Source organism: Gordonia sp. SGD-V-85 (genome assembly GCF_001456905.1).
Taxonomy (GTDB): Bacteria; Actinomycetota; Actinomycetes; order Mycobacteriales; family Mycobacteriaceae; genus Gordonia; species Gordonia hongkongensis.
In genome coordinates this window covers 230,685-288,355 of sequence record NZ_LNQO01000003.1, presented here as the reverse complement: position 1 = coordinate 288,355, position 57,671 = coordinate 230,685, and the positions used below count along the sequence as shown (strand labels likewise).

At 64.1% G+C, this 57,671-nt stretch carries 40 protein-coding genes and 4 pseudogenes (2 of these 44 cut by a window edge); 21 read left to right on the top strand and 23 right to left on the bottom strand.

Going from position 1 to position 57,671, the window contains the following annotated elements; translation table 11 throughout:
- The 6 genes from AS181_RS05135 to AS181_RS05110 all read right to left on the bottom strand — a co-directional run.
- On the bottom strand, nt 1–34 hold the beginning of the coding sequence (locus tag AS181_RS05135) for a VOC family protein (RefSeq protein WP_058250505.1). 371 nt of this gene lie to the left of the window's left edge; 34 of the gene's 405 nt are visible here — the first part of the coding sequence; the start codon lies at nt 32–34; its stop codon lies off the left edge, out of view.
- Nucleotides 31–345 carry an ArsR/SmtB family transcription factor gene (locus AS181_RS05130; protein WP_058250504.1) on the bottom strand — a complete coding sequence of 105 codons (315 nt, stop codon included), beginning with the start codon at nt 343–345 and terminating at the stop codon, nt 31–33. Before AS181_RS05130 ends, AS181_RS05135 begins: the two co-directional genes overlap by 4 nt.
- Before the next feature lie 349 nt (nt 346–694).
- A complete protein-coding gene (locus tag AS181_RS05125) occupies nt 695–2,014 on the bottom strand; it encodes an IS110 family transposase (RefSeq protein ID WP_217491644.1) in 1,320 nt (439 codons plus the stop codon).
- Between the two features lie 310 nt (nt 2,015–2,324).
- A complete protein-coding gene (locus tag AS181_RS05120) occupies nt 2,325–3,047 on the bottom strand; it encodes an ABC transporter ATP-binding protein (protein ID WP_058250502.1) in 723 nt (240 codons plus the stop codon).
- Entirely contained in the window at nt 3,044–5,830 is a 2,787-nt protein-coding gene (locus AS181_RS05115) for a branched-chain amino acid ABC transporter permease/ATP-binding protein (RefSeq protein WP_058250501.1), read from the bottom strand. Before AS181_RS05115 ends, AS181_RS05120 begins: the two co-directional genes overlap by 4 nt.
- 66 nt (nt 5,831–5,896) lie before the next feature.
- The gene (locus AS181_RS05110; RefSeq protein ID WP_058250500.1) at nt 5,897–7,132 is read right to left on the bottom strand and encodes an ABC transporter substrate-binding protein; all 1,236 of its coding nucleotides are present in this window, start codon (nt 7,130–7,132) and stop codon (nt 5,897–5,899) included.
- Nucleotides 7,133–7,487: 355 nt separating this feature from the next.
- Here AS181_RS05110 and AS181_RS05105 point away from each other — a divergent pair, with 355 nt between their 5' ends.
- Nucleotides 7,488–8,093, top strand: a complete 606-nt coding sequence (locus AS181_RS05105; protein WP_058250499.1) for a TetR/AcrR family transcriptional regulator — start codon at nt 7,488–7,490, stop codon at nt 8,091–8,093.
- Nucleotides 8,094–8,099: 6 nt separating this feature from the next.
- Here AS181_RS05105 and AS181_RS05100 read toward each other — a convergent pair whose 3' ends face one another.
- Nucleotides 8,100–8,384, bottom strand: coding sequence for a hypothetical protein (locus tag AS181_RS05100; protein WP_058250498.1), 285 nt, complete (start codon nt 8,382–8,384; stop codon nt 8,100–8,102).
- Nucleotides 8,385–8,550: 166 nt separating this feature from the next.
- Here AS181_RS05100 and AS181_RS05095 point away from each other — a divergent pair, with 166 nt between their 5' ends.
- Nucleotides 8,551–9,306 (top strand): M23 family metallopeptidase, encoded by a 756-nt coding sequence (locus AS181_RS05095; protein ID WP_058250497.1) that lies wholly within the window; start codon nt 8,551–8,553, stop codon nt 9,304–9,306.
- A 127-nt stretch (nt 9,307–9,433) separates the two neighbouring features.
- Here the strand turns inward: AS181_RS05095 and AS181_RS05090 are convergent, their stop codons facing one another.
- The 6 genes and pseudogenes from AS181_RS05090 to AS181_RS05075 all read right to left on the bottom strand — a co-directional run bounded on the left by AS181_RS05090 (nt 9,434) and on the right by AS181_RS05075 (nt 17,816).
- Nucleotides 9,434–9,631, bottom strand: a complete 198-nt coding sequence (locus AS181_RS05090) for a hypothetical protein (protein WP_139114191.1) — start codon at nt 9,629–9,631, stop codon at nt 9,434–9,436.
- A gap of 335 nt (nt 9,632–9,966) precedes the next feature.
- Nucleotides 9,967–10,368, bottom strand: a complete 402-nt coding sequence (locus tag AS181_RS24895) for a hypothetical protein (RefSeq protein WP_139114190.1) — start codon at nt 10,366–10,368, stop codon at nt 9,967–9,969.
- 30 nt (nt 10,369–10,398) lie between these two features.
- Nucleotides 10,399–14,430: an RHS repeat-associated core domain-containing protein gene (locus AS181_RS25345; RefSeq protein WP_231742273.1), complete on the bottom strand. Its 4,032-nt coding sequence runs from the start codon at nt 14,428–14,430 to the stop codon at nt 10,399–10,401.
- A 1,632-nt stretch (nt 14,431–16,062) separates the two neighbouring features.
- Nucleotides 16,063–16,776: pseudogene (locus tag AS181_RS25705) on the bottom strand (putative T7SS-secreted protein); the annotation flags it as partial.
- Nucleotides 16,777–17,427, bottom strand: coding sequence for a hypothetical protein (locus AS181_RS05080; RefSeq protein ID WP_058250494.1), 651 nt, complete (start codon nt 17,425–17,427; stop codon nt 16,777–16,779).
- Nucleotides 17,424–17,816, bottom strand: a complete 393-nt coding sequence (locus tag AS181_RS05075; protein WP_058250493.1) for an SseB family protein — start codon at nt 17,814–17,816, stop codon at nt 17,424–17,426. Before AS181_RS05075 ends, AS181_RS05080 begins: the two co-directional genes overlap by 4 nt.
- Before the next feature lie 740 nt (nt 17,817–18,556).
- Between AS181_RS05075 and AS181_RS24490 the strand changes: the two genes are divergently transcribed.
- Together AS181_RS24490 and AS181_RS24485 are read left to right on the top strand one after the other, a co-directional pair.
- Entirely contained in the window at nt 18,557–19,156 is a 600-nt protein-coding gene (locus AS181_RS24490) for a DUF3558 family protein (RefSeq protein WP_078113839.1), read from the top strand.
- A 308-nt stretch (nt 19,157–19,464) separates the two neighbouring features.
- Nucleotides 19,465–20,094, top strand: a complete 630-nt coding sequence (locus AS181_RS24485) for a DUF3558 family protein (protein WP_078113838.1) — start codon at nt 19,465–19,467, stop codon at nt 20,092–20,094.
- 92 nt (nt 20,095–20,186) lie between these two features.
- On the opposite strand, the gene AS181_RS05065 is transcribed toward AS181_RS24485, so the two are convergent.
- A complete protein-coding gene (locus AS181_RS05065; RefSeq protein ID WP_331456747.1) occupies nt 20,187–21,344 on the bottom strand; it encodes a TerD family protein in 1,158 nt (385 codons plus the stop codon).
- 198 nt (nt 21,345–21,542) lie between these two features.
- Nucleotides 21,543–21,971: pseudogene (locus tag AS181_RS25700) on the bottom strand (exonuclease domain-containing protein); the annotation flags it as partial.
- Nucleotides 21,972–22,283: 312 nt separating this feature from the next.
- Between AS181_RS25700 and AS181_RS05060 the strand changes: the two are divergent.
- The 4 genes from AS181_RS05060 to AS181_RS05045 all read left to right on the top strand — a co-directional run bounded on the left by AS181_RS05060 (nt 22,284) and on the right by AS181_RS05045 (nt 25,563).
- Nucleotides 22,284–23,576 carry a hypothetical protein gene (locus tag AS181_RS05060; protein WP_058250490.1) on the top strand — a complete coding sequence of 431 codons (1,293 nt, stop codon included), beginning with the start codon at nt 22,284–22,286 and terminating at the stop codon, nt 23,574–23,576.
- Nucleotides 23,577–23,585: 9 nt separating this feature from the next.
- Entirely contained in the window at nt 23,586–24,215 is a 630-nt protein-coding gene (locus AS181_RS05055) for a uracil-DNA glycosylase (protein ID WP_058250489.1), read from the top strand.
- 152 nt (nt 24,216–24,367) lie between these two features.
- Nucleotides 24,368–24,886, top strand: a complete 519-nt coding sequence (locus tag AS181_RS05050) for a hypothetical protein (RefSeq protein ID WP_139114189.1) — start codon at nt 24,368–24,370, stop codon at nt 24,884–24,886.
- A gap of 71 nt (nt 24,887–24,957) precedes the next feature.
- Complete coding sequence (locus AS181_RS05045; protein ID WP_058250487.1) at nt 24,958–25,563, top strand: class I SAM-dependent methyltransferase; 606 nt, start codon at nt 24,958–24,960, stop codon at nt 25,561–25,563.
- Between the two features lie 57 nt (nt 25,564–25,620).
- Here AS181_RS05045 and AS181_RS05040 read toward each other — a convergent pair.
- Nucleotides 25,621–25,869, bottom strand: a pseudogene (locus AS181_RS05040) (nuclear transport factor 2 family protein); the annotation flags it as partial.
- A 66-nt stretch (nt 25,870–25,935) separates the two neighbouring features.
- Between AS181_RS05040 and AS181_RS05030 the strand changes: the two are divergent.
- A protein-coding gene (locus tag AS181_RS05030) for an IS3 family transposase (RefSeq protein ID WP_091344253.1) occupies nt 25,936–27,080 on the top strand; the annotation gives its coding sequence in 2 pieces (ribosomal slippage) (nt 25,936–26,203 and nt 26,203–27,080; 1,146 coding nt in all).
- 59 nt (nt 27,081–27,139) lie between these two features.
- Here the strand turns inward: AS181_RS05030 and AS181_RS05025 are convergent.
- Nucleotides 27,140–27,391 (bottom strand): annotated as a pseudogene (locus AS181_RS05025) (nuclear transport factor 2 family protein); the annotation flags it as partial.
- 399 nt (nt 27,392–27,790) lie between these two features.
- Between AS181_RS05025 and AS181_RS05020 the strand changes: the two are divergent.
- The 3 genes from AS181_RS05020 (at nt 27,791) to AS181_RS25695 (ending at nt 30,644) form a co-directional block, all read left to right on the top strand.
- Nucleotides 27,791–29,062, top strand: a complete 1,272-nt coding sequence (locus AS181_RS05020; RefSeq protein WP_058250486.1) for a vWA domain-containing protein — start codon at nt 27,791–27,793, stop codon at nt 29,060–29,062.
- Between the two features lie 94 nt (nt 29,063–29,156).
- Nucleotides 29,157–30,053: an ADP-ribosylglycohydrolase family protein gene (locus tag AS181_RS25340; protein WP_331456745.1), complete on the top strand. Its 897-nt coding sequence runs from the start codon at nt 29,157–29,159 to the stop codon at nt 30,051–30,053.
- 15 nt (nt 30,054–30,068) lie between these two features.
- The gene (locus AS181_RS25695; RefSeq protein ID WP_331456744.1) at nt 30,069–30,644 is read left to right on the top strand and encodes a hypothetical protein; all 576 of its coding nucleotides are present in this window, start codon (nt 30,069–30,071) and stop codon (nt 30,642–30,644) included.
- A gap of 226 nt (nt 30,645–30,870) precedes the next feature.
- Here AS181_RS25695 and AS181_RS05010 read toward each other — a convergent pair whose 3' ends face one another.
- Together AS181_RS05010 and AS181_RS24480 are read right to left on the bottom strand one after the other, a co-directional pair.
- The gene (locus AS181_RS05010; protein WP_231742269.1) at nt 30,871–31,755 is read right to left on the bottom strand and encodes an HNH endonuclease; all 885 of its coding nucleotides are present in this window, start codon (nt 31,753–31,755) and stop codon (nt 30,871–30,873) included.
- Between the two features lie 238 nt (nt 31,756–31,993).
- Nucleotides 31,994–33,130: a DNA cytosine methyltransferase gene (locus AS181_RS24480; protein WP_435084464.1), complete on the bottom strand. Its 1,137-nt coding sequence runs from the start codon at nt 33,128–33,130 to the stop codon at nt 31,994–31,996.
- Between the two features lie 209 nt (nt 33,131–33,339).
- Between AS181_RS24480 and drmD the strand changes: the two genes are divergently transcribed.
- The 8 genes from drmD to AS181_RS24475 all read left to right on the top strand — a co-directional run bounded on the left by drmD (nt 33,340) and on the right by AS181_RS24475 (nt 50,261).
- Complete coding sequence (gene drmD / locus AS181_RS05005; RefSeq protein ID WP_058250485.1) at nt 33,340–36,507, top strand: DISARM system SNF2-like helicase DrmD; 3,168 nt, start codon at nt 33,340–33,342, stop codon at nt 36,505–36,507.
- Nucleotides 36,504–40,529, top strand: coding sequence for an Eco57I restriction-modification methylase domain-containing protein (locus AS181_RS05000; protein ID WP_058250484.1), 4,026 nt, complete (start codon nt 36,504–36,506; stop codon nt 40,527–40,529). Before drmD ends, AS181_RS05000 begins: the two co-directional genes overlap by 4 nt.
- The gene (gene drmA / locus AS181_RS04995; protein ID WP_058250483.1) at nt 40,526–44,209 is read left to right on the top strand and encodes a DISARM system helicase DrmA; all 3,684 of its coding nucleotides are present in this window, start codon (nt 40,526–40,528) and stop codon (nt 44,207–44,209) included. The genes AS181_RS05000 and drmA overlap by 4 nt, the downstream gene beginning before the upstream one ends.
- Entirely contained in the window at nt 44,206–46,287 is a 2,082-nt protein-coding gene (gene drmB / locus AS181_RS04990; RefSeq protein WP_058250482.1) for a DUF1998 domain-containing protein, read from the top strand. The genes drmA and drmB overlap by 4 nt, the downstream gene beginning before the upstream one ends.
- Nucleotides 46,277–46,996 (top strand): DISARM system phospholipase D-like protein DrmC, encoded by a 720-nt coding sequence (gene drmC, locus AS181_RS04985; RefSeq protein ID WP_331456743.1) that lies wholly within the window; start codon nt 46,277–46,279, stop codon nt 46,994–46,996. Before drmB ends, drmC begins: the two co-directional genes overlap by 11 nt.
- A gap of 37 nt (nt 46,997–47,033) precedes the next feature.
- Entirely contained in the window at nt 47,034–47,444 is a 411-nt protein-coding gene (locus AS181_RS04980) for a very short patch repair endonuclease (protein ID WP_197414677.1), read from the top strand.
- A gap of 349 nt (nt 47,445–47,793) precedes the next feature.
- A complete protein-coding gene (locus tag AS181_RS24890; RefSeq protein ID WP_175404275.1) occupies nt 47,794–48,465 on the top strand; it encodes an SLATT domain-containing protein in 672 nt (223 codons plus the stop codon).
- A gap of 155 nt (nt 48,466–48,620) precedes the next feature.
- On the top strand, nt 48,621–50,261 hold the full coding sequence (locus AS181_RS24475; protein ID WP_082652865.1) for a reverse transcriptase domain-containing protein: 1,641 nt from the start codon (nt 48,621–48,623) through the stop codon (nt 50,259–50,261).
- A gap of 49 nt (nt 50,262–50,310) precedes the next feature.
- On the opposite strand, the gene AS181_RS04970 is transcribed toward AS181_RS24475, so the two are convergent.
- The 3 genes from AS181_RS04970 to AS181_RS04960 are packed head-to-tail and all read right to left on the bottom strand — an operon-like array spanning nt 50,311 to nt 56,107.
- Nucleotides 50,311–53,655: an ATP-binding protein gene (locus tag AS181_RS04970; RefSeq protein WP_058250480.1), complete on the bottom strand. Its 3,345-nt coding sequence runs from the start codon at nt 53,653–53,655 to the stop codon at nt 50,311–50,313.
- Nucleotides 53,652–54,581 (bottom strand): DUF4194 domain-containing protein, encoded by a 930-nt coding sequence (locus AS181_RS04965; RefSeq protein ID WP_058250479.1) that lies wholly within the window; start codon nt 54,579–54,581, stop codon nt 53,652–53,654. Before AS181_RS04965 ends, AS181_RS04970 begins: the two co-directional genes overlap by 4 nt.
- Complete coding sequence (locus AS181_RS04960) at nt 54,578–56,107, bottom strand: DUF3375 domain-containing protein (RefSeq protein ID WP_058250478.1); 1,530 nt, start codon at nt 56,105–56,107, stop codon at nt 54,578–54,580. The genes AS181_RS04965 and AS181_RS04960 overlap by 4 nt, the downstream gene beginning before the upstream one ends.
- A gap of 124 nt (nt 56,108–56,231) precedes the next feature.
- On the opposite strand from AS181_RS04960, the gene AS181_RS04955 reads away from it, so the two are divergent.
- A complete protein-coding gene (locus tag AS181_RS04955; RefSeq protein WP_058250477.1) occupies nt 56,232–57,347 on the top strand; it encodes an alpha/beta hydrolase in 1,116 nt (371 codons plus the stop codon).
- Between the two features lie 119 nt (nt 57,348–57,466).
- Here AS181_RS04955 and AS181_RS04950 read toward each other — a convergent pair whose 3' ends face one another.
- Nucleotides 57,467–57,671, bottom strand: partial view of a ZIP family metal transporter gene (locus tag AS181_RS04950; protein WP_058250476.1) — the final stretch only. 482 nt of this gene lie beyond the right edge of the window; only the last 205 of its 687 coding nucleotides appear in the window; its start codon lies off the right edge, out of view; it ends in the stop codon at nt 57,467–57,469.

The window sequence follows — 57,671 nt, the reverse complement described above, 5'->3', positions numbered from 1 at the left end:
CGTCGACGAAGACGGACATCAGTGTCATTCTCATGGCAGGTCCTTTCGAGGGGCAGGCCACCGCTCGGTGATCTCGCCGAGCGGTGTGGGGTCGAAGTAGTGGAATTTGGAACGTCCGCGTTTCTCGGTGTGGACCAGTCCGGCCGTCTCCAGCACGCCGAGGTGCTGGGAGATCGCCTGTCGGCTCAGGTTTAGCCCACGCCGAGACGTGAGACGACCGCAGATCTCGAACAACGTCTGGCCGTCCCGTTCGACCAGGTCGTCGAGGATTGCTCGCCTCGTCGAGTCATCGAGTGCATGGAACACGTCGGCCACACCTGACGATAGGCAAGTCGCTACTTGCATGTCAATGGTACCGCCGCCCCCACCGCTTGCTTCCTAGTCCGAGTTGCGAAGGCCGCGGCCAACGCCGCTCCCTGAGCAGCCTATGAGGGTTTGTGTCAATGGGGTCCTGTGATGGGTGTGGGCGTGGGGGTGTGGCCCGGCGGCCGGTGGCCTGTCGGGATGGGTGTGTGGGTGGGTTCGAGCGGGCCGGGGTCGTGCCGGGCGCGGGCTCTACCTAGCGTTCAAACGGGTTGGTACCCAACAGCCTTCATTCGAGCTTGGTTCGCGCCGGTGGGGACTGCTCAGGCTCAGGGTCGGGCTTGTGTGCCCAAGGAGCAGCGAGCTTGTCCCGGCCGGAGGGTGTGAGGGGTCAGGCGGCGGTCCTTTCGGCGGGGCGGGTACGGCCGGCAGCGATGTCGGGGTTCCACGGCGTGGCGGTGGTGATGACGACGAACAGTTGCCGCAGCAGGGCGGCAGCGATCGCTACTCGGGCCTGGTTGGGGTTGAGCTGGTTGGCCTCTCGGCTGGTCAGGTGCCGGTAACGGGCGGCGTACACCTCGTTGTGGGTGAGCGCGGCGAACGCCGCCCGCCACGCCGCGACCCGCAACAGCGGCCGGCCACGCCCGCTGATGCGGGTGGTGCCGCGGTAGTTGCCCGAGGAGTTTCCCCGCGGGCACAGCCCGGCGTGTTTGACCACCGCGCGGGCGGAATCGAAACGGGTCAGATCACCGGTTTCGGCGAGGATCGCCGCGACCGAGACCGCCGAAACCCCCGGGATGGACTCGGCGAGGGCGCGTAGGCCCAGCCCGGTGAGGACCTCGATCATGAGGTGTTCGACCTGCTCGCAGGCGGTGCGGGCGTGCCCGAAATCGTCGAGAGCGTAGCGGGCCCGTTCCAACGCACCAGCCTCGCCGGTGATCGTGGTCTCGGTCGCGAAGGCGGCGTCGACGAGTGCGACCAGGATGCGGGTGGTGACCCGACGCCCACCCCAGCGGGGCAGCTCGGCGCGCACCTGCTCCCGTAGCCACGCCACCGCCTGGTCGCGGCTGCTCTGGGCGGTCAGGGGTGTCGGGTCAGCGCCGATGACGGCCATCGCGGCCAGCCAGGTCACCGATTTGAACGGCTGCCCGGCGCAGTCGAGCGCTTCTGGCCAGCTGCTCTCGAGCAGATCGCGGGCTTGTTGTTGGGCTGCGCTACGGCGGGTGAGTTGCTGGGATCGGCGCACACCGAGGTGGCGTAGCCTGCTCCATTGCTCGTCGGCGTGTTCGGGTAGGTAGAGGTGGAGTTGGGTGGTCAGCAGGGCGTCTTTGTCGTCGGATTTGTCGTGGGTGAAGTCTTCGGTCTCCCGCGCGCGGGCCACCGCGATCGGTTGCACGCACACCATGTCCACGCCGACCGCAGCGGTGAGGTCTCGGACTGTTTTCCAGCGATGCCCGGTCGGTTCACACGCGATCACGATGCCGGCAAACCCCGCAGCAGCAGCGGCGGTACGGCTCCACTCGATCGCGGTGGCCAACTGTGGTGGCGCGCAGTGAAACGTGCGGCGCGCCACGATGCGGGAGTCGTGATCGACCACCGCGACGACCTGTTTGTTCGATGCCAGATCGATCGCGACGACCGCGTGGTCGCGGCGCACGATCCCCCGGAACCGGGTCAACCGATCGTTGCGACGCTTGTCTCCCCGACTCAAACGACTAGCCTGAGACATTGACATCCTCCTTTTGTGGTTGGGATAACCAAGCCCCTACGACCACATCAGGAGGATGTCCCAGTTACCAGCCCTTCCAGCTATTACTAGGAGCGCCCGGAGCTTGCGGAGGTCGTGGCCAACCCCCGCTCCCTGAGGAGCGCCCGGAGCTTGCGGAGGGCGCGTCACGAAGGGTCTGCCTCTCATCTCACCAGGACCCTTCGTGACGCTCGCAAGCTCGCTCCTCAGGGAGCAGGGGTTGGGCTCGCAAGCTCCGGCCTCCGCAGGGAGTAGGGACGGCAACTCCCTGACGCTAGTGAGCAGCACTCCCGAGGTACGCCTCTTCGATCCTTCCGATGTCACCGGCAAGCGACGCCGCGGAGTCCGTCAGAGCGATGTCGCCGTGGACCAGCACCACTGCCCGATCCGCGATGCCGAGGGCCAGGCGAACATGCTGCTCGACGAGAACCACCGCGGTGCCCTCGGTGTCGGCGACATCCCGCAGGACGGGCAGGATCGATTCGACAACGATGGGTGCGAGTCCCATGCTCAGTTCGTCGATCAGCAGCACTCTCGGCTGCTGCAACAGCGCACGCCCGATCGCGAGCATCTGCTGCTCTCCCCCGGACAGCTCGCCCGCGGCGACCTTGAGTCGGTCTCTGAGCGCCGGGAAGTGGTCGAGCACCCGGTCGACGGCGTCGGTCCGAGCCGCCCCGCGTCGTCGAATGGCCAGCTGGAGGTTCTGTCGGGTCGTGAGCTGCTTGAACAGCGACCGGTCGTCCGGAACCAGGACGAGTCCGGCACGCACGGCCGCGCGCGCATCCCCCGCCCGAACCGTGTGACCGCCGACGCTGACCTCGCCATCGAGGCGCGGAAGCAGACCGGCAAGGGTGGTGAGCAGCGTCGTCTTTCCGGCTCCGTTCGGTCCGAGCAGGGCGACAATCTCTCCCGCCTCGACGGACAGGTCGAGACCGTGGACGCAGGCTTTGCCGCGTGAGTACCCGGCGTCGAGACCGCGGCATTCGAGGACCGTCACGGCGTCATCTCCTTGGTCGTCGAATGTGGCTCGGAGACTGCGCTGTCCGTTGGCGACGAATCCTCGGACCCCGCCACCGCCGACGACGGCGTACCGAGGTAGGCGTTGACGACTGCCGGTGAGCGTCGAATCTCGTCCGGGGTGCCTTCGGCGATGACGGATCCGAGGTCGAGGACGATGACCCGGTCGCACAGGCTCAGTACGAGATCCATGTCGTGGTCGACGAGGAGCATGGAAACCCCGTGTGCGCGTGCGGCGCGCAACCTGTCGCCCAGCCATCGACTCTCGGTGCTGTCGAGTCCGGCGGCCGGCTCGTCGAGCAGTGCGACCTCGGGCCGGCCGGCCAGCACGCGCGCCACCGCGACGAGTTGACGCTGCCCCTGGGAGAGATCAGCGGCCACAACGTCACCGAGTTGGCTGATCTCCAGCATCCGCAGCACGTTGCGGACATTGTCGGCCGTGTCGCCCGGCGCGCGACGCGCGGCAATCGCCAGGTTCTCGGCGACCGACAACTCGCCGTACAGCTCGATGTCCTGGAAGGTCCGACCGAGTCCAGCGCGGCTGCGGCGGTGTGGGGCCAGACCGTCGAGGGTCGTGCCACCGAGGGCCACCGTTCCGTCGGCGGTTGCGAAACCGCTGATGGCGTCGATGAGCGTCGTCTTGCCGGCGCCGTTGGGGCCGATCAGGCCGACGATCTCGCCGGATCGCAAGTCGAAGCTGACGCGGTCGACAGCAGTGACCGCCCCGTAACGCACCGTGACGTCGCGGGCCGAGAGCAGAACCTTGCCGCTGGTCGGTGGACTGGCAGGCGTCGTCGGTGCGGTCTGATCGTCGACCTGAGGCGGTGCCGGTGGACGGCGCCGACCCGGCAGCGGGATCTTGTGCAGATAGCCGATGACGCCGTCGGGGCTGGTGACGACGGTGAGCACCAACAGAATTCCGCTGATCAGCATGTAGTAATCGCCGAAGGATCCGTACTTGTCGGCGACGAAGTACATCACCCCGCCCGGCGCGATGATCCCGGCGAGGATCGCTCCCGAGATCGACGTCACGCCGGCGATGTAGAAGACGGCGAAGAGTCCGATACCGGCGAAGACGGCGTAGCTACCCGCAGTGGCGAGCGTCTGCTGGTAGGCCAGCAGCGATCCGCCGAGGCCGGCGAGGAAGGATGCGATCGCGAAGGCGATGAGTTTGGTTGCGCCGACATTGATCCCGGCGGCGGCCGCCGACCGCTCGTTGGCACGCACGGCCAGCATCGACGCGCCGAGTCCGCTGCGGCGCAGCACCGCCACCCCGTACGCCACCGCGGTCAGCACGACGAGGCACAGGATGCCGAACGCGATGCGCGGATAGCCTTCGCCGGCACCGATCCCCAGGTCGATGCCGAACAACGACGGGGATTCGACAGGCGCACCCTGTAATCCGCCGTTGAGTGACGGATTGCGGAACCAGAACGCCTCGCAGAACACGGCGAGGGCGAGCGTCGCGACCATGAGCGGCAGCCCGCGCACCCGAAGAGCGGGCAGGCCGACGATCACGCCGATGACCATCGCCACGCAGGCCGCCAACAGAGGGGCAAGCGGGAACGGGATGTTCAGGTCTTCGGTGAGCCGGCTGAGGGCATAGGCACCGACGCCGGCGAGCGTCAGTTGGGCGAGCGAGACCTGTCCGGCGTAACCCGTGACGACGACCTGGGACAGCGCGATGATGCCGTAGATCATCGTGGCGATCACGGCGAGCCGGAGACTGCCGGAGGTGGTGACGAGTGCCAGTACCGCGACGACGACACCGACGATCCCCGGGATTACCAGACTGTTCGGACGCGGTGACCGGCCGAGGTCGTTGCGGGTGACCGCGCCACGGCCCGGCAACGGACGCCCGCGGATGAGGAGGAAGCCGATGATGAGGATCAGCGGGACCGCCTCGGCCACACCGGCGTCGGGCATCCAGTCCCAGGTGGTCTGCAGTTTCGTGGCCTCGGACTGCAGCATGCCGATGACGAGTCCGGCACCGACGGTGATCGATATCGCGGTGAAGTTGCCGACCAGCGCCGCCGCGAGGGCCGGCACGATGAACATCGTGTAGGCCACGGGATTGAGTGGAACGATCGGTGCGATGAGCACGCCGCCGAGACCGGCAGTTGCCGACGACAACGCCCAGTTGGCGACCGCGATCCGGTCCGGTGAGAGGCCGGTGACGAGTGCACCCTTCTCGGATTCGGCGGCTGCCTCGGTCGCCACGCCGAAGCGCGTGTAGCGCAACACGAGTCCCGCGCAGATCGCGAGTCCCACGATGACCACCGCGAGCATCAGACGGTCCGTCGGAACGGCGCTCGAACCGATCGTGAACGTGTCGACCTTGAAGATAGGTCCGACGCTCGGTGCGTTCTCGCCGACCCGCAGCGCGATGAGCGCCTGGATCACGAGCATCAGACCGATCGCGGCGACCGCCTTCGCCAGAGCCGGCGCCGCACGCATCGGACGGAACACGAGCAGGTAGAGGATGACACCGAGGATTGCGGCGACGACCACGGAGATGAGCAGCGCTGCACCGACTCCCAGGTCGGAGCCGAGTGAGATCGTCGCCGGGAAGCCGGGTATCGGGTTGAGGAGTTCCCCCTGGCGCAGAAAGGCGTAGGTGTAGGCGGCGTACAGCGCCACGGCGCCGGTGGCGAAGTTGACGACGCCGGAACTCTTGAACGTCATCACCAGAGCCAGGCCGAGGGCGGCGAAGACGGCACCGTTGCCGAGGCCGAGAACCAGGAATGCGAGATGGTCGGTCATGGAACTCCCACATGGAGGTGCGGCGATCGGGGGCCGCGTCGATGCGGCCCCCGATCTGTGGAGGAACTAGTTGTTGGTGACGACGGTGTTCTCGAGCTTCGCGTCGGCGGTCACGTCGCTGACCAGGATCGCCTTGCTGCACAGCGACGTCAGCGGCGGGAACGCCTGGCCGTTGCAGGTGAAGGTGATGCCGGGTGCGGCCGGTAGCGGGACATCCTTCGCCTGCGACAGTGCCGTGGTGAACGTCTGCGCGTCGACGGTGCCCTCGAGTCCGTTCAGTTCGCCGAGTGCGGTCATGACCTGGTATCCGATGTAGGCGAGGCCGGCCGGGTCGGTGTCGGGCGCGTATTGCGCCATCACGCTGCGGTATTGGGTGACGCTCGGGTCGTCGGAGCTGAGGTTGACCGTGGTGAACGCCTTGGCGCCGGAGACCGCTTCGTTGCCGACGGCGTCGAGGACGGGCTTGTCGAGGCAGCTGGCGATCAGGTACTTCGAAGCGTCGGGTGCGACGGTCTGGAGGGTCTTGAGGACCGAGATGCACTGGCGGGTGTCGCCGAGGATGCTGACGGCATCCGGGTTGTCGGCGAGGCCGGCGGTGATCTGCGGGGTCAGGTCGGCGGCGCCGACCGGCACGGTGACGACGTTGAGTGTGACGCCGGCACGCTGGAACATCGGGTCGCCCAGGGCTTTCACCGACGCGGCCGCGTCACCGGAATCGCCGATGATCAGCGTGACCTTCTTGAGTCCGTCCTTGGCTGCGGTCGCGGCTTGTCCCGCGAGAACGGCGACGATTCCGCCGGAGAGCATGAACGAGCCGGGGGTAGCCATCTCGGCCTGTGACACGGGGGCCTGAGCGACGAACGGGATCTTCGCGCCGGCGATGATCGGCAGCATGACCGCGCCCTGCGCGCCCAGCGGCGAGACGACGACCGAAACCTGCTGCTCCACCATCTGATTCGCGCACTTGGTGGCCGAGGCGGGCTCTTCCTGCTGCTTGCACACCACCAGTTCGATCTGGTGGCCGCCGATGCCGCCGCCGTTGTTGTTCAGATATTCGACGGCGGCTTCGCTGCCCTCGCGCACCATCGGCGTCGTCACGGCACCGCCCTCGGGCACGATCAGCCCGACCTTGACCGGGTCGCCCGTGGCCGGATTGCTGGGGAGCTGGCTGGTCTCGCCGGCGGTGGAGCTCTCTGAGCTGTCGTCGGCGCAGGCCGTCAGTGCTCCGAGCGCGAGCACCCCGGAACAGCCGATCACCGTCGCGGTCCGAAGCACGCGCCTGAGTGCACTGGGTGATTTCATGCGATCCCCTTCGATCGTGATTCGACAAGTCGCCGCCCCGCTGCGGAGACGGACGAAATGTCGGATTTGCTGACTCGGTGGCGACTGTAACCCGCAGGTCGCGGTCGTCGGTTGGATTCGAAATATTGTGTCCTGCAATGAGTCTCGGCTCGGTTGACGACCGGTGCGCATGGCAGCACAAGTCGTCGGTCCGGCGCCGGAAGATCCCCCGCGGTCGACTCGCGTGACGTCGTCACATGGATCGACGACCTCACACTGGACTCAGAGCAAAAAGTTAGACGCCCATCCAAACTTTGGGGGCGGAATGCAAGAATTGGTCGGTCGGGGTCGCCCCGCCCACACGGAAGGCACCACTTTGACCGAAGCTCCGGCCATAGGCCGGCGGGAACGCAACAAGCAGCAGACGCGCGAACGCCTGCTGATCGCTGCGCGCGAACTGCTCGCCTCCGAGGGGAGCGCCGCGACGGTCGAGTCGATCGCCGAGCGTGCCGAGGTGTCGCGGGCGACGTTCTTCAACTACTTTCCGAGCAAGGATGACCTGCTCACCGATCTGTATGCCCAGCTGATGGGGACGTTCTCGCACGTCGTCGACGCGATGCTCGACAAGCCGCTGAGTACGTACGAGCGCGTGGTGGGTGTGTTCGTGGACTTCGCGCGGTCGTCGGTCGCCGACCCGGACTACATGCGGACGGTGACGAGCGAGATCGAACGGATTTCGTCGATGTCGGGGACGCTCGGTGAACGCAGCCACGTGTTCACGTCGGAGGTGCTGCGGCTCATCGAGCGCGGCGTCGAACAGCAGGACGTGCGCACCGATCATCCGCCGGAGTTTCTCGCCCAGATGGTCGCGGCGATCTACGTGTCGAGTATGCGGTACTGGCAGATCGATCCCGGCTTCGAGGTGAGCGAGAGCTTCGAGCGCGCCGGCCGCTACGCCGCGGAGTCGCTGCTGCCGCGGTAGGGCCGGTCAGTCGCCGGGACGTTCAACCTCGGTCTCCCACCGTTCGCGGCGTTCCTCGTCGGTCTGCTCCCACCACGGGGTTCCGCGCTCACCCAGCGCGACCTTCGCAGCCTGGACGCCCCGCCGCGACTCGGGCGCGCCCTCGGTCCGCTTCACGTCTCGACGCCACGCCATCAATATCGACTGCAGTTCGGACCTGCGTTCTTCGGGAATCAGTGGATCCGTCGCACGCCACTTACGGCCGTTGACGATGATGTGGTGGCCGTCGGGGGTGCGCTCGGGGTCTGGCATGGTTCCACGGTGCCACGCCGTTTCGCCGACCCCTGTGACCGGGATCTCGTTCGGGGTCTCACCTGGGGCTTTGTAGGAGTCCTGGGCCGACTCTCAGTGTCTGCTTATGTCAGGGAAGGTAACTTCGCCGTGTCCTTGCCGATACCAAAATGTTACCCAATCTGAGATGGACAACGCTTTGCCTCTTCACCAACTGAACGCCGACTCTTCGACGCGCCCCGCCACTCGCGCCCTGCTCGACTCGACCTCGCGCACCCGGCGGCCCGGCCGCCATCGTGCCACGTCGCACTCCACCACCCGCACGGCCCTGCGAACGGGCGCGTTCGCCGCGTTCGTCGGCGCGGTCGGCCTGAGTGCCGGCACCGCCGCGCAGGCAGCGGCGCAGCCCGCTCCCCCGCCTGCGCCGAAGATCGCGCTGCCCGAGAACGTCAAGCTGCCGGCCGGCGTGGTCCTGCCGCCTGAGCTCGACAAATTCGCTCGCGACGTTCTGCCCCCGTCGGCGTTCGGCCCGGGCAGCTTGGAGCTCCCCGGCATCAAGAAGGCAGTGAAGCCGGTCAGCGGCACCGTGACCTCAGGCTACGGCCCGCGCTGGGGCACCCATCACAACGGAGTCGACATCGCCAACAAGATCGGAACGCCCATCTACGCCGTGACCGACGGCGTCGTCCTCGAGTCCGGCCCGGCATCCGGCTTCGGCCAGTGGGTCCGCGTGAAGCAGGACGACGGCACCGTCGGCGTCTTCGGACACGTCAACGAGAGCTTCGTCCACCCCGGCCAGCATGTGCGCGCCGGCCAGAAGATCGCGACCGTCGGCAACCGCGGCCAGTCCACCGGACCCCACCTGCACTACGAGGTCTGGGATGCCAACGGCACCAAGATCAATCCCCAGGCCTGGCTCAACAAGCGTGGCGTTCACCCGTGACGATTACTCGTCTGGTCTTATTAACGATCCCACCGACTTTTTCGGTGGGATTGTTTGTCTCACAGCCAGATTCGTAGGACTTAGTCGCGCATAGCGCGAAGGGTTCCTATCCGCCTTCCGGCCGAATTCAGTCGAGAAACTTGCGAACTTCGTCGCGCACCTGCTCAATGCACGAGTATGGGGTGGTGCCGCCCATCTCGTACAGCGACAGGATGAAGATGAGGTCTTCGTAGACGTCGTTTTCGTACAGCTTGCGCTTTAGTATCTCGGCTTCGAGGTTGGCGACCGCAGCTGGGCTTTCGGGGTCCAGCATTACGTCGCTCATCGCCTGGATGAGTTGAAGGTCTGGGGGTGGTTTGTTCTCGGCTATGTGATCACGCCTTCTTATGTGACGTGGCGGCCACGTCGCAGTCGGTGACCGTCCTATAGGTGAGCACGCTAGCGTTTCCGCACGCTACCTCGTCTGGTCGCGCGCCGGGACCGCGGAGCATGTCGCGTTGCCCAAGGCGGAACCGACACGTTCCAGCGTAGCCTTTTCAGCGGGTCCGTTCGCGCCCCCACTCGATGTCTTGGTCGGCAATCAGCTCGTGCCACAGACAGATTGACACGCGACGCGGATTGATCCATGATCTGCTTCTACATCACCACCCGGCCCCCAGACTATTGGAAGTTCGAAGCCGCATCTTCCAGGGTGGACAGAGCTGCGTCTCTCGCTCCGATCGACGACGAATCGTCGGGATACACCTCAAAAGTCACAATTCCTGAATCGTATCGGAGTCGTAGATCTTCTGATTCTAAGAGAATGTTGCTGGCAACTACCTTCAAATCGAAAAATCCATGACCGAAAGCAATGCCCGTAGGGGTGAGATGCAATACCAGACCGTACCCCAAGCCGACGTTAACTTGGTTGTTATCAGTGTCTACTGATTCAAGTTTGTAGTAATTGTCAAAAGGTTTTCCGAAGTTGCCATCCGGCAACTTCATGTTGATAACCACGGATTCGTATGCCGAAAAGAAACTTTCAATCGCTCTCTTTGCGGCATCAGCCAGCGTCATTGTCATTTGCACTCTCCTGTACTTCGACCAATCACTTTACTGCAACCATGCCTCAGGCACGTGGAAGCGTGGCGCGAATACGATCTGGTTGCCTCCACCCAGTAGCACGCCGCCCCCGGAAGGAATATGGGTTCCGGTCGAACCCAACTCTTGCAACTCGACTGAACCCTCGAAGAACCTTGTGCCGACGGGAACTTCGATCGAGCTCACCGCGTTTGCTTGGTTTCCCCACTTCGGATTCAAGGCGCTGTCCATTTGCGTCTGCATTGGCCCTTGTGGCATATCTCGCGACCAGAAACCGCCGACACGGCTCTTCCCAGCGGTGTGGGCGCGGTGCAGGATCAGGGGTTCCGTTGTGATCTTCTCCGTGTACACACCTCCACGAAACGTCTGAACCGTGTCTGGTGGAAGGGGACCAACCTCGTGCGGTCCATATTTACGTACAGTCTCGGCACCATCGCAAGGCGTCAAGCCTGTTGGGTCGCAGTTTGACGCTGGGTTCGCGGGATAGGTGTGCGGATTCGGCGCAGGTGCCAATCCCAGCGGATCTGGACTTATGTATCGCCCACTTCCGGGATGGTAGTGCCGGTACCGGTTGTAGTGAAGGCCGCTCTCATCATCCGCGTACTGACCGGGGAACGCCCACGGCGTTGACAAGCCAACCCACGTGCTCTCGCCGTAGAGCGTTCGCGCCGCGTGCCCGGCGACTTCCCCGGTGCGCGGGTCGATAAGTGCTGTCGGTGTCGCGATCTGATCAGTGACGATCGCGAAGAACTCTCGATCGACTTCGGTTTGGGTCCACTCGACCGGCCTGGACGGCGCGACCGTAGGTGACCCGAGGCTCAGGCTCACGTCGGCGTCGGGTGCGCGGTTTCTTGAGTCAGCATCTTCCGTGGCGGTGATCAATTCTGTACTGCGTGTCTGCGCCATAGGTGTGTACGCGTAGCGCGCGAACGTCCAGGTAGTCGCCGTTACTCCAGCGTTTCTTCCGGCGTCCGGTGCATCCGGCACTGACTCCGTCTGTTCGACCAGCTGCTCGCCGTGCCAGTGGAACCGGGTGACCGCTCCGGTTGCCGTGTTGGTCTTGCTCAGTCGACGTCCCAAGTGGTCGTACGTGTACGTCCAGGTCGTCCCGTCGGGAGTGGTAACGCTGCGTAGCCGATCGTGAGCGTCCCAGACGTAATGCCACACATCGGGTTTGCGCGACAATCGCCTGCGACTCATCGTGGTGAGGCGGCCGGCGCGATCGTACCGGTACGACGTCCGGCCGTCGTCGACGAGCAGGGTGCCGGAGTATTGCCAGCGGGGGCCCTTCGAGGCTCGGCTAGCGCCTAGCACCTCAGGGGACGCGGGCTGAGCGGTCGCTGGACGCGAGCCCGTGATCCCGTAATCGGTGATGTTGCCGGTCGCGTCGTAGGTCAATTGCTCCGAGTTGGACACACCGACCGCCGCAGTGATCCGTCCAAGTACATCGACCTGGTAGTCGGTCCGGCCGCGATTGGCGAGCGTCGTCGTCGAAGCGGTCAGGATGCCGTCGGCGCGGTAGGTGTACTCGGCTCGTGCGACGGTGCGTTCCGGTCTCCCGCCGGCCGATCCACTCGAACCGAGGTTCAGCGTCGAAGGATTGACAGAGACCGTCGCAATCGACCGCCCGATGAGCCGTCCGACCGGATCCCACGACGAATCGATGGCCGTGCCCTCGAAGCGTCGGCGCTGCTCGCGACCGGACGCGTCGGTGGTGATGTCACACGTACGACCCGCCGTCGAAATGAAGTCGAGCACGCCGCGCGGGTCGTACCCGTAGCGTGTGTGTACCGCCGTCGGCGTCGTCACCGATGCCGAACGCCCCGCGCCCGTCCAACCAGACTCGATCACCCAGTCCGCGGATCCGTCGTTCACGCCGGTCAATAGCGGCATTCCCGCCGACGTATACGTCGAGTGCCACCGCCCGAACGCGCCGACGACACTCTCCGGTCGCCCGGCGGAATCGTAGCTGTACTCGGTGACTTCCCCGTCGAAGTCGGGGCTGACCGGGTCCGAACTGCGTTCAGCGACAACACGACCGGCTGCGTCGTACTCGAACGCTACAGTCTGCCCGGCCGCGTTCGTCCGCGTAGCGAGCCGTCCGCCCGCGTCGTAAGTGTAAGTCGTTGTCGCGTTGTTGAAGTCGATCTCGGACTGCAGCGAGCCGTCCGGGTTGTACGAGTAGCTCCACACCAGACCGTCGGGGTTGGTGACAGCGACGAGCCGTCGTGCGGTGTCATAGGTGAACGCGGTTCGCGAACCATCCGCATCGATCCGCGCGACCGGCAGGTCGTAGTGGCCGTACTCCCAACGCGTGGTCGCGCCGACGGGATCGACGTAGGCGACGCAATTGCCCTCGCCGTCGTACTCCCACCGCGACTGTCCACCATCGGGAGCGATGAGACTGGTCCGGTTGCCCATCGCGTCGTACCCGACGGTGGTTCTGGCGCCCTCGGCGTCGACGACCTCGACCGGCCGCCCGAACGCGTCGAACGCGATCCGCGTCGTGTTGCCGAGCATGTCGATGATCTCGGTGGGTAGTCCGGCCGCGTTGTTGCGGTAGCGAACCATCACGCCGTCGGGATCCGTGAGCGACGTCAGTGCGCCGTGTTCGTCGTAGGTGTACGACGTGACCGCGCCGGCATTGTCGGTCACCGTCAGCGGACTTCCACTGTCGGTGTACGCGATACGCGTGGTGACCGGGCCCGGTTCGACGATCCGATCCGGCCGTCCCGGACCCGCGTAACTCACTTCCGTCGCTGCGCCGTCGGGTCCGACGATCCGCTCGACATCACCGAAAGCGTTGTAGTGCAGTCGTGTCGAGAGTCCATCTGCACCGGAGAGCACCATAGGTTGTCGACTGTCGTTGTAGTCGATCCTGGTGATCCGACCCAGCGCGTCGATCTCCTGCCGCACCCGATTGTCGGCATCGATGCCGTACAGCGTCGTCGCGCCGACGGCGTCGGTGTAGGTCGTCATCGACCCGGGGCCCGCCGTCCGGAGCTGGTAGTCGAACCGCCCGGACCACACCCCGTTCATGCCGGACTGGATGGTCACACGACCCAGGTCGTCGTACCGGTTCCAGTACTCCATCCCGATCGAGTCGCGCCACCAGGTCATCCGCCCGGCGTCGTCATAGCCGAAACGCGTTGTCGCTCCGACGGCGTTGGTCGACGCGGCTAGATGGCCGCGGTGGTAGGTGAAGGTGCACAGTTGCTGGTCGGCCGGAACGCCGTCCACCCCGGCAACCAGGCGGTAGCCGAGGATTCGAGCGCCGTCGCACTGCACATCGATACGGTAACCGGCGGAATGCTCAACCGCCGAGGGTCTTCCGTGCTCGTCGAAGACGAAGCGGATGCGGTTGTGATGCCGGTCGGTCATCGCGGAGACGGCGATGCTCCCGGCCGCGACGTCGACGCCGTTGAGCTCCGGGATGGGGATGTAGAACCAGCTGATGAGCGTGCGGACATGGGTCAGCTGGTAGCCGTCTGTCGCCGTTGCTCGCAGTTCCCAGTCGGTGTCGTTCACGCTCCGCGACACGGAGTCATTCTGCGGCTTCGGGAAATTCGTCATCGTGCCGTCTGCGTCGACGATGGTCACCAGGTCGTCGGAGACGATGGCGCGGGCGTCGAAGGTCGACGGTGTCGTCGGTCCGAGCCATCGACCCCACCGATACCGCGACCGATGTCGATGGGTCAGTCGGAGCGGCAGGACGCCGGGAAGGTCGACGTCGGTCAGGGGAAGGAAGTATTCGCCGGTCGCGACGTTGACGGGTTCGCCGTTGCTCCGACACTGCTCGGGCGTCTCGTTGCCCTCGCTGGTGTCGGCACGTTCCGTCGAGCCCGCGTCGGTGCGTTCGGGGTGAGCGGGGTCGATCGGTTCGCCGGTGTCGTTGTCCGGGGCGGAGTTATCGACGTCCGGGTTGTCGCCGTCGGGTCGATTACCTGGGGCGGGGTCGCGCGGAGACGACGGTGCATCGGGGCTCGCCGGGCGTGGGCCGGCCGGTGACGGGCGCTCCGGTGTGAACGGGCGGTCGGGAATCACTGTCGGCGGGATTGGCCGGTCGTCAGGTCCGGTGCGCGGCGGGTTGGGTGTTGTATCCGGCGTGTTCCGCGCGGCGGGTTCGGGCACGTGATGGGTGTTCGACGGAACCGGGCGGCCGCGGTCTGCGTCGCGCGGTGTCGTCGATTCCGGTGTGGTGCGCGCAGGCGGCGTGCGGTCCGGGGTGTGATCGGGTGCGCGCGGAGGTGTCGTGGGAGCATCCGCACGCGCCGGGGCGACGGGACCAGCCGGCGTCGGAGCGGGTTTCGTTTGCGCGGGATCGGGTGTGGCATGTGGCGTCGACACCGGAGGGTGCCCGGCGACCGGTGCTACGGGTCCGGTTGCAGGGGTGTCAGCGTGTTCGGGCGTGCGCGTCGGGGTCTCGACGACGTCGGGTCGAGTCGTCGGCGCGTCGGGATGGATCGACCCCGGCGTGGGGCGTGGACCAGGCGCGTCTGGGTCGGGTCGCGTGTGAGGTGTTGTCGGACTTGCTGGTTCGTCGGCTTTAGGCGGGTGCCCGCTCGTCGGCTCGTCGTGCCGGGTCGGGTTCCGGTCGACGACGGGCTCGTCGGGCTTGGGCACCGACGGTTCATGGTGCGTCGGGTTCGGTGCGCCATCGCGGTCGACGGCGTTGTGTCCGGGAGTGGACTGGCCGGGTGAGTGGTCGCCACCGGGTGCGGCTGCGGGAGTGGTGGTGTCGCCGCGGTTGGGTCCGGGCGGGTCGTCGTCGCCCAGGTTTCGTGGTCCAGAGGGATTGTCCGTGGGTCCCGGCGTGGGTGATCCCGGTCCGTCGGAAACGGGCGAGGGAGTGGGCTCGGGATTCGGAGTGGGCGCGGGGGTCTCGGGACCGGGTGTGTGCGGGCCGGGGCCGCCGACAGGTCCGCCGGCAACGGGCTGGTCCGGGGATGCTGCGTCAGGGCGTGGTGCAGGCGGTTCAGGCGCTCCCCCGCTGGGCGGAGTGTCGACGGCGCCCGGCGATGGTGTGCCGGCGTCGGGAGTGGTAGCTGGATTCGGTGAGCCGGCGGGCGCAGGTGGTTCGGGGGCCGGAGCGTCCGGCGCGGGACCGTCAGCTCTGGGGACCGGAGGCGCATTGTGGTCGACGGCGAGGTCGGGACCTTGTCGTCCAGGTAGGTCGGCACTGGGGCTGGCGCCAGGCGTGTTCGGCGACGATCCCTGCGGCACGGGCGACGGGAGCGGACGCCCGGCGGGCGCGTCTGGTCTGGACGGCGAGGGGCTGGGTGACGGGGTCGCGTGACGACCGGGTTTCGTCAGCCCGGACAAGACGTTGGCACCCTTCGGCACCGGTGCCACAGATCCAGCCACCGTCCCGATCAAGTTCCCCAGCGACTCGGCTGGATCAGTTGACCATCCCCCTCCGGCGAGGCTTCGGACGAACTCGTCAGGGTTGGCAACCTGGTCGGTGATGCCCATGATCACGCTCGCCGAATTGCGCAGATACTGATGCGGGTTGGCGATGTTGTAAGGATTCTGCGGGCTCAGCATGGTGAGTCCTTTGACAAGCTCGGTCGCGGAGCCGGCTAGACCGCCTCCGTAATGGACGACACCTGTGATTCCTGCCGTCGCAATGTCTTTCGCGCCCATCTTGGCCTGGTCCAACGCCGACGGCATCGGCGGCGCCATGTTTGCCGCATCGCTTAGTTCGGCCTTTACGCCCGGGGCGGACGAGTTGCGATGGTCTCGTCCGATCTTCAGGACTCGCTGTGCCTCGGCTTTGTAACCGGGAAACGGGTTTGGTCCCGGATGAGTGGGCGGCGTGTCACGTCGATCGTGCTGGTAGTCGTCCAGTTCCTCGTTGTAGATCGTGGCCTTCTTGGCCCATTCGTCCTGCTTGCGCTCGCCCTCTTCCCAGATTCGGATGGCCTCGGCGGCCTTTTGCTGCGCGAAGGTGACGACGCCGGCCCAACCGGTCAGTGCTGCAGCTGCCTTGTTCGCGGCGTCGGCTGCAGCGAACCATTGTGGTACCTGGCTCGCTATCGCGTCACGAAACCCTGATTCGCCGGTGCCGGACCAGTCCCCGACCGACACCCCTCTTAAGCCTGCACCAGCAGCGCCAAAGCTATCTGCGAAGCCACTGAACCTGTCTGCCATAGAGGCGATCGCGGCGGGTTCGCCGAGGACCAGTTCTCTGGGGTCCTTTGTTCTCCCCAGCTCCTCCTCGTCGGGCATTGCGCCCAGGGAGTCCGCGACTTCGTCCCCGAGGTCCTCGACGCCGGTCGCAATGCTGTCGAGACCGATAGCGCGGAGGCCGCCGCCAATGATGTCCGTGGCGCCGTCGACTAACCCGCCCAAGAACTCCTTGCCGCCCTCGAGTGGATCGAACAGGCCCATCTAGTTGCCGTCCGGCGCAGGATCGGAATGACCCTCGGCGCCAGGGCCGCTAGGTGAGTCTGCGGTGAACCCGTCGCGCTCGAAGCCGTCGATCGTGTCGGTTATAAGCGACGACGGATCGACCCAGTGGTGACCGAAGGTCTTCAGGTCCTCGATGAAGGACGTTCTGTTCTCCTCGGCAAACTTCCTGTGATTCTCCATCTCCTCCGGCGTCAATGCCCATTTCGGGTCGGTGAGAGCATCGCGGTTGTGCTCGATGAGCTCGTCCCACGACTTTCCTTCGATGTCTTCCGGCTGAAGACTGGGGTCGCCGAACAGATCCATCGCGTAATTCTTGAGCTGGTCACCCGACCACTTCTCCTCGCGTTCGTAGTAGCTAGCGCCGAGTTCGAGGCCAATCGAGATCTGGGCCGCGCCAATCACGAGCGCTCTAACACCCCACTCCCAACGGGAGCAGTACTCTTCGAGGCCGCTCTTGGGGTCGGCATGGCCGATCGTCCCACCGTTGAGGTCGAGGTCGCCGTATCCGCGGCCGATCGCGGCACTGTAGTCCGAACCGACGCCCGTATCGGCGAGGCCGTTGATCACGCCGTTGATACCAGCGCTGGCCGTTGTCAGGACTTCGGGGTCGACGCGCAGATTCTCAATCATCGGACTACCTCGCCCTCATCGTCGTAGTAGCAGTGCGGTGTTAGCTCGCGGGATGGCGGGAACGTCATCGCCGAAGGTGTCGCAGGATCGACGACTAGGCCGGTGGGTTCGGGGGCTTGGTCGAGGACTCGGTCGATCAGCACATGACCGAGAACGTCGAGGTAGCGGACCTCGTCCAGGCTGCGGTCGGTGAGCTCGGCGAAGTCACGCAGGCGTTCCGGCGTCGTGAACGCCAGCATCCAGGGGATACCGGCCTCCACCAGCGTGAACAGTCGTCCGTGGAGGTCGAGAGGAACGGCGAGTGTGGCATCGCGGAGGGCATCGTAAAGCCGAGGTGGATCGCCGAAACCGGACAAATACGCCCGCACCTCATCGACATATGTCGTCATCACCGGACTCCCCCGCAGTCATCACCGTGTGCCGGTTGATGCTAGATCATGAAGCTGGAGTTCTCGCGGTGGTGTCCACAGGTCGGCTGAACCCGTATTCGCGGTGACACGCCAGGTTGGGTGCCGTCCCATTTCTGTCCGCGAAGACTCCGGAATCTCGTTTCTGCTCTAAGCCCCTGTGTTGAGTGGACGAGAACCCCCCACTACGCACATGTCGCGAGTTCGTCCACAACTCGGCGGCCCCCGTCACAATGACCCCGCGTCGTACTAGTCTGTTCGACGAGTCGGCCCCAGCAAGGGTCCGTCACCGGGAGGGGGACCCATGAGCACGCCATTCGCCGACGACTCTCTGCTGCCCCAGGCCGTCCCGGAAACGCCCGTCAGCCCGCACGGTCGAGGAACTGTACTGCGATCAGAGCGAGCTGACTGGGAGCGTCGGGCTGCTGTGGCTGAGCAGGTAACTAGCGATCTGACTTCCGCCCTTGAGGGGCTTAATGGCATTCTTCGCTCGAACTATTTTGGCGACTGTCGCGAAGGTGAGGGTGTTTTCGACGGTCTGACACGTGCGACGGCTCAGCTGTCGAGCGACCTTACCCGCGGCGTGTACAGGGCTTCAGCGCTCGGCGAACGATGCCGTGCGGCCGCGACATCAATCGAGCAGGTTGATATGGAGGGTGCGGCCGACTTTGCAACTTAGAGAGGGTGCGGTAGCAGTAGCGATCGTTGCACTGGCCGGTCCGATGTTCGGCGCCTGCGCGGTAAATGGAACACCGGTGCCCGTCCCATCGTCCGCCGACTCGTCGTCATCCAGCATGTCTGCGCCGATCCGACAAACCGATAACTTCGGACGCACGCTGCCATTCGAGACGAATTTCCCGAACCGATGGAACATTAATAACGACGGCAGTTCATACGAACCGTGTACTCAGATTCCCGTGACCGTTGTCCGTGAGTTCGGTCTAGAGGAGTCGACCGTCTCGGACGTTGCTGCGTCGGACTTCCAGACCGCCCGCGGATGTCGGTGGAGGTTCCAAGATGATCGTCGTTCTTCACTCGCCCAGTCTGTGGGCAACTTGATCCGGCCACCGGAGGGTCTCGGTGGATACAAGGGGATGTACTCATCGAGCACGACATGGTTTATGGACACGGAGATTGATGGCCGACCCGTCCTAGTTGGGTCATATATGGACGCAGAGTGCGGGGCCATAGTTCGTTCGGGAGACGCCGTCGTCATTACCTCGGTGCTTCGGCTAGGAGCCGACCCGCCGCCGCCGACTCGCCAAACTTGCGACATTGCCGTCGATTTCCTCCGTGCGACACTCGACCAGATTCCGATTTGAGGCATTCCGGCCACCCGATTGCGCAGCAACTATTCGGTCGCCCTTGGGAGCTCTTGCTGACAAAACGAGGGACGACCGGCTTAAAAAGTCGCAGAAATGTCTAGCGCCAGGTGCTGGAATTATACTTCGGTGACTGCGTCGAGGGAGAACGGTTCTATGGGCTGTTGGTTCCAGCGGTCGCATCACTCGCTGACCAGTGCAAGCGCCAGGCCACGCTCGCTCGAGCTCTCGGCGAACAGTGTCAGATCGCGGGTCAGGCGATAGACGAGACCGACGCGCAAGCGCCGGCGATCTGAAGGCGTAGGTGTATGTACCGGAGTATTTGTCTCCTGATGCTTGGTGCCGCCCTCGTTGGGTGCACCACCCGTGGGGCACCTCAATCGGTATCCACTCAGTCAACAGTGCAATCAACCCCGACCGCGGCAATCAGGCAAACTGATGACGCCGGGAGGCATCTGCCCTTCGAAACGAAGTTTCCCAATCGCTGGAGCATCAATAATGACGGGTCACCCTACGAGCCCTGTACTCAGGTTTCGAATAAAACGCTGCGTCAGTTCGGTCTAGTTGTAGATTCCGCAGCTGACATGGCCGGATCCGACTTCCAGACGGCTAGAGGATGCCGATGGAAGTACAGCGACGACGACATGTCCTTCGTTGCACAGTTCGTGGGGGACATCATTCGTCGCTCCGAAGGGTTGACGGGGCACAAGGCGCTGAATCTGGCAGGCAAGACCTGGTTTCCAGATACTTCCCTGAACGGGCGACGAGTCCTTGTGAGTTCGATCGGTGCCGGAGCTTGCTCGGTCTACATTCAGTCGGGTAGCGCGGTAGTAGTAACTACGGTTAGCAGGTTTGATCTGGAACCGCCCCCTACACAGGCCGTATGCGAAGTCGCGACAGACTTCCTAAGAGCAACGATGAATCAGATTCCGCCCTAGCGGCCCTGGTGTTCAGAGCCTGGGGGCGAGTGGTCGCTCTAGCGGCAGTCAGTAACTCGTACGCGCGCCGGGATCGCCCTTCTCCATTGCTGTCACTCCTCAATCTCCACCCCATGCCGAATTGCGAACTCGGCGAGGCCGTCGTCGTAGCCCTGGCCGACTGCGCGAAAGCGCCACAGGCCATTTCGTCGATAGATCTCCGCGATGATCATCGATCGTTCAGTCGTCGCGGCGTCTAAAACTGCTGTTGCGAAGGTGAATTCGGCTGCGTCAACAGTCACTGAGATAGCGCCGACATCCCCGAAGGTTGCGTCGCCGTCGATTGCGGCACCAATCGTGATTCGCTCGATCTCGTCTGGAGCCGCGGCGAGGTCGATGCTGAGGCCTTGCTCGCGGTCACCGTCGATCGACAGTCGTGCGACACCATCTGGACTGGCCGGTTGGTTATAGAAGACGAACTCATCGTCTGACGGGACTCTCCCGTCACCCGCCAACTCGAATGCGACGACGTCGACTTCGGGGCCGCGGGACGAGATGCCGTGCGTAGACGTCCACGCGACGTTGACTGTAAACCCATCCATCTCCTGCGGGATGTCGACGACTGCGCCAGAGGACAACGAAGTCGGCGCGGGACTCGTTTCCGTGCTTCCGTCATCGACGCCCTGCGGTTCAGCTATAGCAGGGTCGCTGGTGTCCGCGACACCCGAGACATGATGGGCCTCAAGGGTCGGGAGACCCCGATCCCGCGCTCTCGCAAAGCGACCATCGGCTTCTCCCCCGCTCAGCACAAGAACGTGCGTGACTGCGGCCGTCAAGTTGATGGCGGGCACAGCACCAAGCTGGACAAGACGTGCCCGCACCGCCGTCGCGTCGCTGTGGAGTCCTCCCAGCACGAGAACCCGTCGACCGGACCATGGCAGTGAACTCGACGCCCGTGGCGGGGGTGTCTCGCGAGTCCGGGCCGGCGAGGAAATGACCTCTATCACCGGAACTGATTTCAGTGTGCCGGGCACGACGCGCTCGGCCAACGAGATCGCAGTCGCTTCATCAACCAATGGGATTCCCAGTTCTTGGGCGCGCTGCAACTTGCGGCTGTCCGGTGCCCCGGGATTGGCGACTAGCAACCCCGTCTTGCCGCTCACCGCGTTCATCACGTCCAATCCTGCATCGGCCAGACGGCGAGCCAGCTCGAGGCGAGGCGCATGCGTCGATCCCGTGATCACGACTTTGGTGCCCTGGATCAGTCCCACAGCCGAGTCATAACGGCCGGGGTCGGTCCACGGACAAGGCACTCTGGTGACCTTGTCTGGATACGCGCGAGTCGCAGCACCGCACGCGACGACGGGCAGTGGCAATCCCAAAGTGCTCGCAAGGCCGGTACTCCGTCGAAACACCTCCAGCAAGGTTCGCACGTCATCGCCGGCGTCGTGGGCGGCTCGTTGTGGGACCGACCGGTGTTGAGCAAGTGTCGAGAGTTTGGCGTTGGGGACGTCCAATTGGAGCCGCCGCGTCAAGGTGATGGTGCACAAACGATGAGTGATCGGGAGAGTAGCCCCTGCTCGTCGCGCCTCCTCGACGAGGAAGCCGTGGTCGAAGACCGCGTTGTGCGCAACCAGCGTCCGACCTTCGAGTAGTTCGCGTAGGTGCTCCAGTGCAGAGTCAAAGGTCGGCGAACCGTTGAGACGCTCGCGCGTAAGGCGATGGATGTGAACGGGACCCGGATCGCACCCGGGGTTGAACAACGACGAGTACTCGCCGACTACGTGTCCGTTTGCGTCCAACGCGATCGCGGCCAAACTGAGTACACGGTGCTGACGCGAACTCAATCCGGACGTCTCGACGTCGACAAGCGTCCAACCTCGCCCTACAGATGACACAGCAAACCCCGCATTCGACAGCTCGACCGGTGCATCCGGCAGGCGGATCCTCGGCCAGCGGATGGGCCCTGGGCGCAAGGCGCATCCGGACAACTCGGTCACTGTAGCGGTTGGCCAACCGACGGGAGGCGAACCGAGGATTCGAACCACAAGTTCGGCACAGAACTCGATTCGTCTGCGGGCCTACTGCTTCCGCGACCTGGTGACGGGTGTCCATCCAACACGCGAGGCGTTGTAGTCCGTTCGGACCAACCGCGACGGTGTCGGCCATGTCCGATACATTCGGTTCGTTCCCACGCAGATGGAGGTCCGATGTCCAACGAACTCGTCCAGGTACCGGTGTGGACGCTGGCCACAGATGAGGCGGATATCCCCGCAGTCCTGAGCGACACAGCGCTGACTCCTGATCGGCTCGCGGGCCTTCGCCGTGCGCTCGCTGAGTTCAGCGAGACGCCCCTGACGACGCTGGAGGCTCATGCGGCGCCCGAGTCACTCGATCGGTCGAAGGGTATCCACCTGCACGGCGTGAGTCCTTTGGCGCAGCAGTTGTCTCAGCTGGTGAAGAGTACGCCCAAGGTCGTTACGGACGGCGGTGAAACGCTGTACCGCATGGTCCTGCCGACCAAGGTTGCGGCACAGGTAGCTGGCGGCATGGTCAAGCCGATGGCGTCGTCGACCGTCGCGGGCGGCGTGCACAGCGCGCTCACGAATGGGTCCAAGATCGCCGCGCAAGCATCCTTCGTACCTGTCACTGCGGGAAAGGCCGCCGCGGCGGGTGCCGCGACAGGATCGGCGACGACGGCGGGAGTTGCCGCCGCCGGCGCCGGTGCGCTGACCGTCGCCGCTCCCCTGGTCTTGATGGCTGTAGCTGTGGGCGTGAGCGCATACGCCGACCAGCAGCGCCAAAAGACCCTCGAACGGATCACTGAACTACTCGAGAAGCTTGTCGCCGACAATCTAGAGTCCGAGCGGCACGCGTTGGAGGCCTGCCGGGGTGCTATCCAGAAGGCGACCTCGATCGTGCTCGACGAAGGGCGCATCGGAGTGACCCTGGGACTGGACTCCGCGGTGTTCGCGATCGAGAACGCCGTGTCGAAAGCCGCATCCCGAATCGCCAGGTGGGAGAAGGCCCTGCAGACGTTTGACAGTGACAAGGTCGAACTGAACCACCTTGCGAAGGCGATCCCGGGTGTCGAGGCAGCAGACAGCGAGTTCTACGTCCACGTCGAGCTTGCCCAGCTTGCTATCGCGATGAAGCGGCGAGTCATCGTTCTCCAAGCGGTGGAGCACGCGCAGTTGTCGGAAGGGAATCCGTTCGAACGCTTCGCTGCGGTGCTGCATAAGGAGCAACAAGATATCGAAGCAATCGATCGCCGCCTTGACGGCGTCTTGCTTCGCCTGTCAGCGCTGCAACTTGACCGGTCTCACGGCATCCGCGACATCATGTTCTCCTCCGGCGAGGTGGACAAACTGCTGAACACAACGCGTCGCTTGCGCGATCTCGGGCAGACAGCACAGATTGCTGGACGGCAGTCGGAGGTCACCATCGACATGGTCCAGGAGAAGGACGGTTCGGTGATCGTCTTTCCTGCGATCGCCTCGTAGGGGTCAACGATGGGGCCGGTGAACGGACGCAACGCGGACCCCAATGTGGTCGCGGCGAAGATGGCGCGGATTCGGGAACCCCACGTAGCGCCACTCAACGAACTCGCCGATCGGGTAGTCGACACCGAAGGCCTACGTCGAGGTGAGGTGCCCTACGTCGACCCCGACACCGGCGGTGTGAACGCTCGCATGCTCGTCCTGCTGGACAACCCGTCGACCAAGGCCGAATCGACCAGCGGCTCATGTCTCTTGAGTCTGGACAACGACGACCGGACCGCGCGGAACTGCCGCGAGGCGTATGCCCGCCACGGAGTCGACTGGGGTGATGTCGTCCACTGGAACGTGGTGCCATTCCCGGTTGCCGGTGTGAAGAACGGTGGATCGACCCCGGCGGAGCGGGCGCGCGGGGCCCGTTGGACCCGGGAAGTGGTGAACCTGCTCCCGAAGCTTGAGATCGTCCTGCTTCTCGGTGGTTCCGCTCGCGATGGTTGGCGTCGTGCATCCATCACGCGCGCCGGCATCTACGTGCCGCCAGGCAAGATTCCGCACTGTTCGATGCGCGGCTTGAACACCGCGGGCGGGCGCGAGCGGTTCGATGCCGCGATAGCCGACGTATCGACGAGACTCATGCTGGCCTGAGTACCCACCTGGAACGGATGAGGACTCCGGTGACGTTCCGCCACCGGCGTGCAGTCGTAGCTTCGGGACGCCCACACGGTTCCGACCAGCATGGGCCAATGCGCTGTGCAGCAGAATCTCTCGCTGCCGTCGAACCGCCCTATTGTCATCGCATGACGACTGACACGCATTGTGCGCAACGCGTGTTGCGAACACGTTCCGCGTCCACACCGTCCCCAGTGTGGCTGGCCACCGGACTGATGATCACCGGAGCGAGCATCCAGCTCATCGGCTTGTTTCACGCGCTCTCGTTGGTCGACGCAGTCAGGGAAGAAGCACGTCTGCGGCAGTCCGTTCTCCTCAGTGACGGATCGACTTATCGGAGCTCTGACGCACTAGGTGTCTCTAGCGAGACCGGGACCAACGTCGCGACCGGTTTGATCGTCGCGTCCTGCCTCGCTCTAGCCGGACTCTGGCTACTGCTTGCGTACACCAACCTGCGCGGTTTCCGCTGGGCGCGCGTGGCGGCCTCTGTCATCGGCGCGGTAGGCATCGCCTCCGGGATCACGTCCGTAGCAACCTATGACAGGTCAGTGACCAGCACGCTCGACCTCCTGCTGTTGGTCATCGAAGTCGCCGTACTGAGTCTCCTTTGGCATCCGCGTTCAGCGCCCCACTTCCGCCAGAAGTGACCTGACAGTCGGCCAACGCCCCGCTGCGTTTCGGCTCGGTCGATGATTCCGGCGTTTGGCAGAATGCGGGCATGGTCGAACAGAGCATCTGGATGCAGAAGTCCGCCGCGGATCCCAACCACTCCAGCTGGTATGTCGAACGCTTCCGCACCCTGGCACGTGAGGGCAACGACCTTGTCGGCGAGGCCCGGCTCATTGACGCGATGGCGTCGCGCGGGTCCCGCATCCTCGACGCCGGGTGTGGCCCGGGGCGCGTGGGCGGGTACCTCGCCGAGGTCGGACACGACGTCGTCGGCGTCGACGTCGACCCGGTCCTCATCCAGGCCGCTGAAGAAGACCACCCAGGCCCGCGCTGGCTGGTGAACGACCTTGCCGAACTCGACCTCCCCGCCCGCGGCATCGACGAACCGTTCAACCTCATCGTCTCGGCCGGCAACGTGATGGCGTTCCTCGCGCAGAGCACCCGCGTCACCGTCCTCGAGCGACTGCGCGCACATCTCCGCAACGACGGCCGTGCAGTAATCGGGTTCGGCGCCGGCCGGGACTACGCGTTCGACGAGTTCCTCGAGAACGCAGCCACCGCCGGCTTCGCTCAGGACCTGCTCCTGGAGTCCTGGGACGTCCGCCCGTTCACCGACAAGTCGGATTTCCTCGTAGCGATCCTGCGGCCCGCATAGAGGTCACCTGCTAGGCATCTGTAATGCCAACGTCAAGAGCTATGAGCGACACCCGAATCAGCCGTCGGCGGTCCCGAACGTCCCCTCAGTGATCTCGACGTCAGGCGACAGTGGCTGCCGCATCCGCCAGCGTTCAGTCAGCTTCGACGCGGCGATCTTCCACTCGCCGTCTTCGACGACGTACTCGTCGTCGTACTCCCCCAGCATGACCGTCTCGGTACGGTCGAGCAGGTTCACCTGTCGGAAGCGCAACGACCATCGCCCCGTCGCAGTCGTCTCGCTGGTGTTGGTGGCGTGTCCCCCGTGAACCGGTCTGGGTGGTTCTAGAGTCCTGATTGCCCTGTTGAGGGCGGAGAAGGGACGATAGGGATCATGGCGGGACGGAAGCGTCACTCGGCTGAGGACATCGTGCGCAAGTTGCGCCGAGCCGATGAACTGGCGGCCGAGGGCAAGAACGGCGAGGAGATCGCCGCCGACCTCGAGGTGTCGGCGGCCACCTTGTACAACTGGCGCCGCCAGTACGGCGGTATGGACGCTGATGCCGCCAAGGAACTCAAGGAGCTACGCGAGCAGAACGGCCGGCTCAAGCGCCTGCTCGCCGACGCCGAGTTGGAGAAAGACGCGCTGCGGGAGATCGCCAAGGGAAAATTCTGAGCCCGACCGCCAAACGCGCCGCGATCGACATGCTCAAAGACGTGAAGAACATGTCAGAACGTATGGCGTGCAGGGTTGTTGGGCTTTCACGGTCTACCTACCGGCGTCTGCCGTTGGCTCAGACACCGGCCGACCCGGACGCTGGTATGCGTGCACAGCTACGCACCTACGCCCGCAAGCACCCGCGACACGGGTTCCGGCGGGCGTGGGCGCACCTGCGGTTCGACGACGGTATCGAGGTGAACAAGAAGAAGGTGCATCGGCTGTGGACGGAGGAGGGCCTGCAGGTGCGCCGGGCGCCGCGGCGCAAACGAGCCGGGCAATCGTCAGTGCCGATCGTGGCGGCGGATGCGCCGAAGGTGGTGTGGGCATTGGACTTTCAGTTTGACTCGACCGTGGATGGCAAGAAGGTCAAGATCGCATCAATGGTCGATGAACACACCCGGATGTCGTTGCTCAACATCGTGGATCGCTCGATCACCGCCGACCGGTTGGTCGAGGAATTGGAGAAGACCTTCGCGATCTGGGGTGGCCCACCCATGGTGCTACGCATGGACAACGGCCCTGAGTTCATCTCAGAGGCGCTCCAGGCGTTCTGTGCAGGGTCGGTAGGCATCTCCTATATTCCGCCCGGCACGCCGTGGAACAACGGGTTCATCGAATCGTTCAACAACCGGCTTCGCGACGAGTGCCTGAACCGCAACTGCTGGCCCACCCTGCTCGAAGCTCGCGTGGTGATCGACGATTTCAAAGACGACCACAACCACCGGCACCGCCACTCGGCGCTGGGCTACCAGACCCCGGCCGAGTACGCTGCCCGATGCACCCACCAGCACCACCCTGTGGGCTGCGAGATCGACTGACCGACAGCTAGAAGAAACTGGCTCTAGAACTGCCTGGACCGGCTATCGGGGACCTGCCACGGATGCATGCCGTGGTGCATGTCGAGGATGGCGAACCGGCCGTCGAGCTTGTGCAGCGCGACCCGCCGAAAGATGTCCGTCAGGGCGTCGGCATCGTCGAAGGTGCCCATCGGCCCGTAGTCGATCCGCGCGCCGGCGAGGATGAAGCAGCCGCGAAATGCGTCCGCGTCTTTGGCATCTGACGCTCGCCAGTAGCGGTACTTCAGTCGCTCGATCGCAGCGACGTGATCGTGCTCCGAATCAGTCGTCATCGTCATCCGTTCTCCGCTGCACATGCCCCCGCCCCTCGGTCCGCTCGGGCGTCAGGGGCAGCGTATGTCCGATCGCACCAACCTCACGCGAGTTCGCGGACATCAACGGGCGGGTCTGCGGAAGGTAGCACTCGCCCCGAGGATTCGGGACGCTACTGCGACTTGGGGCGCGTTTGCCCCGCGGACGCCAGAACAGTGCGGCGTCATCCCGCAGCTGCAAGGTTGACCGAAATTGTCAGTGGTCGATGCGATCATCTGTGGGTCATGAGGGGTTCTCGCCCCAGGTCTGCGTTCGTCGTCAATCGCCTTACCGCCGTCGCGCTCCCGCACCACGAGCAGCGTCGTCGCCTAGGGCTTCGATGACAGCACGATCGAGGCGGGTTGGAGGAAGGAAGACGGATGAAACTCTCTGCTGCGCTCGATGTCGAGGTCGTCTCCCACGAAGCCGCCGACGAGGTAACTGTGCTGCTCGAACTGCAGGCACCGGCCGGCCCCGTCACGGACCGAACACCGACAGCGTTCCAGGTCGTCCTCGACCGAAGCGGGTCGATGTCCGGCGCCCCACTCGCCGGCGCACGGAAAGCTCTGGCGAGCGTGGTCACCCAGCTCGACCCGACCGATGTGTTCGGGCTGGTCACGTTCGACGACTCGGCCGACGTCGTGATCCCCGCCGGTCCTCTCACAGACAAGCAACGTGCGACCGATGCCGTTGCTCGCATCGACGCCGGGGGCCTCACCGACCTGTCATCCGGTTACCTACGCGCTCTGCAAGAGCTGCGACGCGGAACTACCGCGGCGGGTATTCGTGGCGGGACTGTGCTGATCATCAGCGATGGTCACGTGAATCAGGGGCTCCAAGACGTCGACGCCCTCGCCGGCGTCACCGCGAAAGCCGTCGCTGACGGCATTGTGACGTCGACGCTCGGTTACGGCCGCGGGTACGACGAAACCCTGCTGTCCGCGATGGCGAAGGCCGGCAACGGTAACCACGTCTTCGCCGACGACCCGGATGCTGCTGGGGCGGCAATCGCTGGCGAGGTGGACGGATTGCTGGCGAAGTCGGCTCAGGCCGTCACACTGACCGTGCGTTTCGTACCGCAGGTGCAGAAGCTGGCCCTGTACAACGATCTTCCAGTCCACGAGACTGCTGAGCGCGAGCTGATGATCGAGCTCGGTGACCTGCATGCGCTTGAGCAGCGAAAGCTGTTGTTGCAGATGAAAGTCGACGGGCTTGCCGCGCTCGGGGTCACACAGGTCGCCGACCTAGAGTTGCGTTACGTCGAGACGGCCACGCTGACCGAGCACACGGTCACGCTACCCATCTCGGTCAACGTGGTGCCGGGCGATGAGCTGGGTGATCGGATACCCGATCCGAAGGTGCAGTCCGAGAAGCTCTACCAAGAAGGTCAGGCCGAGAAGCTCCGGGCGTCGCAAGCCTTCGAACGCGGTGACATCGAGGGTGGCGAGTCCGCGCTCGGTGTCGCTCGGGCGCGCCTCACCGAGGCCGCCTCATTCTGCCCGCCCGAGGACCGCAAGGCCCTCGATGGGGAAGTTGGTGCGCTTGACGTGCTTGCTGCCGATGTCCGTACAACGGGTGCCGGTTACGTGTCGAAGGCGACCCGCGACTCGTACCATCTCGCCAACCGGAAGCGTGGTCGGCGCCGGGACTGAGCTCGTTCTCGACGATCCTGTCCCCAGGTTTCGCCCTCAACGCCGACGACCCACCGCGTCGAGCGCGACCGAACTCTTCACCAGGAGTAACGACATGCACCTCACCACCGCCCAACTCGACCGCGCCGCAGGTGTTCTCCTCGGGACAGCCGCTGGTGATGCGCTCGGCGTTCCGTACGAGTTCGAGTCCCGCGTCCTGCGCGGCGACGAGGCGCCCCAGATGCTCGGCGGAGGTCTAGGCGACTTCGCTCCCGGCGAATGGAGTGACGACACGTCCGTGGCGATGGCGATCGCCGACGTCGCGGCGACCGGTGCCGACCTCACCACGGACGAGGCGCTCGACGCCATCGCCGACAACTTCCTGCGCTGGTTCGACGGCGGACCCGCCGACATCGGCATCCAGACCCGGGCTGTTCTCAGCGCGACGAGGCGGCGGCTCAGCCGCGGTGGAGTCGGCGCGGGCGCGATCATGCGAGACGAGGCGAACTCCTACGCCGAGCAGCATCCGCACTCGGCGGGCAACGGTGCGTTGATGAGGACCGCACCCGTCGCGCTCGCGCACCTCGACGATCGGGGTGGCCTCGCCGACGCCGCTCGGCTCGTGGCCGGACTCACCCACGCCGATCCCCTCGCCGGCGATTCGTGTGTCTTGTGGTGCGAGGCGATCCGGGTGGCGGTCTCGGACGGACAGTTCGACGTCCGCGCCGGACTGGATCTGCTACCCGACGAGCGAGTCGACCAGTGGTCGGCATGGCTCGACGCTGCCGAGTCAGAGCCTCCGAAGTCGTTCTCGCCGAATGGGTTCACCGTTACCGCACTTCAAGCGGCGGCCGCGGCCATCACGCAGACCCCGATCCCCGACGCGATGCCGTGCCGTCACCTGCAGAGTGCGCTCGACACCGCAATCCGCGTCGGCAACGACACCGACACGGTGGCCGCGATCGCCGGCGGCCTGCTCGGTGCTCGATGGGGTGCAAGTGCGGTCCCGTGATTCTGGCGTCATGCCGTGCACGGTTGGCCGGAACGCGACGGACGACCCAGCGATTCGCACGACCTGGTCTCGCGAGCAACCCTTGCGGTGCGCAACGGCGAACCCGACGGCAAGGGCTGGCCGCTGGTCGACGACGTCCAGTACTCTGAGCACGCATTCACAAACGCGGTCCCCCACCCGTTCGACGACGGCGTGCTGCTCGGGACGCACGTGACTGTCGACCATGGCGCCGACGCAGTGGTGTCGATGTGCCGGGTCGGACGGCGCCAGGCGTGTTTCGGCGAGGCAACCGAGTTCGTCGCGTCACGGCTCATGGATTCGGCTGATCCCGCCGAGAACCCGAACCTCGAGTTCGTACTTGCGGACACGGCTGATGCCGTTCGCGGTTTGCGTGCCGAAGGCAAGACGGTGTTGCTCCACTGCGTTGCCGGACACCAGCGGACGCCGAGTGTCGCGGTCGAGTATGGCGTAATGCTCGGGCACTCGATCGAGACGGTGCGTGCCGCTGTGCTTGAGGCTATGCCTGGTGCGCGCGGATACGGGATCGTTTGGGAATCAGCTGGCGCGGCGACACAGCGACGGTATCGGTAGACACCTAGGATCGACACGCCCACCGAATGCGTGAAGTCGTTAAGTTCTTAGCCACTGCGAAAGACATGGTCCGAGCGCAGAACCATGTTGCACGAGAGCGAATATGACGACAAGCGAACCCGTTGGGAGGACCGGAGACCCAATCAGTTCCAGCGTCGTCAGGCAGTACGAGCGCGCGACCAACCTCAAAGATCTATTGTGCTGGTCAACGTCGGGCGCAACGTCTTCAGGAGGCAGCGTTGAACTCGTCGAACCGGCGAGCCAACCGCTCGCGGTCCGGTCGTTCGGATCGGCGCGAGGGCAAGCGAAGACGCCGACCCTCCATTTCTTGAATGCCATGCTTGAGCATCGGACCGTCCGTGACGTCCAATACGTCGCGTGCGACGTGTATTGAGAAGTCGGGCGAGATTCCGATGATGTTCAAGTCGAAAGCGCTGTGGTGGATCTTGCATAGACTGAGGCCATTAGAGACAATCGGATGCCCGTCGAAATCCTTATCAGGAGTGATGTGCGCAGCGTCGAGCAACCGGCCGTACTCGAGATTGCAGACTGCGCAGGAGGTGTCGTACGCCTGTAAGACACGCCCTCGAAACTCGGCTTGATGCAATCGTTTACGGGTGACCCGCTCTGCGTACGCGCGCTCCGTCGGCGACGGGTCCAGAGGATCGCGAAGGAATCTGAGACTTTCATCAACCGCTAGAACGAATTGCCGAGCGTCGGTGTCGTCTGCAATGACATAGGTGGGAAACACCGGGACATAAACCCCGTCCCGAATCTTGCGGAGAAGAATGATGGGCACTCCGAGCTCGTACGCCCTGCGAAGTTTCTTGTTGTCACCGTCCACCGAACCTGCGCGGTAGTCGTAACGGAAGAGGTCGCCTAGATCGCTGTCCGAGTACTGGCTATCAGGCGACGAAACGACCGACAGAGTCGCTTCCATGTCGCGAGGATTCCAAATACCTCGGGATCGGTCGATGACCCGACGCGTCTGCGTACCCACTTGCAGCGCCGTGAGCTCGTCCCGGGTGACGAAGCCTCGCTCCGCGACCTGCTCGGCTAACGCCTCCATGATGGCCTCGCGCAGACTCGATTCAACTGGACTGACCATCATGACCTCCGTCGGTTCCTAGCTCTGCAATGTAGCGGCACCGAATGCCAGTGGTCGCTCGGTGTAGTCCCGTCCAAGCCGTCGCGTGCTCAGACCGGACGATCTCCATGGGCACTTTCTCAGGGATGAGGTCGCATCTGGATACCCGTTCGATATGCCGGCGATGGTGCCAGACGGATTGGCGTCCGACCTGGCGCTGTCGTGAATTGTCTGTCGAAGCCTTCTGGCCGATCACTCTGTATCAGTCGGCATAGAACTCGGCATGCGCGTGAAGTGCAGAGGTGAAGTCGGCACGTCGACGTAGCGAGCTGGCCTCAAGCCGCCTGGTGAAACCTCTCGTCGCAGTAAGGCTGAGAGGGGTTGTGCCGTAACGTGTTAGAAGGCCATCCAGTGACTGACCGATCCGGACTCTCACTGGACGTTCGGATAAGCACCAAGCCTCCGCCTGCCCATCCACGCGCGCCGCCGCGGTGGGCCAGGATGTGCCTGGCAACAGTACAGTTCGCTGAACATCCACGGGCTCTCCAGGCTGAGTCAGCCGTCGACCTATCCATGTGGCGACCGGCGCCGTGACGGCGTTGCCCACCAACTTCCAGCGAGTGCCGTCCTTCCCGGCCACGCGGGTCCATCCAGACCTGAACCCCTGCAGCCTCTCGCCCGCCTCGATCGAGGGCTTCACTATTGCTTCGCCGGTCGGCCCGGCGGGCCGCCACACAGCGGGAGGGGAGGCTATCCCCAACTTCGACCCGCCCTTCAGAGTCGGTGTGACACCCTCGCCCCATCCGAGACCCCGGTTCCCTTCAGTCCAGTAGAACCCGTACGCCTTGTGCGACCTGAGCCCGCCTGAACCTCCGACTTCGTCAGCGAACAAGACGCCACGTGGGTCCTCGCTCTTCGATGCCACGACAAACACTCTGCGTCGTCGCTGACGCACGCCGAAGTACTGAGAATCGACGAGCCGATAGGCCCAGTTCCAGTTGTTCTGATCAAGCCATGAGGTGATTGCACCGATTGGAGCACCCCTGTGGAGTGTGAGCATGTTCGGCACGTTTTCGAGCACGAGCCACGTAGGTGCCCGCTTTTCGACGAGACGGAACACCTCGTTCACCAGCCCGGACTCAGCTCCACCGATACCCGCTTTCCGACCGACCTGGCTCAGGTCTGTACAAGGAAAACCCGCTGTCACCACGTCTACGGGAGGAAGGCTTCTCAGTGCGGTGATGTCGCCCGCCACGTGCGCATCGAACCGCTGCGACAAGACAGCGGCAGCCGGTGCCCAGTTCTCGCAAAGAAGCTCGGTCGTGACTCCCCCGCGGGACAGACCCAGTTCGAAACCACCGATGCCAGAGAACAGACCCGCCGCACGCATGCGATACATCCTCGAGGAAATCTGTGACAAAAGCCAGTCGTCGTAACGCTGGCTGCGCTCACGAAAGATCCGTCGTGCGGCATGGTCGCGCATCGCACAAGGGCGCCGCCACGACGACGTGCGGTGTCCTCCGGTCGTGTCGTCTGGCCGCGTCCTACTACGACCTGTCACCGGGGGTAGCTAGAGTTCCGATCGTGGGTGATTCGGCTACAAACGCGATGACGACGAAGATCATTGACAGCGTTCCAGAGGTAGGTCAACTCGTAACCGTTCGAGGTGCCAAGTGGGCCGTCGCAGACGTCCAGCAACAAGGCCTCGGCCGCAGCAGCGCCGACGACGCCACGGCCCAGTTGCAGCACTCAGTGACACTGCAGTGCGTCGATGAGGATCGCCTCGGCCACGAACTCCGCGTTGTTTGGGAAATCGAGCCCGGCCGGAGCGCGCATACTCACCGCGGCCTTCCTGAGCAGGTGGACCCGGAACGGTTCGACGACCCGAACAAACTCGCTGCATGTGTCGATGCGCTCCGGTGGGGCGCGATCACCAGTGCCGACGACGGTACGGTCCAAGCTCCGTTCCGAAGCGGCGCGAACGTCGAGCCGTATCAGCTCACTCCCCTCAGGCGGGCACTCGCGAGCCCCCGCGCGAACCTTCTCCTGGCTGACGACGTGGGACTCGGCAAGACTATCGAGGCCGGCCTGGTCATTCAGGAACTGCTGCTGAGGCATCGCGCGCGCACCGTGGTTGTCGTCTGCCCGGCGGGTCTCGTCTTCAAGTGGCAGGACGAGATGCAGGAGAAGTTCGGACTCGACTTCACCGTTGTCAACTCCGACACGATGAAGGACGTCCGCCGTTCCCACGGCATCCATGCGAACCCGTTCACGCTGTTTCCTCGGATCATCGTGTCGATGGCATGGTTGCCCGGGCAGCGCGCGCAGCGACAGCTGCGGGACGCGTTCGGCTCTAGCACGCGTTTCGCGTTCGACATTCTCGTGGTCGACGAAGCGCACCATGTCGCACCGAGCAGTCCGGTCCGGACGACCAAGGTTGGACTCGAGCGCCGCGGCTACGCCGTTGACTCACATCGCACCCGCGCTGTCCGTGAGCTCGCGGAACGTTCCGAGCACCGATTGTTCCTCAGCGCGACGCCACACAATGGATATACGGAATCGTTCACTGCGCTGCTGGAGATGATCGACCCCCAGCGGTTCGTTCGCGGCAACAAGATCGATCCCGTCGCGCTCAACGAAGTGGCCGTCCGGCGCTTGAAGCGGGACCTCAAGGATTCCAACGGGTTCCTCGACCGGCAGGTCAAGGCGCTGCGGTACGCGCCGGTTCACAAGGAATCCCAGGCATACGACCGTCTCCTCGCGTTCACCAGGCGACGCGACAAGGCGGTGTCAGAAAAGGGCCCCGGCGGGTCGGCGAAGGACATGGCAACGCTGCTGCTGAAGAAGCGTTTCTTCTCATCCCCGGTCGCCTTCGCCCAGACCATCGACGTCTACCGCGATACCCGGACCAAGGGGCTGGACGTCGACTTTGACCGCGACTACGACGAGATCTTCGGCCCGGACGCCGACGAGCTCGAGGAAGGCAAGTTCGATCAGCCCGAATTGGAGGCACTGCGTGACGCGAAGAAGTCGCTCCCCCCGCTCACCGACGAGGACATCGACGACCTCGAGTGGCTCAGCGCTTGGGGCCACGGCTTCGAGGGCCGGCCGGATTCCCGTCTCAGTGTGCTGCTGAAGCACGTCGAAGGTGAGCTTCGCTCGCACGGCGACTGGAATAACGAACGACTCGTGATCTTCACCGAATACGTGGACACCCTCAGGTGGATTCGAGACATCCTGCGACAGCAGGGTTACGAGGACAACCGCATTGATGTCATCGAAGGTGGCACAGACTCGCATATCCGCGAACTCATCCGCCTGCGGTTCAACGAGAGCCCTGCGAAGACACCGATTCGTATCCTGCTCGCCACCGATGCCGCCGGCGAGGGCATCGACCTGCAGAACCACTGCCATCGGCTGGTGAACTTCGACATCCCGTTCAACCCCAACCGACTCGAGCAGCGCATCGGCCGCGTCGACCGCTACGGCCAGACCGTCGCGCCCGAGATCCACCACTTCGCTCCTGATGCCAACGGCACCACGGCGCTGAGCAAGGACGTCGACCTACTGTCGCGCGTAGCGGTCAAGATCGACCAGATTATGCGGGATCTCGGGTCCGCCAACGAGATCATCGCCCCCGACATTCAACGACAGTTCGGTGGGCAGGTTATCGTGCGCCCCAAGGCCAAGGCCGAGAAGGATCCGATCGCCGGCATGATGCGCGGCGAGAAAGTCCTTAATGCTGAACTGGCGCAGCTAGAGAACGACCTCGCCAGCAGCCGCGAGCGGCTTCACCTCCGCCCGGAGAACCTCCAGCGCGTCGTCGAGACTGCGTTTGAGCTCAACCAGCTCCCGCCGCTGAAGCTCGTCGGTTCCCAGGACACCGATGCACCGGTGTTCGCACTGCCGAATCTCGATTCTTCCTGGGAGCAAGTCACCCGCGGGCTCTACACGCGCTTGAACCCGGACAACGCCCGTCCGATCGCCTTCGACCCCATGGTCCTCAAGCCGAGGGAGCAGGGCGGCGACCCCGACGTCGTGTACATGCACCTGGGGTCACCGCTGCTTCAGCGCTCGACGCGACGACTGCGGGCAGCGCTGTGGGGCGGGGATCGGTCCCTGCAGCGTGTCACTGCAACGGTCGTGCCAGGGCTCGACGAGTCATACGGCGTCGCGGTGACGCGCCTGGTTCTGGTCGGCCGCGCTGGACTTCGGCTCCACGAGGAAGTCTTCCTCGCCGGCACCCGCCTCGCCCGTCGCCAGGCCGTCGGCGAGCAGCGTGCCGAGGAAATACTCGAGTCGACGCTCGATCGCACTGACCTCAATCCGGTTCCGCCAGACATCGCGAACCAGCTTGCCGCCGCGTGGAACTCCTCCGAGGAGAGCGGTGTGCGCGCGCGGGTCGAGCAGGCGATCGCCGACCGCGCCGAGCGACGCAGACGAGCGGTCGACGGTCAGCTCGCCGAACGCAAACAGGCCGATCGCGCTCGTGTCGATGAGATCTTCGGTCGATTTGGCCAGACGCTTCGTGATGCGCTCACCGACGCGGAGGCGATGGACGATTCCCAGTTGGCGTTGTTCGACGACGAACGCCGTCAATCCGAACGCGACCTCCGCGAGATCAGGCGCAGGATCGACGCGCTCGCGGACGAACGTGACCGTGAACTCGATGCTGTCGACACCCGCTACGACGAAATCCGTGCCTGGGAGTTTCCGGCAGCGGTGATTTTCGCGATCGCTCCCAAGGACATCGAGAACGGACTTGCACTGCGATGAAGAAGACGAGCTCACGGAAGCAGGACTTCCACTCCGACTGGCTCAGCCAGGTCGACATCGAGGGCCCGTTCCTCGCGCTGCCCGTCCTGAAGGACATCTGGAAGGACGGCGTCGACCGTCTCGGCGACGCCGATGATCGACTTCTCACCTACAAGCAGGCGTTCACGCGGTGGCAGCGTGCTCTCGACAAGTTCGCCGCCGAGCCGCGTACCCCAGAGTCCAAGGCCGCCTACGCCGAGGTGAACCACGCGTGGATCTACACCGTCCTCGACCAGCTCGCCGAATGGGACGAACTACGAACGGATGTCGACGTCAGCGTCCAATCACCGGGCGAACAGGTCACCGTCACTGCGACCGCCGGTCTCGAGGGCCGCGACGGACAAGCCGCGGCGCTGCTGCTCATCTGCGAACCAACACCCGGCGGCTTGCGTGAAACGGGCCTCGACGGCTGGCCGGCAACAGAAGTCGACCGGCTGGCAATGCTGCTTCGCAAGGCCAATGTCGAGGTTGGAATCGTCACCGACGGCCAATGGTGGGCGCTGGTGTCCGCCAGGGACGAAAAGCCCACCGGCTCAGGCATGTTCAACGCGCTAACTTGGGCCGAGGAGCCCCTCCTCCGGGACGCGTTCTTCACCCTCATCAACCAGCGTCGATTCCGCACTCTCGACACCGAGCAGCGCCTCACCAAGCTGTTCGAGCGGAGCGAGCTCGAAGCCGAGGCGATCACCGAAGCCCTCGGCACGCAGGTACGCAGGTCCGTCGAACTTCTGGTGCAGGCGTTCTCTGAGGCCCGGCTGAAGGCCGCCAAGGGTGGCGATCCGGATCCACTCACCGAGAAGCCCGACGACGTATATCAAGCGGCTGTCACCGTCATGATGCGGATCGTGTTCCTCCTCTTCGCAGAAGAACGCGACATGTTGCCCACCGAGCAGCTCTACTGGGAGTCGTACGCAATCAAGGACCTCCTCGCCGGCCTTCAGGCACAGGCAGCTGGCGGCGAGGAGCAGCTAGACGAGACCTACGACGCCTGGCATCGACTTCTCGCCGTGAGCAAGGCGCTTCACGGTGGCGTCAACTACGACGAAATGCGGATGCCTGCATACGGTGGCTCCCTGCTCGACCCTGACAGATTCCCGTGGCTGCACGCCATGGACGGTCAAGGGCTGCGCCTGAAGGTGTCCGACCGAGTCATGATGCACGCGCTTGAGTCGGTACAAACCGTCGTCACCGGAGGTGAGCGCCGCCGAATCTCGTTCCAGGAGATCGATGTCGAGCAGATCGGCTACATTTACGAAGGCCTGCTCGGCTACTCCTGCAGCAATGTCACAGACGACATCGTCCTCGGCCTGGTGGGCAAGGACGGCGAAGAGCCAGAGATCCCACTCGGCACGCTCAATGAACTGAGCGACCAGCACAGGGGCGATCCGAGAAAGGTTGCCGCGGCCCTAGTCGCATGGACGAAAGAGAACCAGCCAGCAGCGACGAGCAAAACGGCGGCTGCACTCACCAAACTGATCGCAAAGGAACCCGCCGCCGAGGAACGCGCGGAGTTGATCCGCCTCCTGACGCCAGTCGCTGGTGGCGACACCGATCTCCTGGAAACACTCATCGGTTGGGGCAATCTGATCCGCCGAGACCTGCGGAATCTCCCCCTCGTATATCCGATCGGTGGTCTCGTCGTCGTCGAGACGCCATCGCGTAAGAATGCCGGCGCCCACTACACGCCTCGATCGCTCGCGGAAGAGGTTGTGCTGCACGCGCTCCAGCCGCTGGTCTATGAACCCGGCCCCCTGCAAACCAACGACGACAGCGAATGGAAGCTCAAGTCGGCAGCAGAGATTCTAGATCTCAAGGTGGCGGACATCGCGGCCGGGTCCGGCGCATTTCTAGTCGCTGCAGCGCGCTACCTCGCCAAGCGTGTGGTTGAGGCGTGGACCCGTGAGGAAATGCTGAGCGACGCGGATATCGCGGCCCCACACACGGTCGAGGGTCGTGCGTTGCGGGAGGTGATCGCCCGCTGCCTGTACGGTGCCGATATCAATCCGATGGCCGTGGAGATGTGCAAGCTATCTCTGTGGCTTGTATCGATGGACAAGACCAAGCCGTTCTCATTTGTCGACGATAAAGTCTTCTGCGGCAACTCGCTGCTTGGTCTAACTGACCTCGACCAGTTGCGCTATCTGCACTTCCACCCCGACCCAATAAAGATGCATCTATCGTTGTTGGCTGACATCGATGAGAAGATCGCGACGGCGACGCGGCTGAGGAATGAACTCGCCAATCCGGTCGAGGAACATAATCCGATGCGGTCAGCGCGGACGAAACGGCTTCTACTTGAGCAGGTACATCGGGCGACCGATGACCTAAAGCTGATCGCCGACAGCGTCGTAGCTACCGGCCTTCACCTGGGAGGAAAGCCCGGGCGCGAACTGGATGATGCGCTGACGACGCTTTCTTGGCAAGTGCATGAGGCGTTCCCCGCCGACGGATCGCAAGGCAATCGCGAGAACTTGCTTCACCGAATCAACCTAGGCCTGACACCTGAGGTCGAAACTGATTATGAACAGTGGAAGCCACTCCATTGGGCAATTGAGGCGCCGGACGTAATCACCGAACGCAATGGATTCGATGCCATAATTGGAAATCCACCATTCCTTGCCGGCAAGAAGATCTCAACCGCATATGGCACCAACATGGAGGCTTGGTTAAAGGTCGACCAAGAAGGAAAGAGGGGTGCAGCGGACATTTGCGCCCATTTCATTCGACGAGCCTGGTCATTGATTCGAAGCGACACCGGAGGAGTCGGACTGATTGGCTCAGACCGAGTGGGGCAAGGCGACACAGCAGCCATGTCCAGCGAGGTTATTGCAAACTCAGGAGTGATATATAGGGCAATTTCGGAGTTCCGATGGCCCGGCAAGGCATCAACGGGCGCGGCCATCGTCTGGGCGACTAAGAATTCAGCGAAAATGACAGCATCAGCGAACTTAAATGGATCCTCCGTTGAATCGATCAGCGGTTCACTGGCGGACAGCTCCCAGGCCGACACCAGTACAGCACAGAAGCTGACCCTTGAATTCAATGCCGGGAATGGCATATACCTATACGGTGAGGGCTTCGTTCTAGATCAAAACGATCCATTGATATCAACACTCAGTGGCACCGAAAAGAGATTCTTGCGTCCATTTATTAATGGACAGTCCCTACTAAGCGGCCAGCCATCCGGCCGCCTGGCAATCGATGTCAATTGTTTCACCAACGAAGATGAGCTTGTTCACGCCGCTCCTACACTCGCAGCGCACCTATTCCGCACCGTCAAGCCGATTCGTGACGCGGTAACGAGCCAAGTTCACGATACCCGATACTGGGCACACTGGGACAAGCGAGAGGCACTCTTCTCGGCTGTCGGGAAGCTGAACCGATTCCTTGTACTCGCCAGGGATACACGTGTACCCGCCTTCCTCATAACAGATGACAATAGGTCGCTTTATAGCGATAAGGTCGTCATATTGGCTACCGATCAGTTTGCCCACTACGGGATTTTGAACTCAGGAATTCACTATGCGTGGTTTGAACGTACCAAGACTGGCCGGGGGGCCACCAGTAGCTACATTGTATCGCGCTGCCTTCGAACTTTTGCGTTCCCTTCCGAGCCGCGGACGGAGATCGATAAAGCTGCGCGCAGCTATGAGGCTGCCCGGTCGCGGGCTTTGATGTCATGCACTTCGATTACCGAGCTTTACAATGACATCGATGACTCGTTGAATATGTGTGAGGAGGTCCGCAACGTACGCGACGCACAAGTCGCGCTTGATGTGGTCGTCCTGCGGGCGTACGGGTGGGAAGACATCAATCTGGATTATGGGCACCAACTATCTAACACAGGTACACGATGGTCGCCGAGTGGTGAATCGCGCGCAGAGATCGTCCGTCGTCTGGCGGCTCTGAATCAGGCGAGAATAGATGTTCGTGGCCGAGCGGCCACCCGGATTGACATTGAACAGGAAACACCCGTCTCATGACTGTTAATGCATCCACCGCCGTCCGGGCCGATCTCGTGGGCCTGATCGAGCAGGAACTGCTCGGACCACGCAACGGCCCCAAGGAGGAGATCAAGGGCACCCCGCGCGCGGCCTACATGGTCGGCGCACTGGCGCCAGTGACAATCGACCCCTCGCGCGGGGGGATGACTGGCTTTGATGCCGGTGCCGATCCGGCAGAAACTGGCCAGGCAATCAGCGACCTCGACCCGACCACGAACGGTCAGTCCGGTGTCCCGGTCCCGACAGACGAAGACATGGCTTCCTCCGGCGACGGGGAAGACCGAGACGAGGGTGCGAAAGGTGCGCTCACACACCCGTCGTCGATGGGCCTGCGGTTCCAGGTTTCCAGCGACTGCGGCGTACTGACCGTCACGGCCTCTTGGGGTCGGTACGAGACGTTTCGCCGGGAGAACGAAGACGGCCGCAAGGTGCAGTGGGCGCGGCGCACCCCAGTCACGAAGTCTGCGGAAATCGACGTCCGCGGTCAGCTCGCCCACACCACCCTCGCACCAATCACTCTCGACGCAGATGTGAATCTACGGGTCGAGCTGTTCCCCAACGGTGATCGCACGATCGTCGAACTGGCGCTGTCCAACGACCAAGTGACCGGGATGGACGCTCCGCCCGGAGACTGGCTTTTCCAGACCAAGATTCGGGTCGAAGCCAACAGTGGGGAGCCGGTCTTCCTGCCGTCGCGCGATGTGCTCGACGCGGATTACTCCGAAACCGTCGACGAACGCCGTCGGCTCGAACTGCACTACCGACACCGACTCGAGTTCGCAATCGGGCGGACGGCGTCCGTCACCTGGACCGAAACCGACGACGAATCCCGCCGCGCGACCTCGGTGGAGACCACGTGGCTCCCCACAGCGGATGTACCTCAGACCGTCGCAGGCGAAGCCGGCGCCGCGGTGACCTCGATGCGGCTGCTGATGGATCTCACGCCCGTGGGGGTGGACGGGGCGTTCCTTCCGCTGGTCGACGGCTACCGGACCTGGCTCGACGAGCAGAAGACGCTGGCCGCGGCGCTGCCCGAGCACCTCCAGACCACCGCAGACGAAGCCATCGCCGAGGCGGGCCTCGTCGTCACCCGGCTGGAAGACGGACTGCGACTGCTGAAGACCAGTTCCGACGCACTCGACGCCTTCCGCTTCATGAACCGAGCGATGCGGGATCAGCGAATGCGGTCGCAGGTGGCTGCCGCTCGCTCAGAGCGCAGCGACCTCTCCATCAAGGATGCCGTCGCCGAGGTAGCGGCGAAGGGTGACGGCGCGGCGTCCTGGAGGCCGTTCCAGCTGGCCTTCATCCTCCTCCAGCTCCCTGCACTGACCGATCCGACAAACGAATCGCGCAGCGGCGCAGCCGCAAACGTCGAACTCCTCTTTTTCCCGACCGGTGGCGGCAAAACCGAGGCGTACCTCGGCCTCGCCGCGTTCACGTTCGCGATCCGCCGCCTGCAGGGCGTCATCGACACCGACGACGGACCACTCGACGGCGGTGACGGCGTCGCTGTGCTCATGCGCTATACGTTGCGGCTTCTCACCTCGCAGCAGTTCCAGCGCGCCGCGGCACTCGTGTGTGCTGCCGAACTCATTCGCCAATCCGACGCGGCGAAATGGGGAGATCGACCGTTCAGCATTGGACTGTGGGTCGGGTCGGCGGTCAGCCCCAAGCGCTACACCGAAGCCAAGGAACAGATCAAGACAGCGCGCGAGGACACTGGCAAGACCCACGGTTTGACGGTGCTGCAGCTCCAGCGCTGCCCGTGGTGCGGGTCGGTCATCGACCCCAAAAGGGATCTCCAGACAGTGGGCGCCACCGAGCGGATCGAAATTCACTGCGGCGACCGCAAAGGCATCTGCCCGTTCTCGATCGACGGCGACTCCGGCGCCCTGCCGATCACCACGGTCGACGACGAGCTGTACCGCAACCCACCCACCTTCCTGCTCGCGACTGTCGACAAGTTCGCCCGGCTTGCACGCGAAGGCGAGGCCGCCAGCCTGTTCGGCTATGTATCGGCTCGCTGCCCTCGGCACGGGTACCGGCACCCCGACTCGCGAGGTAGCTGCAATGGCAAGTTCCACAACAAGAAGGACGAGGGCGGCGTCGCGTATCCAGCCGTCCAGATTGGGCCAGTACCGCGGCTGCGCCCACCGGACCTGATCATCCAGGACGAGCTGCACCTGATTACCGGTGCACTCGGGACCGCGGTCGGCGTGTTCGAGAACGCTGTCGACGTACTCTCGTCATACGACCAGAACGGAACGACAGTACGACCGCTGGTCGTTGCCTCCACCGCAACAGTCCGCAACGCCCTAAACCAGGTGACCGCCCTCTACGGACGCGGAGTGGCTGTGTTCCCGCCGCAGGTCCTCGACGTTCGCGACACCTTCTTCTCACGTGAGAAGCGACTCTCGGACGGAGACCCGGGCCGCAAATACATCGGCGTCTGCGCCCACGGAATCCGACTGACCCTCGCGGAGATTCGTATGTCGGAAGTCCTTCTTCTTGCCGGGCAGAAGCTCCTCGACGAGCACGGCGACGCGGCGGATCCGTATATGACGACCGTCGGCTACTTCTCCGCCACCCGCGAGCTCGCTGGCATGAGGCGCTACCTCGACGATGACGTGACCACCCGTGTCGCCGGGAACACCGAACCGTTCCCGCGTAGGACCACCGACTGGGCCCGGCTCGAGATCGGCGAACTGACAGCGCGCATCTCGTCCGAGGAGATCGCCCGCACCCTCGACCGGCTTGCCCTACCGTTCACGTCGACCTGGACCCCAGCCGCGGGTGGGCAGGCTCAGCCGCGTTGGACCACCCGCGGGAAGTCGGCGTACGGCAAGGCACTCGCCGACGCCCACAACGCGAAGAAGGAACCACCCAAACCGGTTCCTCGTCCCTACGACGTCGTGCTTGCCACGTCGATGCTGCAGGTCGGTGTCGACGTCCCCCGACTTGGTCTGATGCTCGTGGTCGGTCAACCGAAGAACACGGCCGAGTACATCCAGGCGTCGTCCCGCGTCGGCCGCGACGCCCGCAAGCCCGGGTTGGTTGTGTCGCTGGCGAACTGGGCCCGCCCCCGGGACATGTCGCACTTCGAGTCCTTTCGCCACTACCACGAGACCTTCTACGCACAGGTCGAGGCGCTCAGCGTCACGCCCTACTCGGACACCGCGATGGAACGCGGCCTCACCGGCATGCTCGTCAGCGCCATCCGCGTCACCGACGAACGCGGGTCGGACTCGCTGTCTCCCGAGCCTGGCGCCCGAGAGATTCTGAGTAAGCTGCCGATGGCTCATGCCCTGGTCGACCGGATCGTCGCCCGCGCAACGCCCGCGGCACCCGACTCCCAGACGGTCGAGCGCATGCGGCAGAAACTGCTGCAGCGAGTTGACCGGTGGCACGCGAAGGCGCAGGAGAACTCTGGTGCACTCGTGTACGAACGCAAGCGGAAGGACCACATCGAGTGGCCTCTTCTCATCAGCCCGGAAACCACTGTCCCGTCACCCGCAGACCGAATCTTCGTAGTTGCTAACTCCATGCGCGAGGTGCAACCCGAGTTCAACCTGCTGGTGAGTCCTGGCCGTGACAACCTCGCCTTTAGAGAGCAGACCGGCGCCCCGTCATGGCAGTTCCCCGAGGAAGGCAGCGAATGACCGCGACCACGCCCGCAGGACTCGACGGCGGCGAGATTCAACCGATCAGTGTCGGTGCGACGGAGCTCAATCCGATCGCCGACGTCGAGGCCAAGATCACGAAGAACCGCAGCAGGGTCGGATCGCTACGTCCGTCCGCACTGCTCTACACCTCTGGTATCGGTGCAACCGTCGACCTCCCGCGCTTGTCTGTCATGCCCAGCGGCCTCGACAGCTGGCAGCGCTACTACGACCGCCGCGCAGGCGGGGCAGACGTCATCGTCGAGCCGCGACTCCTCGAGCTCGTGCGGGCCTACGTGGGGAATCAGGTCGACCAACTTCGGAAGGCTCCATGGGCACCGGAGTTGCCCGGCGGGGCCGGCGACGACGCCATCGACCTAGGAATCCCAGCACGGGTGTTCCCCCAATGGCTCCGCTGCACCGGCTGCAATCAACTCGCTCCCGTAAACCACCATGTGTTCGAGTTCAAGAACGTGCTGAGATACCGGCCGGATCAGGCGCAGTTCGTCCACAAGAACTGCAAAGGGTGGGATTCCGGTTCCAGGGGTCCCCAGGGGCGGAAGGGCAAGGAACAGGCAGCGGTGCCTGCCCGATATCTGATCGCCTGTGTCAATGGGCATCTCGACGAGTTTCCTTATGCTGCTTGGGTTCACCGCGGACGCTCGTGCCCGAACGCGCCGATTCCGTCGCTTCGGATGCGGGAGTGGAAGAGCAACATCGGTCCGGATGTCCAGATCGTCTGCCTCTCGTGCGATTCACGGCGCGGCATGCTCGAAGCGACCGGCCCCAAGGCGACGGAGAAGCTGCCCAGGTGCCGCGGCCGGCATCCTCACCTGGACGCATTCTATAAATGCGATCAGCCGGGCAAGCTGATGATGCTCGGTGCCGCCAACCAGTGGTTCGCGTCCACAGTCGGGCTCCTGGCATTGCCTCGTGAGGAGTCCGCAACTTCGGAGGACCTGCTTCCGCATCTGGAGGGCCTCCCGCCTAATATCATCGCCACAGCCACAAGTCGTGACTCGCTCACTGCTTTCCGCATGCTGGTAACCACCATCGCCCAGACCGACGTCTTCGAGAAGACCACCGACGACGCCCTCTGGGACGCCCTGCAAATGCTGAAAGCCGGAAAGTCGTCTAGCTCCTCGAAGCCGGCCAGCACGGACCCGACGGACATTCTCCTGCCGGAGTGGCTTGTCCTCACCGCCGAGGCGAAGTACACAAAGCACAGCGGCGCGGCCGATTTCCGCGCCACTCGACGGGATGTCCCCCGCACGCTGCGGCCGCTCGTCACAGAGGTCGTCGCGATCGAAAAGCTCAAGAAGGTAAATGCCTTCGTCGGCTTCACCCGCATCGACGCTCTCGACCGCATCGACGACAGTAAGAGCCGCGTCGCCCCGCTGGTCCAGAAGGGTAGGCCATCTTGGGTGCCCGCCACAGAGGATCGTGGCGAGGGCTTCTTCCTGCAGTTCGACGAGACAGCCGTCCTGGAGTGGGAGGAGAAAGTGCTCGATCTCCCGATCTGGGAGACGTTCCGCGACGCGCACAAGCTGAATTTTCGGCGCCGCACCAGCAAGACCTCCGACAGCACCATTGATCCCGACACCCGGTTCCCCGCGCCACGCTACTGGGCCATTCACACGCTCTCGCACCTCCTCATCCGGGAGGCGGCAATGTCGAGTGGATACGGGTCCGCGAGCTTGACGGAGCGGATCTACGCCTGGCGGGAGGACGGCAACCGGCCTGCCGCGGCGGGCCTGCTCATCACCACGACGGCGTCCGATAGCGAGGGAACCCTCGGCGGTCTCGTCGACCTTTCCCGGCCAGAACGATTGGAGCCGCTGGTACATGAGGCCGTCCGCCGTGGCGATCGCTGTTCGAGCGACCCGGTCTGCTCCCACCGTCGACCGCGCGGCAAGGAGGACTTCCTCCACGGAGCGGCCTGCCACTTCTGCCTCTTCGTCAGCGAGACGAGCTGCGAGCGGACCAACCGGTTCCTTGACCGCAGACTCCTACTTGGGCTGCTAGTAGACAAGAAGGTTGCGACACCGGGTTTGCTAGCCCTTATTCATGCAGCCTGACAACATGTCTGCCGCTGCTCGGCTGGGCGCGATTCTGGGACGTGATGAGGCGAGCGCCATCGCCGCAGCCCTACGGCAACGAAAGCTCCCCCACCTAGCCGCACAGAGGGCGTTTCCCCTTCACCGCGCCGAGGTCAAAGTTCTGCTCTCGGAGTTGATTACGACGGTGCGCGGAGCTGACCCTGCCGCAGCTGTACTGGACGGCATCGCGGCTGTCCCTCGTACCACTTGCCCTGAGCCTGTCTGGACAACGCCGAATGTCCCAGGGATGGAGGGGAGAACGACTCTCGCGGTCGCGGACATGATCAACCGAGCTGAACGCTCGGTTTACGCTGCTACATACTCCGCATCGAGGAGAGCCGAGTACGTTCAAGCGCTGACGAACGCGATCGACCGCGGAGTCTCGGTCACGATCGTCCTGGACCGGAGCATCCAGGAGAGGAATGGCGGAGCCGTACCGAAGGCACTCGCAGGCGCTCGACTGTGGGCATACGCGCCTGAGCCGACGGCCTCGTGGACACCGCTGCAACACGCCAAGCTCGTTGTTGTTGACAGCGCTTCAGCGCTGGTCACGAGCGCAAACTTTTCGGACTCGGCTGCTAAATTGAATCTCGAATGCGGACTACTCAGTCGCGACCCTGAAGTTGCTGGTGGCCTCGTTCGCCAATTGGAGATGCTCTACCAGCAAGGGGCGCTGGTTGATTACTAACTCGCTGCTTGGTGTGACCACCAGGTCGTAGCCCTTGATGAATCCCAAGCCACTCGATGAGATCGTGCGACAGCGCATGTCGCGGCAATCCCGTCGCGATACCCAGGTAGAGCTGCAGGTCCGCCGCCGACTCCATGCGGCTGGCCATCGATATCGAGTGGACTACCGACCAGATCGATCGATCCGTTGCCGCGGCGATATCGTCTTCACACGTCGGAAGGTCGTTGTCTTCATCGATGGATGCTTTTGGCACGGGTGCCCGTTGCACGCGACACAGCCGAAGAACAACGCAGACTGGTGGCGCGCCAAACTTGCGAGCAACGCGGACAGGGACCGCCGTCACACGGATGCGCTGGGCGACCTCGGGTGGCAGGTGCTGCGGTTCTGGGAGCACGAGGATCCAGACGATATCTGTCGACGGATCGTCGCTGTAGTGCGCGCGGTCTAGAACAGCTCGTAGTCGACCGCCACGGGTTCAGAACATGGCAAGATCACAGTCCAACCAGCGGACGCACAAGAACCTCGGCCCAGGAGAGAACTTGCTCACCACTACCGTGAAACGATCGGTTCGTCTGAATGAGTCATACATAGTGGCGTTCGAAACTCATTGCGCCATCATAGCGCGCGTAGGTGAGCGTGATAATTGTACGCATATAAACGTTAGAAAGGCATCGCAATACTAAATAGAATCCACAAAATCTACAATTTACAATGCAGCAAATGTTCCGGAGAGGCTCTCGAGAAGTACTTTGAACGGCTTGCGCGTCGGTACGCACCCGATTGAAAGGACAACAATCTTGTTTCGCAATAATACGAAGACGCCAAATTCGAAAGACCGAACCTTAATCATCGACGATAAGGTCGCTCGCGAGCATTTGCTCTCTATCGAACGGCGGGCGTACAAAACCTATCGTGCACGGGAGTCTGCGTCCTCGAGGCTTGGTCGACGCGCCCGGGCTTGGAACTGGGCTATTGTCGCTCTATCAACCGCCACCACCGTTGCCGCAGTCGGGATGCTCACCGACGCTAGTATGTACGGTCCGAACGGGCCAACCTTGCTCGTCTGCGTATCGGTCTTCGCCCTGGTCGTTTCGTTAGCGGCCACGAATATGAATCATTCGGGACGAAGTAGGGATATGTTCTTGAACTATAGAAAGATCCAACGTATCGCGGTCGAGATGGAACAGATGATTACCGAAGAGGTCGTCACGAGGTCGATGGTAGCCGCGATATCCGACCGCTATCAGGAGGTTCTGGACGAGAGTGAGAATCACACGTCGGGGGATTATTGGCGGCACTTTTCTTCAAAACTTGCCAAGGACCAGGCGTTCTACCTCGGCGAAGATGTTTCGCAGTACCTAAGACGGCGGGAGATGCTGCGCGACACGACAGTAACCTCCCTGCCTTACATCACCCTGCTTCTTCCTGCTGCGCTCTTCTTGCCACTCCTCGAAAGCCTGCTGTCCTGACCGTGATAACTCGCACGCAGACGCGGGCACGACACTCGCGTCCACAGTAGACGTCTGGGTGTGATAAGTTCTGCAACCGGGTCCCAAGAGGGGCTAGGCCACCCGCCTGCAACGCAACTCATCTCGGTGAGCCTGCAAGGCGCGAGCGTGCGAGCGTGAGCGCGCGTGAAGCAGCATTTCGAGGCGGGCCAGCCGACAGTAGGGGCCCGGCGATCGCCGGGTCCTTACTGCTGTGTCGAGGAGGTACGGCGTTGGACGAACTTGCCAAGGCGATCGCGGACGCGGCTACGCAGAAGATTCGGGCCTACGAACGCCGACGGAAACAAGCCTACGACGAGACCGTTCGCAGACAGCGGCGGTCTGCAGCAAGTCTGCCTCAGCTCCATGCGCGAGAGCCGCTTCTTTGGGCATTCGACTCGAGTCACAACCCGTTCCATGTAAGAGCTCGATCTGCAGCCATCGGTCATTCAATCTTCTCCTCAATTCAGAGGGGCACTTATTCTCCTCTACCTCCAGCCGGCTTTAGCATCCCGAAGCCTGGTGGGAAGTCACGCGTAGTAACGGCATTCGCGATAGCCGATGAGGTCGTATCCAAGCGGCTCTACAACTCATTGATGAACAAGAACCGTGCTCGACTGAGTGCGAGATCTTACGCTTACCGTAAAGACCTCGGAGTGCACGACGCCATCTCGCATATCAGAACAGAGTGGTCCGATGAGCATCGGCTCTATCTCGCCCAGTACGATTTCGCCGATTACTTCGGATCGGTCGATCACGATCACGTTTGGGCGACTATTTCCGATATCGGGCTTTCGATCACCCGCTCAGAACGCAAGATCCTTCGAGCGTTTATGGTTGCCCCGAAACCTACACCGCTTCCGGGGCTGCTGCCGGCATCCGTGAATCCGCGCAGTAGGGGGATACACCAAGGTACAACTATCAGTCTGCTGCTCGCAAATATTGCAGCAACACCTCTCGACCGCGAATTCGAGCGACTTGGTGTGTCCTTCACTAGATACGCCGACGATATCGTAATCTGGAGTCGCGACTATAGCAACTTGAGTCGCGCAGTCGAAGAGTTGCACCGATTTTCCGATCGAAGCCGATGCGGCATCAATCATTCGAAGAGTCGTGGTATTAATCTGCTCACCGTTCCTGACACGGCAGCCGCGGAAATCCGGACAATTCACTCGGCGGATTTTCTGAGCCAGACCGTAGCGTTGCGCACTGTCTCTTTGTCGGAACGCGCGCTTTCAACTGCGAAGAAGACCATCAACGAGTACGTATACAACCACTTGTTGCGTGAACCGATTCGAGGATCGCAGGACCTTCGTCGCTTGGACGGGGGCCTCGATCGAGACTATCTGGCCCTGCTTTGGCAGCTCCGTCGCTACTTATACGGCAGTCTCAGCGAAGAGCAGCTTCGAAGGCTGCTCAGGGGTCCGCTCCCCCCTATGATGTCCCTCGGCGGCTTACTTGGGCGACACCCACTGGTCGACGACATCGATCAGCTCAAAGAACTTGATTCCTGGATCGCGACTCAAGTTTGGCTTGCGCTTCGGAAGCGCGCTCGGCTTCTGGCCGGGTCGCCTGGATTGCGGAAGTTGCCTGCTCCTTGGGGATACAGCCAGTCGCAACTATTAACGTTCAAGCCGGTGTCAACACGGGGACTACGCTCTACTGTCGACGGGCGTTTGCCTAGCAGCGTGCGAATGTCGGAGTTAGTTAGGCGAGGCGTTCGTGCACATGGCCTTCGGGTGGCTACACATTTGGGTTCAGCGTATAACTGGAACTAATCTCAGGGATGTTTTATCGGCGATCTGCTGGCGAGGGTGAATCTGTTGGTCAGACCACAAACTGACTCCCCGACCGCCTCAACTCAGAGAACGCCTTGATCCCCGTCGACGTAGCGGTAGCAATCGGTCGCAACTCAGGCCCAGCCTCGGTCTTCGACACCATCACCACGTTGTCTACGTATGGCTGGATCGTGCTGGTGTTCTGCACGGTGGCGACGATGATCAGCTGGAACCCGAACTTCCGGAACGCCGACAACGCCTGCTGGGCGAACTGCGGGTCGGACTTGGAGAAGGCTTCGTCGAGCATCAACTGGGCGAAGATGGGCCGGTTGTCATTGCCGTGCGGGCTGGCGAGGTTGAAGCTCAGTGCGCCGGCGAGACAGAACGCCATCAGCTTCTCCTGCTCGCCGCCGGAGTTGTCGCCGGCGTTGGAGTAGGTGCGGATGGTCTCCCCCGACTCGGCGTCGTGCTCCTCGCAGTAGAAGTCGAACCGGTTGCGGACGTCGAGGGCGTCGCGCGTCCACTGGCGGTCCTCCGGGGTGTTGCCGGCGAGGCGTTCGCGCAGCAGCAAGATGTCGGAGTACTGCTCGAGGATCGCCTGCTCGTCGCCGAAGCTGACAGCGGTCGCGCGGTTGGAGATCTGGCGAGCCTTCTCGGTGAGCTCCTCGACGGCGGCGAGCTTCTTACGGCCCGGGCGTAGCCGCAGGCGGGTGCCGCGGTTGAACGCGACCGCGCCGAGGCCGGTGTTGACGCGTTCGATCTGCTCGACGATGCGTCGTTCCTCGGCGTCGGCGGCCATGTGCAGACCGAGGATCGCGCCCGGCGCCTGCTCGGTGATCAGACGGCGCATCCGCTCGTAGGCGGCGGGCAACTCGCGCTCGTCGATGCGCCGGCAGACGGCGACGTAGTCGTGCAGACGTTCGTCGAAGTCGTCGCTGTCGTTCGGGATGGCGTCCGGGAACTCCTCGTCGTAGGTGTCGAGGATGCGGGCCAGCTCGTCGCGGGAGCGCCGGGCATCCGACCGCATCCGGTCGCGCTCACGGCTCGCGGCCTTGACGATCTCCTGGCGGTACGGCTCCGGGTTGAGCACGTCGAGCGTCGCCGAGAGGTCCTCGCGGAAACCGTCGAGGGTCTTCTCCGCCTGGGCGGGAACGTCTTCAGGCTTCAGCCGGTCGATGAGGTCGAGAAGCTGGGTACGGCGAGAGTCCTGGCGGGCGATCTTGTCCTTGACCAGCGCGGCCTGCGAAATCGCGTTGCGGACCTGCTCCCAGAGGTCTTCAGCCTTGCGCTGGAGGGCTTCGACGTCGGGATTCTCCTCGATCAGCAGGTCGTACTGGTCGGTGAGCTGGTCGACCCGGTCATCGACAGAATCGACGTCGATCTCGTTCCACTGCGTGAACTGCTCGCACACACGGCGATACGCGTCGCGGCGTCGTTCCTTGGCGCTGCGCTCACGATCGAGCTCGGCGCAATCCTGACGGGCATCCTCGAACGCCCGCTCCTCGTACTCGAGTTCGTCACGCAACGCGGCGATCTTCGAGGCGACGTCGCCAACGAAGATGTACTGCGACCGGCGGAGCTGTTGGCGGTCGTCCTTGACCGCGAGCTTCGCCGAGTCCTTGCGCAGACCCTGGTCGGTGACGGCCTTGGCGTGCTGGGAGAACTCGCCGGGACTGTCCACGCACATGTGGTTGCCCAGCTTCGACAGCACCGTCATCGCCTCGGCGGCACACGGGTGCGACGCATCGACGGGACGCAGCTTCGAGGCCAAGGTTCCCGGCTCCAGAACCGGCATCGGGCGAGAGTCGGCCTGGTGCAGCTGGATACGACCGCGCATGTCGTGCGAGTTCACGAACCGCAGGGCCGCGCGGAAGTGCTTGTCCGGCACCAGTAGTCGCAGGCCGACGTTGCGCAGCACCTTCTCGACGGCCAGACGCCAGCGCTCTTCGTCGGGATCGAGTTCGACGAGCTCGGCGACGTACTTCAGTTCGGACTCGTCGATCTGGAGTCCATGGGCGATGGCGCGGCGCATCTCGTGCTCGGTGCGCGGCAGTGCGGAGCCAGCGTTCTCGACGCGGCCGAGCTCTTCCATCGCGGCGTCGCGGCGGGTCCGCGCGGCGACCTCGCTGGCCAGGGCCTCGGCATAGTGGGCGCGACCGGCGTCGAGCTGGCCGTCGATCTTGGCGGCCTCCTCAGTGAGTTCCTCGCGCAGCAGCCAGAACCCCTCGGCCCGCGTGGGCGGGGTGAAGCCGAGCGCGGAAACCTTGTCCTCGTACGCGTTGCGTCGGGCGGTGACCTCGGTGCTGAGTTTCTGTGCGCCGCCGAGCTGTTCGCGCAGCGGGGCGAGGTCGCCGGTGGAGGTGGCGATCCGGGACAGCAGCAAGCTGTGGTCCTGGCGGAGCTGGTCGTGCTGGGTGGTCAACGCGGCGAGATCGCCGTCGAGGCGGGTGATCTGGTCGTCCAGGTCGGCGACCTCGGGCTGGGCATTGTGGATCCGCAGGTTGTTGACGTAGCTGCGGATGGTGGTGTTGTCGATGGTGTCGAGGACGGAGAAGGTGGCCGCCTCCCCCGCGTACCGCTCCTGCACCTCCTCGATGTTGCCGAGGATGGTGCGCTTGCGGCGCGCGACGTCGAGCAGTTCACGCGCTTCGACGAGCGGATCGATCTGGTCGAGGGCGTCGGCGATCCCGACGATGCTGGTCGGGGCGTCGAGCATGAACTCCCGCACGAACTGCGCGAGACCGCCGACGCTCTTGAGCGACTTGGCCTTTCCGAGGAGCTGCTGCGCGGCGTCGGAGCCGCGGATCCCGATGAGCGAGTAAAGCGTCGAGAGGTACTTGCCCTCGCCGGGTCCGCCGCGCCAGCCGCGGTCGCGGAACTTGGCCGAGTTGTAGTTGTTGGCGGCCCACTCGTTGCAGGCCTCGACGATGTCGGCGTCGCCGTCGTAGATGAAGTACGAACTGTGGGCGTCGGTCATCTTGCCGGCGGCAAGCCATTTCAATACCAGGCCGGTGATGGCCTCGCCGGAACTGGAGGTGTACGTGACCGCGATGGCCGCCCATGCCGGGCCGGTGCCACGCAGGTACATGATCTCGCGGTGGGCGTTGGTGCCGTCGCGTCGCTCACCCCACGCGCCGCGCACGTACTTGCCGACCGTGCGCTTGCCACTGGAGGATCCGGCCGCCGTCGCATCGCCCGAGGCGTTGAAGTTGCGCCGATGATCCGGCAGGAACGCCAGCGAAATCGCGTCGAGCAACGACGACTTACCGCTACCCGACGATCCGGTGATCAGAGAACCGTTGGGACTGAACGGGATCGAGTGATACCCGTCGAACACGCCCCAGTTGATCAGCTGCAACCGGGACAGGTGGTACTGGTCGACCTGCCCGCTCACCAATCGTCTCCTTCGTCGTTCTCGCCGTAGGCTCCGTCGAGGTCGGCCGCGTCGTCGTCGCGTTCCGCAGGCTCGTCGGCGAGGTCCTCCGGTGGCACTTCCCCGGTGTCACCGGATCCGATGAACTGCTCGAATTGCCTTTGTAGGTCAGTGATCACCGACGCCGTCATCACCGCAGAGATCACCGGGCTGACGATGAAGGTGTCGGCGTCGTCGCGCTGCTTGCGGAGGAACTCGAGCTCCTCCATCTTGTCCAGGGCGCGTTCGATGCGCGTGTCGAAGAGTGCGAGGTCGCGGTCGATGGTGTTGGTGACGCCGGCGAAGAGCTCGTGGATCTCTTCGCGGGTGATCAGCACGGGCTCGTCGCGAGCGGCGCGCACGTACTTGGCCAGGTGCAACGCCAAGATGGCGTCGTAGGTGTGAATCGTCTCGCGCTTGAGGATCTTTCGGCCCCACCGGGAGTCGTAACCGGCCTGCTCGACGAAGGCGACCTGCAGTTCGTCGACGATGCGCAGCCGGAGGTCGAGTTCGGAGAGGCGACCGCGCAGCACGTCCTGATACTCGGCCACCCACGACCACAGCTGCGGCTGTCGGTCGCCGCTGATGTAGCGGCGGGTCAACAGGTTCTGCAGCGCCCAGCACGCGCGGTCGGGCAGCTCACTGACGTCGCCGTCGAAGCGGGGTGCGTTCGGCGTGTGGGTCGCCGCGCGGTTCGCGACGGTGGGCAGGTCGTCGAAGCCGGCGAATTCGTCGGGGGTCGTGGGGGTGCCCTTCGTGGCTCGCTCCGCTCGCACCTCAGGGGGCAGAGAATCGGCGTCGGTCGCAGGGTCGGATTCGGGACCCTTCGTGGCTCGCTGCGCTCGCACCTCAGGGAGCGGGGGTGGAGTCTCGCCGGAGCCGGGGTTGGTCTCGTCGGTGGTGGTCATTCGGCGTCGACCTCCGCAGTCGGAATCGGTTCGGTGAAGGTCAGGTCGGGTACCTCGATGGCGTGGTCGTCGCCGATGAGCGACCGAAAGCGGACGGTGGTCATCGGTACCTTGTCCCCTGCCGCTTGCTGTTTCTGGGCCTGTTGTTTCTGGGCCCACGACCACAGGACGATGACGTGCGCGAGGTACGGCTCCTCGAGTCCGTCGATGACGTCGGCGAGGGCGACCGGTCCGGCGGCGACCGCTGCATTCACGGTGTCCGTTAGTTCGGTGGTGTCGACCTGACCGGACAGCGAGGCGAACGAGGTGAGGTCGGCGTCGAGAGTGGCCGGGAGCGCGGGTGCGGGCGGGACGTGTTCGCGGATCTCGAAGGCGAGTCGGCCGATCGAGTTCACCGTCGGCGCGGCCAGGGGCAGCTCGTAGCCGATCCGACGGTCGGCCAGGGACGTCTTGAGCAGCTCGTTGGCGGTGGCCAGGGCGTCGTTGAGCTGGCGGGCGAGACCGCGGCTCTGCTCAAGCGTTCCAGACGCGACGAAGCGTCGGATACGGCGTGCACACCGCTGCCGGGTGCGGCCGACCTCGGCCATCTGCTGGGTCACCAGGCCGAAGAAGTTGTCCATCACCGACCGCAGGCCCGCGTCCATGCTCGGGAAGCTGGCGATGATCGTCTCGATGTCGGACTTCAGGCGCGCGCGACGCTCCGGATCCTGAATCAGGTGCGAGAACGCCTGGTACGACGCGGACTGCGGCGAGTCGAGGAGCGCCTCGTAGTCGTCGAAGAGCTGTCGCTGACGGTCGCGGTAGGCGAGGTCGGAGTCGCCGGGGTCGTCGAGCAGCGCGGTGGTGATGCGGTCGAGCATCGTGCCGTACTGGCCGATGTCGGAGATGATCTGCTCCATCTGGTAGCCGATGGTCCGGGCGGCGTCCTCGGCCACGCGCAGGTCGACCGGGGGGCGTCGGCCGGCGTCGAGGTCGGCGAGTTCGGCGTCGAGGTCTGACATCTGCGCCTCGATCTCCAAACGGATCTGGTCCGGGTCGTTGCTGACCTGACCGGCGACGCGTCGGAGCTCGGCGGCGATACCGGTGATGGATCCGCCGGTGGCGATCGAATCCTCGCGACGCTGACGTCGCATGAAGTCCAGGACCGATCGTGCCTCGCTGGTCAGGTGGCACAGGTTGGGGGCGTGCGGGTCGGTCGTGTCGGTGACGCGGTGCAGCCAGCCCTGCCGAGCCCAGAGTTTGACCAGCTCGAGGCCGGTGGCCTGATCGGTGAGGTCGAGGTCGGCGAGGTCGCGGTCGAGGCGCACCGTCAGCTCGGTCTCGGACAGTTTGGCGCCGTAGTCGAGGTGCCGTTCCATCAAGGTGACGTAGAGAGCCGAGTTGGTGGCCGCGAAGAGTCGTCCCACCGCCGACTTCTGGATCGAGCGGTTCGATTCCCACGCGTCGGCCAGCGTGAGCTGCACGGACTCGGCGCCGCTCGACGTGCCGGGGGCCTCGACCGGAGCCGGGAAGGCTGAGAACTCCATCGCCGCCTCACGGGGATCTCGGGGACTAGAGGACCCGGGTAGTCTGCCACGCCTGGCGGCTGCCGCCCCACCCGGTGGGTCGCGTGTCCAGCCGGGCCTGGGCGCTCTCGTTACCCTGGGCGGCATGGTGATGGCTGATCGTCCGGAGGTCCAGACCGCGTCGGCGCCGGTGACCGCGCTGACCGTCGTCGGACTCGCGCAGAGCATGATCAACGGCCTCGCGAGGGTGCCGTTCCGCAAGCCATGGTCGGGCCCGTCGGGGCTGCTCGACAACCTCGGCCAGTCCGTCACCCGCCAGACCATCCGCGCGTTCATGGGCTACTCGATGGGACTGCCGATCGAGGAGTTCCGGTCGATGGAGAAGATCCTCGACGACGTGTGCCGCGTCGTGATGCCGCCCTTCGTCGAGTTGACCGACGGCGTCGAACTCACCGACGACATCGTCGGCGGCGTGCCCGGGCTGTGGTGTCGCGCCAAGGCGAGTTCCGACGCGTTCGTCGACGATTGTGACGACAAGCAGGAGATCGGCGCCACCATCCTGTACCTCCACGGCGGCGGGTACATCGGTACGTCGCCGATGATGTACTCGGCGTTCGCGTCGTCACTTGTGCGGATCTCCGGCCACGAGGTGTTCATCGCCGACTATCGGATGGCGCCCGAATTCCCGTTCCCCGCAGGCGTTCACGACGCCGCCGACGTCTATCGCGGACTTCTCGGACGCGGCGTCGACCCGGAACACATCATCGTCGCCGGCGACTCCGGTGGCGGTGGGCTCGCGGCGTCGTTGGTGGCCTACCTTCGGGACCACGACCTGCCGCGTCCAGGCGCTTTGGCGTTGTTCTCCCCCGAGATCGACCTTGACCTCGACCACCCGTCGATCACCGACAACGCGCCCTACGACATCCTCCCTTGGAGCATCCCGGTCACGCCGTACCTGCACGGCGTCCAGCCGAACGATGCGCGAGTGTCGCCGGTCAACGCTGAACCCGACCCGTCGTGGTTCCCGCCGACCTTCGTCTGCTGGGGCGGCAGCGAGATGTTCCGCGACGGCATACGCGACTTCGCGGCACGGCTCGAGGCGTCGGAAGTGCCCACGCACGCCATCGAAGAACCCGGCATGTTCCACGTCTTCCCCATCCTCATGCCGTGGGCCGAAGCGTCGAAGCGGGTGTTCCGGGCGTTGTCGGAGTTGGCTGATGGGCATGTCGAAGGAGACCCTGGGGCTGCGCAGACGCACTGAGGGGTTGGGTGTTGCGATTTGAAGGTGTGGTTGCGGGACCCTTCGTGACGGCCCTCCGCAAGCTCCGGGCCTCCTCAGGGAGCATGGGGTGCGCCGTCCGCAGGGAGTGGTGGGAGCGTTCAGCCGAGGACGAACGCAAGCAGGAACCCCGCTGCGGTCGCGAGACCGATCCACCAGCCGCCCTCGCGGTAGGCCTCTGGCATCAGCGAGTTCGCGAGGACACCGAGCGTCGCGCCGCCGGCGAAGGCCTGGACGAGGCTGATCGCGGTCGGCGAGATGGTGTCCGCCACCGCATAGCCGCCGACTGTGACCGCCACCAGGACG

Excerpts from the sequence above, each read along its gene's own strand:
- AS181_RS04955 (WP_058250477.1), top strand. The coding sequence starts at position 56,232 with ATGGTGATGGCTGATCGTCCGGAGGTCCAGACCGCGTCGGCGCCGGTG.
- AS181_RS04965 (WP_058250479.1), bottom strand. The coding sequence starts at position 54,581 with ATGACCACCACCGACGAGACCAACCCCGGCTCCGGCGAGACTCCACCC.
- AS181_RS05080 (WP_058250494.1), bottom strand. The coding sequence starts at position 17,427 with ATGATTGAGAATCTGCGCGTCGACCCCGAAGTCCTGACAACGGCCAGC.
- drmC (WP_331456743.1), top strand. The coding sequence starts at position 46,277 with ATGCAGCCTGACAACATGTCTGCCGCTGCTCGGCTGGGCGCGATTCTG.
- AS181_RS05045 (WP_058250487.1), top strand. The coding sequence starts at position 24,958 with ATGGTCGAACAGAGCATCTGGATGCAGAAGTCCGCCGCGGATCCCAAC.
- AS181_RS24485 (WP_078113838.1), top strand. The coding sequence starts at position 19,465 with ATGTACCGGAGTATTTGTCTCCTGATGCTTGGTGCCGCCCTCGTTGGG.
- drmB (WP_058250482.1), top strand. The coding sequence starts at position 44,206 with ATGACCGCGACCACGCCCGCAGGACTCGACGGCGGCGAGATTCAACCG.
- AS181_RS05050 (WP_139114189.1), top strand. The coding sequence starts at position 24,368 with ATGACGACTGACACGCATTGTGCGCAACGCGTGTTGCGAACACGTTCC.
- AS181_RS05090 (WP_139114191.1), bottom strand. The coding sequence starts at position 9,631 with ATGAGCGACGTAATGCTGGACCCCGAAAGCCCAGCTGCGGTCGCCAAC.
- AS181_RS24480 (WP_435084464.1), bottom strand. The coding sequence starts at position 33,130 with ATGTATCGCATGCGTGCGGCGGGTCTGTTCTCTGGCATCGGTGGTTTC.
- AS181_RS05055 (WP_058250489.1), top strand. The coding sequence starts at position 23,586 with ATGGGGCCGGTGAACGGACGCAACGCGGACCCCAATGTGGTCGCGGCG.
- AS181_RS05060 (WP_058250490.1), top strand. The coding sequence starts at position 22,284 with ATGTCCAACGAACTCGTCCAGGTACCGGTGTGGACGCTGGCCACAGAT.
- AS181_RS05110 (WP_058250500.1), bottom strand. The coding sequence starts at position 7,132 with ATGAAATCACCCAGTGCACTCAGGCGCGTGCTTCGGACCGCGACGGTG.
- AS181_RS24895 (WP_139114190.1), bottom strand. The coding sequence starts at position 10,368 with ATGACAATGACGCTGGCTGATGCCGCAAAGAGAGCGATTGAAAGTTTC.
- AS181_RS25340 (WP_331456745.1), top strand. The coding sequence starts at position 29,157 with ATGCACCTCACCACCGCCCAACTCGACCGCGCCGCAGGTGTTCTCCTC.
- AS181_RS05010 (WP_231742269.1), bottom strand. The coding sequence starts at position 31,755 with ATGATGGTCAGTCCAGTTGAATCGAGTCTGCGCGAGGCCATCATGGAG.
- AS181_RS05020 (WP_058250486.1), top strand. The coding sequence starts at position 27,791 with ATGAAACTCTCTGCTGCGCTCGATGTCGAGGTCGTCTCCCACGAAGCC.
- AS181_RS04980 (WP_197414677.1), top strand. The coding sequence starts at position 47,034 with ATGAATCCCAAGCCACTCGATGAGATCGTGCGACAGCGCATGTCGCGG.
- AS181_RS05100 (WP_058250498.1), bottom strand. The coding sequence starts at position 8,384 with ATGCCAGACCCCGAGCGCACCCCCGACGGCCACCACATCATCGTCAAC.
- drmD (WP_058250485.1), top strand. The coding sequence starts at position 33,340 with ATGACGACGAAGATCATTGACAGCGTTCCAGAGGTAGGTCAACTCGTA.
- AS181_RS04960 (WP_058250478.1), bottom strand. The coding sequence starts at position 56,107 with ATGGAGTTCTCAGCCTTCCCGGCTCCGGTCGAGGCCCCCGGCACGTCG.
- AS181_RS05075 (WP_058250493.1), bottom strand. The coding sequence starts at position 17,816 with ATGACGACATATGTCGATGAGGTGCGGGCGTATTTGTCCGGTTTCGGC.
- AS181_RS05095 (WP_058250497.1), top strand. The coding sequence starts at position 8,551 with ATGGACAACGCTTTGCCTCTTCACCAACTGAACGCCGACTCTTCGACG.
- drmA (WP_058250483.1), top strand. The coding sequence starts at position 40,526 with ATGACTGTTAATGCATCCACCGCCGTCCGGGCCGATCTCGTGGGCCTG.
- AS181_RS05000 (WP_058250484.1), top strand. The coding sequence starts at position 36,504 with ATGAAGAAGACGAGCTCACGGAAGCAGGACTTCCACTCCGACTGGCTC.
- AS181_RS05115 (WP_058250501.1), bottom strand. The coding sequence starts at position 5,830 with ATGACCGACCATCTCGCATTCCTGGTTCTCGGCCTCGGCAACGGTGCC.
- AS181_RS24490 (WP_078113839.1), top strand. The coding sequence starts at position 18,557 with ATGTTCGGCGCCTGCGCGGTAAATGGAACACCGGTGCCCGTCCCATCG.
- AS181_RS05130 (WP_058250504.1), bottom strand. The coding sequence starts at position 345 with ATGCAAGTAGCGACTTGCCTATCGTCAGGTGTGGCCGACGTGTTCCAT.